The sequence below is a fragment of the uncultured Pigmentiphaga sp. genome, assembly GCF_937950555.1.
In the GTDB taxonomy this organism is placed as follows: domain Bacteria; phylum Pseudomonadota; class Gammaproteobacteria; order Burkholderiales; family Burkholderiaceae_B; genus Pigmentiphaga.
The window spans coordinates 111,796-159,826 of the sequence record NZ_CALFCW010000046.1 but is presented as its reverse complement, the minus strand read 5'-3'; the positions used below and the strand labels follow the sequence as shown (position 1 = coordinate 159,826).

The window sequence follows — 48,031 nt, the reverse complement described above, 5'->3', positions numbered from 1 at the left end:
GCAGCAGGAACCCACCGAAGCGACTCAGGGGCGGCTCAATGCCGCTCCTGAGCGCCGTAGGAATCTCCGGCCTTCAGGCCGGGGAGGATGTCAAGGCCTCGATGACCAACCGGTGATCATCGGCGATCAGGATTTTCATTTTTCCCCCATTTGCCTGACGACGTAAAGATAGTCGCGCCGGCCTCTCCAGGCAAGCCTGCCAGGCCCCACCAAAGGCATAGGCCGCACGAAATAGCCGCCCGTGCGGGCGGCTATCGGATCGCGGGCGAAGGGAGAGTCTTAGGCTCGTGCGTCCGCCGCCCAGCCTTATTGGGGCTCCACGCCCGCATCCTGGACGAGCTTGGTGAGCACGGGAATCTCTGACTGGATGAGCTTGAGGAAGTCTGCCTGGGTGCCCGGCATGGTCTCGACGCCCAGCGGCCCGAATTTCTCTTCCGTCGAAGGCAGCTTGAGCATGGCCTGCACGGCGCCGGTGAGGGTGTCGATCACGTCTTGCGGCAGGCCGCGCGGCCCGACGAGCGCGATCCATGCGCTCATGACAAGCCCCGGGAAGAATTCGGTGAGCGCAGGCAGGTCGGGCATGGCATGCGTGCGCTTGGGGCCGGTCGATGCGAGCGCGCGCAGGCGCCCGGACTGCACGTACGGGAAGGTCGAGGCGCCGCCTTCGAACATCATGTCCACCTGGCCGCCGAGCAGGTCGTTCATGGCGGGGGCGCTGCCCTTGTAGGGCACGTGCAGGATGTCGATGCCTGCGCGCTGGCGGAACATTTCGCCGGTCAGGTGATGCGTGCCGCCGCGGCCGAGCGAGGCGTAGGTGAGCTTGCCGGGCCGCGCCTTGGCGTAGTCGATGAGCTCCTGCACGGTCTTCACCGGAATCGAATTGTTCACCACCAAATAGAACGGCGTGGAGAACATCGTGGTCACGGGCGTGAGGTCGCGCATCGGGTCGGTGCGCAGGTTTTTCATCGTCAAGGGGTTGAGGATCATGCCCGTCTGGGAGGTCACGAACAGCGTGTAGCCGTCGGGCGCCGAGCGGGCGACCGCGTCCATGCCTATGGTCTGGCTGGCGCCGGGGCGGTTCTCCACCACGACCGGCTGGCCCAGCCGGGCGCTCATGTCGTCGGCCAGGTGGCGCGTGAAGGTATCGATCAGCCCGCCGGGCGTATAGGGCACGACGAGCTTGATCATGCGGCTGGGATACCGCTCGGCGCTTTGTGCGCGCAGGACGGTTGGCGCGAGCGCGGCGGCGCCCCCCACGGCGAGCGCGCGCCGGCGCATGGGGCGAACGGCTTGCTCATCCTTGAACGATTTCATGATTTCTCCTCCTTGGCTCATCTTTGATGCGTGGAAAAACAACTCAAGATTGCCTTTGTCGTTGGCTGGCCTTTTTCAGGACCAAACCTTAACATAAGGATCTCTTATATAAGGCTTCGTTACAAGTACCCGTCGAAGATTCACCAATATGGAGGAGTAAGCATGCCGTCAACCAAGAACGCGCCCACCGCCGCGGACGTGGACCTGGAGCGCTTCGGGCTGCGGGCGTTCCTGGAAGCGCTTGGGCCGGATGAGCTCGAAGTCGAGGCCAACCGGGTCGAATTGGGGCAGATCGCCGAGCGCGTCGACAACAATCCGCGCGCGGTCTGGTTCCAGGCGCCAGGCGATTCCAAGTTTTCGCTGTGCGCCAATGTGGCGGCAAGCCGCAGCCGCCTGGCGGCGGCGTTCGGCACGACGCCTTCCGAAGTGCTGCAGGAAATCCTCTCGCGCCTGGACCGTCCGGGCCAACTGGTCGAAGTGCCGCGTGAGACGGCGCCAGTGCAGCAAGTGGTGCTCACGGGCGAAGACTGCGACCTCACCGCCCTGCCCATCCACCTCCAGCACGACCTGGATGGCGCACCCTATATTTCCGCGTCGATGGACTTCGTGCACGACCCGATGGCGGGACACACGAACGTGGGGATGCGCCGGCTCATGCTGCGCGGGCGCCGCACCGCGGGGGTGGACCTCGTGGCGCCTTCCGACCTGCGCGCGATCTACCTGCACCAGGCCGCGCAGGGCAAGCCCACGCCGGTTGCCTTTGCCATCGGCTGCCACCCCATCGACCAGCTGGCGGCCGTGCTGCGCTTCCCGGGTGATGAGCTCGCGTTGATCGCCGCACTGCGCGGCGAGCCCATGGGCGTGGTCAAGTGCGTGACCAATGACTTGCTCGTGCCGGCAGATGCGCAAATGATTCTCGAAGGCTATTTCGACGAACGCGGGCACGTGGAGGCGGAAGGCCCTTACGGCGAATTCCTCGGCTATTACGGCGCCGTGAAGCGCAATCCGGTTTTTCACCTGACGGCCATCACGCATCGCCGCGACGCCGTGTTCCAGACTTCGTCCATTGGCGGCGCCGCCATGCACCGCACGGATACGGCCCAGCTCGGCTCGCTGCGCACGGAAGTCTTGGTCTGGCGCGCGCTCGAGAGCGCCGTGCGCGACGTCCGCGCCGTGTACGCGCCGCCTTCGGCCGGTGGCTCGTTCAACGTGCGGGTCGCCTTGCAGCAGCGCGTGCCGGGTGATGCGCGCAATGCCATCGCAGCGATCTTCGGCTGCCAGGCCAACGTCAAGCACGTGTTCGTGGTCGACCCCGACATCGACATCTATTCCGACGCGCAAATGGAATGGGCCTTTGCCACACGCTTCCAGGCCGGCCGCGACTTGGTGCTGCAGACCGGCATGCGCACCGTTCCACTCGACCCCTCGCTCGAAGGCAGCAAGGTCACCGACAAGGCGGGGTTCGACCTGACCATGCCGTATCTCCCGCCCGGGGCGGCGCGGCCCATCGAGCACCAGGTACCCAAGCCGCCCCGCTCTGGCGGCGCCCGCTTTGCCTCGCTCGAAGATGCTCTCAAGGATGGCCCCAAGTTCTTCGTCGAGCTGATGGCGGCCATCGATACGCGCGACGGCCTGGACGTGGTGCGCTGGCTGGACGATAACGGAACGAGGCTCGGCATCACGCGCGATGCGCAGGGCCGCTATTGCCTGAAGTAACGGCGCACCGGCGCCGCGCTCCGCATCGCGTTTCTCACGCAGTCCCGCGCGATGCGGCAGGCGGGATCCATGGCGTTGGACCAACGGCATAGACCGCTCGGAATATGGTCCCCGCATATCCCGTCTGAAAGAATCCGCTTCACTCTCTACGTGAATGCTAACCATGGGACTGCACACCCCTTTTTCGTGCCGGTCCATGCTTCGGTTATGGTCGGCTTTCCGGTCGCTATGGCTGGCGGCGGCCTGCGCCGCCTGCATGCCGGCCCACGGCTCGACGCCGGACGCCGCCCCCGATGCGCCCATCGAACCTTGGCGCCAATGGCGCAGTGTGCTGTTCCGCGTGTTGCCGCCTGCCGCGGCGGCGCCCGCTCCCCCCCAGGCCGCAGACGATGATGCAGCCGGCGCGGACGGGGCTTCGGCTTCCACGCCCGTCAACTACGTCTTCGGCACCATCCACTTCGGCGAACTCGACGAACTGGAAGTCGATGCGGACATCCTGCGCGAGGCCATGCGCCACACGCGCGTGCTGGTCAACGAAGTGGACGGCGCGACCCGATGGGATGCCGCCAAGGAACGCTACCGCCTGCTCGACGATCCGGCGGGCCTGCCCGGCCTGATCGGCCAGGCGGCCTTTGCCGAACTGGCGCGCCTGCTGCCCCACGTACCGCCTTCGCTACTCGCCCGCCTCAAGCCCTGGGCGGCGCTCGCGCTGCTCGAGGCGCGCAATGAACGCTGGTTGCCCAAGCTCGAGACGCTGCTGCGGCGCGGCGGCGCATTCGTGGCAGTGGGCGCCATTCACCTGACCGGGTCGGCCGGGCTGCTCGAGCGGCTGCGCCGGCGCGGCTTTCTGATCGTTGCGGAGCCAATGTGAACACGCGCCCGAATGACCGAGGAACCGCCCCGTGGAGGGCCAAGGCATGTTGAATCGACATCAGGTTTTCTGGGGCCAGGGTGCCTTCCTCGCGCCCCTTCCGGCTCGAAGTGCGGGACAACGGCATCGGCATCGCGCCCATTCATCAAGCCAGGGTGTTCGAAGAGTTCTACCAGGTGGGCAATCCCCAGCGCGACCGGCGCAACGGCTTCGGCCTCGGCCTGTCGATCTGCGCGCGCATTGCCACGCTGCTGCAAACAGAGATACGGCTGCGCTCGGCCATGAACCGCGGCAGCACGTTCTCGATGGAGCTGGAGACCACCGAAGCGCCCGCCATCGCGCCGGCGATCGGTGCGGCGCCCGCGTCTTCCGCCCTGCTTTCCCTGGACATGGACTGCCTGCTGGTCGACGACGACGATGCCATCCTCGAAGGCACTGCGCAGTTATTGAAACAATGGGGGTGCCGCGTCGATTGCGAGCGATCGGCCGGCGGCGCGCTCGGGCGGCTAGGCGCCCCCGGCAAGCGCTACGAGCTCATTCTTTGCGACCTGCAGCTCGGCGACAGCGACGACGGGCTGGCGGTGGCGGAACAGGCACGGGCGCTGCAGCCGCAGGCCCAATTGGTGCTGGTCTCGGGCACCACCTCGCCCGAGATGCTGCGCCGGATCAGGGAGCATCGCGTCTCGCTGCTGACCAAGCCGGTCGCGCCGGCCAAGCTGCGCGCCCTGCTGGCGGGCGTCGCGGCCCGCCGCGGCAGCCTGCGCGAGGCCGCGCACCGGGCCGTCTGACGCGCGGCGCTCAGGCGCGGCTGGCGGCCACGCCAGGGCGGCCGACCGAACGCCTTTCCTGCAGCATCACGATGATGGCCGTCACGCTCATGAGCAGGACGGTCGCCCACAACACGCCCGTCGGCCAACCGCGATCGATCAGGTAGCCGAAAAGCACGGGGCCGGCGACGCCGCCCACGTTGAAGCCGGTGGAGACGATGCCGAAGGTGCGCCCCTCCGCCCCGGCGGGCGACGCGGCACGCACCAGCATGTCCCGCGACGGAGACACCATGCCGGCCAGGAAGCCCACCGCGCCCATGATCCCCACGAGCAGCGGCGCAGGCAGCGGGACGCATATGACGACCACCACCAGCAACGCCGCCGCGGCAAACGCGCCGCCTGCGAGCATGCCGTGCCGGGAGGTGCGGTCGGCCAGGAAGCCGCCCGCCAGCACGCCGCAGGCAACCGCGAACATATAGGCCGTCAGCGCCATGTTGGCGGTAGACAGGGGCACGCCGAACCCCTGCATGAGGGAGGTGACCGAGAACCGCTCGATGGAGCCCGTGCTCAGGCTGAGCAGCATGAACATGAAAGTCAGCACGCCGATCGCCGCGATCGGGATGGCGACCTTGGGCTTGCCCGGACCGGGCGACTTCTTGGCCGCAGGCGCGACCGCGGCCGCGTGTCGATCACCGAAAGCCAGGTAGGCCAGCGACAGCAAGCCGGCGAGCGCCGCCGCGGCGAAGGCCCAGCGAACGCCCCAGGCCACCCCGAGGCCGACCATGACGGGCGGCGTCAAGGCCCCGCCCAGGGATCCGGCGCAGGTGTGCAGGGAGAAGGCCCGGCCCATGCGGTTGGACTCGATGCCGCGCGACAGCAGGGAATAATCGGCCGGGTGATAAATGCCATTGGCGAAGCCCGCGACGGCCATGCACAGCAGCAGGCAGAAATAGGCCGGATACACCGCCAGCAGCAAATAGCTGAGCGTGCCGAGCGCCAGGGCCGACATGAGCATGGGCTTGGCCCCGACCCGGTCCACGATGAAGCCCAGCGGAGCCTGGGCCACGGCCGATACGCCGTTGAACACGCTGATGGCGAGGCCGAGGTCGACGAAGCCCACGCCCATCGCGCCCGGCAGCAGCGGCAACATGGCCGGCACGGTCATGATGTGGACATGGCTGACGCTATGCGCGGCCGCCACGCGCATCAGCAAGCGACTCGAAGATTGACTCATGGTTGTCTGGAGACGGCCCGTTCGACGCGGGCTTCTATTGGCAGAAACCCTCATTCTAGGCGAAAGGGCGCCCAGCCATGGTCATGCCTTCGGTCGAGGGCCCCATGACGCGGGGCGGGGGCTCAGCACGCCCCTGCCTGCGCCCGCCGCTCAGAAGTTAGCGCATGCATTGGTCTTGTCGGTGGCCACGCAATTGCTCAGGTGCGGCCGCGTCTTCACGCGGCTGCTGCGCGAAATGGTGGCATGCGGCATAGGCGTTGGACTCATACCGGAGATCCTCGGGCGCGACTACGTGCAAACGGGCAAGCTCAAGCGCATCGTGACGGAGTGGGAGCCTCACCTGCCGCTGAACGCCTACATCGTGTCGCGCACCAGCCTGCCGCGGGCCACCCGCGCCATGCTCAAGCACTTGGCCGACGCCATCCGCAAGTCTCAGGACGCATGACGCGCGCCCTGTCACGACGACAGGTGGCGCCTCAGCATGGCATCGAACGCGTCCGGGTTCTCGAGGTTGGGAAGATGGCCCGCGCCGGGAATCTCGCACCAAACCGCATTCGGCATCTGGGCCGCGAGGGCTTGCAGCGCCTCGGGAATGGTTCCATCCGACTCGCCGGCGACCAGCGTCGTGCGCACGGTGCAGGCGCGCAGCGCATCCCGGTAGTCAAAGCGGGAGATGGCCAATGCGCAATGCTCGAAGCCTTCGGCAGACGTCTGGGCGATGGTCTCGCTGAGCTCCTCGACGTAATCCGGCCGCCGCGCCAAGGTCTGCGGCGTAAACCAGCGCTGCAGCGTTTCCTCGACGAGCGCAGCCGTGCCATCGCGTTGCGCGCGGGAGATCCGTGCCTCCCATAGCGCGGGATAGTTATCCGGCGCAAAAGGCGGCGCATCGCATGCCACCATGCTCGCAAGCCAGGTCGAGCACCGCGTGGCCAGCTCGTAGCCGATCATGGCGCCCAGGGAAACGCCGACGTAATGAAAGCTCTCTAGCCCGCGGGCCGCCGCCAATTTGACGATGCCGTCGGCCAGGCTTGCGAGCGAGACACCTCCGGGCACGAGCGGACACTGCCCGTGCCCCGGCAGGTCGACATTGATGACCCGATATTCCTTCGCCAGCCACGCGACCTGCCTGTCCCACATTCTTCCATCCGCCAGGATGGAATGGGTCAGCACGATCGCGGGGTGCGACGCCGAGCCGTGTTCAGTGAAATACAGCCCCGAGGCCGGATCCAGTGCGCCTTGTCGTGTCACCAATGTTTCCTCCGTTGTTGCACTACTGTTCTCGTTTCGAGGAAACGACCGCCTCCGCCTGCCCTCCCGGCGCTTCACGCTGCGCCCGCAGGAACCGCCTCGCCGGTTTCGACGGGCAAGGATGGGTCGCTTCCCCATTGCGTCCAGGATCCGTCGTACACCTGCACCCGTGGTTCGCCCAACTTCTCCAAGGCCAAGGCCACCACGCAGGCAGAGACACCCGATCCGCACGAACACACAAAACGCGTATTTTGCCCCAATCGAACGCCACGCTGGCGCATGACGGCCGCAAGCGCCTCATCGGGCAGATACGTTTGCGAACCCGGGTCGAGCAAATTCCAACCATTTGTGGGCGCAATGACAGCGAGGGCCGAACCTCGGCCCTCGATGATTTCGGCGGGAACTGCCGTCAACGAACCTCGGGAGACACCACCGCCGCGCCAACAAACCGGAAGTGGCTCCTGGCCAGCCTTACCCGATCCACTTCGGCAGCCAAGTCGCGATCCCGGGCAGGAAGAACACGGCGCCCAATAGCAGCAGGCTCATCACGACGTAGGGCACCACGGCAACGAAGATGGTCCCCATGGACACCGAGGGCGGCGCCACGCCGCGCATGGTCATCAGCAGCAGCCCATGGGGCGGCAACAGCAGGCCGAGCTGCATGCAGATCAGGAACATGACGCCGAACCAGACAGGATCGATGGCGAGCATGCCGACCACGGGCATGAAGATAGGCAGGGTGATCATCATCATGCTGATCTGGTCCACGAAGATGCCGAGGAAGATCAGCATTAGCATCATGCCCAGCACGATCATGCCTGGCGACCAGCCTTGGCCCGTGATGGTCTCCACCAGCCCATTGCTCGCCCCGGAGAAGGAGAGGATTTGCGCGAAGGTCGTCGCCCCGAGGATGATGAAGAGGATCATGGCGGAGATCGCGGCCGCGCCCTTTAGCGACTTGGCGATGGCCTCCCACGTGAGTCGGCGGTAGAGCGCGGCCAGCACCATGGTCGCGAAGGCGCCCAGCGCGGCGCATTCGGTGGGCGTGGCCCAGCCTGCGGCCAGGGCGCCCACGACCACGCCGAAGATGGACAGGGTGGGCAGCACGTAGGCGACGAACAGGCGCCAGCGCTCCCAGCCGCGGCGCTGCTCGCCGACGTCGGCGGCCGGTGCCCAGGACGGCGTGATGCGCACGCGCAAGACGATCCACAGCACGAAGGCGATGGAAAGGATGACGCCCGGCATGACGCCTCCGACCAGCAACTTGGAAATGGAGATGCCGGACAGCGAACCCAGCAGCACCGTCAACGCGGAGGGCGGGATCAGCATGTCCACGGCGCCGATAGCCATGATGGGGCCGGTGGCGATGCGCGGATGATAGCCCCGCTCGAGCATGACGGGCAGCATCAGCGAGCCCAGCATGGCGGTGGTGGCAATGGTGGATCCCGAAATGGCGGAGAACACGGTGCCCGCGACCACGGCCACGACCGCCAGCCGCCCCGGGACGCGCGTGATGATCCGCTCGATGCCGTCGATGACCTTGAGCGCGAGGCCGGTGTGGAACAAGACCTCGCCCATGAGCACGAATAGCGGAATGGGCGTGAGGGCGAAGGCGGCCACTGAGCTGACGCTGTTGCGGGCGAGCTGCATGAGGCCGATTTCCCCGCCCATGTAGAGCCAGGCGCCCACGATGTTGATGGCGATGAAGGCCAGCGCCACGGGCATGCCGATGAACAGCAGCACCGTGGAGCCGCCCAACAAGATCCACGCGGCGACTTGCCAGCTCATGACGCGCTCACCGCTTCTTGGCGCGGCCCCATTTCAGCGTGCAGCAGCCTATGCATGCGGAACAGCATTTCCACGGCGAGCAGCGCGAACGCTACCGGCAACGGCGCGAGCAGCCACCATTCGGGCGTCACCAGCGTCTTGATGCTGAGCGCGCCCGAGGCGTAGCTATCCCAGGCCGAATGCGCGCTGTACCAGGCGAGGATGACGCAGCAAGCAAGCCCAAGGACATCGGCACTCCATTCCAGGCCCCAGGCTAGCCGGCGCGGCACGGCCTGCAGCACGATGTCCACGCGTATGTGCTGTCCCTGGCGCAACAGCCACGGGGCAATGCACAGCGTGAGCAGGTACAGCATGGCCTCCGACACCTCGTTGCTCCAGGCCAGGCCGCGGGGGAGGCCGGGAACCGCAATGTTGCGCAACAGGACGTCGGCCACGATGACCAGCATCATGGCGAACAGCACCACGCAGCCGACGATGGCAAGCCCCGTCAACAGCCTGCCGTAGGCGTTGGACAGACGTTCGATCATTTTGCGGCGGCTTCTTTGGACAACAGGGACTTGAATCGCGCGGCGATCTCTGGGCTCTGTTTGGCCGCCACCGCCCAGCCTATCTCATAGGCCTGGTCCCGGTAGCGCTTGGCGGTTGCAGGGTCGAACGAGATGGCCTGGATGCCGGCCTTGGCCTGGCGCGCCGTTTCTTCTTCGGCATAGCGCGTCCAGAAGGTGTTCTTCGCCTCCAGGGCGAGCAGTTGCTTCTCGAGGTAGTCCCGCTGGGGCGGCGTGAGCTTCTTGTACGCGGGCAGGTTCATGATGAGCGAGACTTCAGCGTCATAGAAACCCGGGTCGACGCGAAACTTCGTTTTCTCGTGCCAGTTCAGGTCGAAGATGCCGCCGATGGGCCAACCGTAGCCATCGACCACGCCTCGCTCGAGCGCCGTATACACCTCGCCCGGGGGCGTGGTGATGACGTTGGCGCTGAGTGCCTGGAAAAACTCGCGGTAGACGGGCGTGATGCGGATCTTCATGCCGGTCAGGTCCGGCTTGTCGATCTTCTTGTTGATGTAGAGGTGGAACGGCTGGTTCTCCACCATGCGCGCAAGGTATTGCATGTTGGCCTTCTCGTTCCAGACCTGGTTGATGGCCGCGAAGGCGCCGTTCTTGCGCTGCTCGGCGATGGGGACTTCGCCGAGCTTGAGGAAATCCGCCTCCGGCAGGACATTGGTATAGAAGGCACCGGTGTTGAGGGCCATGTCTACCACGCCGCTCTTGACGGCATTGCCGACTTCGAACGGGGGCATGGTCTTGGGGCCGCCCAGGAAGTTGATCTGCAGGATGCCCTTGCCTTGCGCGTTGAATTGCTTGATCCAAGCCTGCAGGTGCTGGACGTAGATGCCGTTCTCCGGAAAGGCCGAGACCAGGCGCAGGGTACGCTCTTGGGCGTCGGCGCGGCCGACCGCCGCAGCGCACAGCATGAGTGTGGCGATGAGCTTGCAGCCAGGGATTTTCATGACTATCTCCTCTGCGGTTAAGGCTGGACGGCCGCCAACATCTGCTCTAGCTTCTGCCCGCTTTCATCCGCGAGCGCGGCATCGACGAGCGCTTGCAGCTGCTGGTGGCCATCCGCGCGTGCTTCCAATGCCGGCAGCACGTCCATGATGCGCCGGAAATTGCCCCACCCCCGCGCATGCGTATCGCCGTACCCTTTGATGAGGCGCTGCGAACGCGCGACCTCCCTCGCGAGCGCGGGGCGGCTCGCAGCCAATGCGGAAATGGCTTGCAGCCACTTCCTCATGCGCCCGGTCTCTACCTGGTAGCGCAGCGAGCGGCGGCGCCACGCCCGCGATGCAGCAACCAAGTACAGCAGCAAGTATCCCCCAACGGAACTGGTGCGCACCACCTTGCCGCGCCGGGTGAACCGGCCCACCACCTTGCGCGCCCAAGGACTGCGCAGCATCCACCGGCCGAATGCAGCCGGCATGGCATCGGCCAGCTCCTCCACACGCGGATGCATGAATTCCTCGATTTCCAGTTGCTGCGCGGGAGCAAACCGGACTTCCGCCGCGACGCGCTCGAACCGCGTGCCGCGGATCTTCAGGTCGGCCACGCGCGCGACGTCTTCGTAGGTCATCCACAGGGCGAGGTGGCGGGCCGTCTCCGACAGCACGTCCAGGCTGGCCGCGCTCCGGTCGGCAAGCGCATCGCGCACGGACTCGAGGCGATCGAGGTACTCGGCGGCGTAAGCGACGTCCTGGTAATCCGCGGTGCGCAGCAGGCCGGCGCGCAGCACGCCATGGCAAACCTCGGGAAAATCGCGCACCATGCGTTCGTGCAGCGCAGCCAGTCGCGGGCCGACGCGCTCCGGGAAGGCCGAGCGCTGCGCGGCGGTCGCCGGCGCTGCTACCGGCGCCGGGCCGGCGCCAGCGCGATGCACGGTCCGTTCCTCAAGCTCGCCCTCCGCCCCCGCCGGCTGCGCGGACTCGAACCCCGCAGCGAAGGCGCGCAAGCTGGCCGCCACCCCAATGCCCCCCCGCCGGATCGCGTCTTCAAACTGCCCGCGCGTGAAAGGCAGGACCCCCGTCGCCGCCAAGGCGCCGAACAAGGCTGGGCTGATGGGGCTGCCCGCCTCCTCGGCCACGCGGCCAAAATCGGCGGCCACGAAGCGGCGAGCCGCGGCGCGGCAGCCTTCGAGCAAGGTCGCGGAATCGACCCGCGCGTCGCCCATGGCCGTGCGCTCCGCCATGGAATACACCCTATGGGTGGAAGCGACCAGCAGCGTGCGGTCTTCCGTCACCAGCCCGCGCTGCAGGGCACGCGCAGCCTCCATCAACTCCGAGGCAATGACCACGTCCACCTCGCCCGGCACGGGGCCGAGCGCAAGCACCGGCGCCTCGCCCGGCGGCACGTCGGCCTGCCGGAACAGCTCCACGTAGTACACGGTGGCTCCCGTGCGCTGCGCCACGCCCGGGACGGATGTAGCCTGTGCCAGGTAGCCATTGTGCTCGGCCAGGTCGACCAGCCAGTCCGCCAGCACGCCGCCGCCCTCGCCGCCCATCGCGAGGATGGCGATGGTGATGGCGCGCGGCGTCGTGCCTCGTTGCGCGGCGGCCATGGCCGCCTGGGCCTGTGCGTCGTGGGCGCTCATGCCGCCAACCCCGCCAGGCGACGCTCGATGCGGCGCTGCAGGGCGCCAATGACGAGCTTCCCGAGCCGGGCCCGGAGACGGTCCCAGGCGTTCGGATTGTGGATGATGCGCGCGCGGTAGAAAGAGGGGCACAGCACCGCGGCATGCGCAACCTCCCCGCACAAGCCGCAGCCGACGCAGCTGTCCACCACGGCGGCAACCGGATCCGTGCGCAGCGGGTCGGGGTGGTCGCGGATCGTCAGCGACGGACAGCCCGAGAGCCGGATACAAGAGTGATCGCCGGTACAGGTGTCGGGATCGACGCCGAAGCGCTCGCGTACCACGCGTTTGCCGGCCTCTGCCATCTTGCGCATCAACGGCCGGACGCGGCGCTGCTTGTTGAGCATGCATTCGCTCTGCGCCACGATGACCTTCGGCCCCTTCTCGGGCGTGGTCAGCGCCTTGCGCAATACGTCACGCATGCGGGCCACGTCATAGGTGCGCGTTACCGTCTGCACCCACTTCACCCCGACGCCGCGCACGGCACGCTCGATCGGATGACGGGTGCTGCGCAGCGGGTTCTGCGCCTGGGACGAAGGAAGGTCTTGGCCGCCTGTCGCCGCCGAATACCCGTTGTCCACGACGAGCAGCACGCTATCGGCCCGGTTGAAGACAGCGTTGCCCACGCCGCTGGTCAAGCCGTTGTGCCAGAAGCCACCGTCGCCCATGATGGAAATCGTGCGCCGGTTCGTCTCGCGCGTGTTCAGCGCCGCGGCACCCGCCCACCCGAGGCCGTAGCCCATGGTGGTCGCACCCAAGTTGAAGGGAGGCAGGACCGAGAACAGATGGCAGCCGATGTCGCAGCTGATGTGGTGGGCCCCGAGCTCGCGCTCGACCAGCTTGATGGCCGTAAAAATCGGCCGTTCCGGGCAACCCGTACAGAATGAGGGCGGGCGTCCGTGCACTTGTCCGGCCGCGCGCTCTATCGCGAAAGCCTTGGGGTTGTCGGCCATGCGCTTCGGCGAGGCAGGCCGGGCGGCGCGCGGCAACGGCCGCCCCTCGAGCAGCACCGGTTCATAGCGACGCACGTACTCTGCCAGGCCCTTGAGCAGCACGCCGCCGGTGTACTCGCCCGCCATGGGCAGCACGTCCTTCCCATGCACGCGCGTGTCCAGGTCGGCGCGGCGCAAGATGGCGTGGACGGCCTGCTCGATGTAGTCGGGCTGCCCTTCCTCCACTACCAGGATGCTGCGCTTGCCCGCGCAGAACCGCACGAACTCTTCGTCCACCAAGGGATAGGTCACGTTCAGCACGTAGAGCGGGATTTGCGAGCGGCCGAAGGGATCGGCCAGCCCCAGCAGTTCCAGCGCGCGCAGCACGCCGTTGTACATGCCACCCTGCATGACGATGCCGATGTCGCGCCGGTCGGCCGAGAAGAACTCGTTGAGGCCGTGCTCGGTGATGTAGTGCACTGCAGCCGGCCAGCGCTTGGCGATTTTTTCTTGCTCGTGCAGGTACGATGCGGGCGGCAGGACAATGCGCTCGACGTCCCGGACCGGATGCTCGATCGCGTCCTTGAGCGTGAAGGCCGGCCGCTTGTTGGCCCGCGTCTTGAAGCGGCCGTGCACGTGGCAGGCCCGTATGCGCAACTCCAGCATCACCGGCGTGTTGCTGGCCTCGGACAGCGCGAAGCCGTGTTCGACCGCGCGCACCATGCTTTCCAGGTTGGGCCGGGGATCGAGCAGCCAGACTTGCGATTTCATCGCGAAGGCGTGCGAGCGCTCCTGCATGATGCTCGAGCCCTCGCCATAGTCTTCTCCCACGATCAGGAGCGCACCGCCCGTCACGCCGCCGGAGGCGAGGTTAGCCAGGGCGTCGGATGCGACGTTGGTCCCGACGGTGGACTTGAAGGTGACGGCGCCGCGCAGCGGATAGTTCACCGATGCCGCAAGCGTCGCGGCCGCGGTTGCCTCGGAAGCGCTATGCTCGAAATGCACGCCCAGTTCTTCGAGGATGTCGTGCGCGTCGGCGAGCACGTCCATGAGGTGCGAGATCGGGGCACCCTGGTAGCCTGCGACGTAGGCAACGCCGGATTGAAGCAGCGCCTTGGTGACGGCGAGTATGCCTTCCCCCCGGAATTCGTCGCCCTCGCCCAGCCTGAGCTTGCCGACTTCGTTTGCGAACGAGCGCTCCGCCATCGCTCCCATCTCCTCTGTGGCGTGCTTCGGCTCTATTCTTTTCCACGAAGGGCGCCCCGGGCCAATGGTTTTTTCGTATATTCGACATTGGTTTGGTGAATGTCTTGGAGAGTCCCCATACAGGGAATCCATGACCCACCGGCCTTTGCCTTCGCGCCGTTGTGGCAAGCCGTCGGCGGCAGGCAGACACCCACCGGGAACTCCCATGAACTTCCGCCAGCTGGACCTCAACCTGCTCCGCGTCCTCGTCGCCATCTACCAGACCCGGTCCGTCACCGCCGCGGGCAAGATGCTGGCGCTTTCGCAGCCGGCCACGAGCAACGCCCTCGCGCGCCTGCGCTATTTTTTCGAAGACGAACTCTTCCTGCGCACGCCGCACGGCCTCATTCCCACCAGCGTCTGTGAACACGTCGCGCCCGCGGTCGCCAACGAACTGCGGTCCTTGGAAGCGCTCGTGAGCGGCCGGGAAGCATTCGACCCCATGCACAGCCATGTCGAATGGCGCGTGTCGCTGTCGGACTTGGGAGAGATGACCTTCCTGCCCACGCTCGCCGCCGCCTTGCACGTCGAAGCGCCGCACGCCCGGCTGACCAACGTCTCGGTCCTGGCCTCCGACGTGGCCGCTGCACTGGAGGCCCGCGAAATCGATTTCTCCATTGGCATTCTTCATCCCAAGCGGCGCGGCATCCAGGCCGACGTGCTGTTCCACGAACCCTACGTGGCCATCAGCGCCCCCGACTGGCTGCCTTCCGCGGGCCACCAGGGCAAGACCCTCACGCCCAGCGAGCTGGCCTCCGCCTCGCTTGCCGTGGCGGCACCCACCGCGACCTTCCACGACAGCGTGCGCGACATGTTGGCGCGCCTGAAGCTCGATCACCGCATCGTCGTGCGCGCACTGCATTACGGCGCCTTGCCCGAGATCGTCATGAACTCGCGCATGCTGGCCATCGTCCCCACCACGTATGCCCGCAACGCGAAGGACCGCTACGGCTTCAAGGTCTGGACCCTGCCCGATCCGCCCTACTACGACGTGCGGTTGATCTGGCACGCCAACACGGCGCGCGACCCATCCCTGCAATGGGTGCGGGCGCTGGTGCGCCGCCTGTTCGCCCAACCGGCTCCGTCCAAGCGCGGCGCCGGACGGACGCGACGCGAACGCGCGGGCGCCTCTCCTGCGATTCCCGGGAAGTGAGGCCAACCGGCCCCTTGCGCGGACGGCCCTAGGTGGAAGGCATCGGCGCAGGGCGCTCAGCCCCCGCCGCACACCTCGCGCCGGATCGCTTCGCGCACGCGCGCGGCCATGGCGTGCCGGTGATCCTCATCGCCGGCTTCGGGAACCACGACCGGCAGGTAGATCACCTGCACCGAAATACCCGTCGTGCCCAGCACGCGCCAGGCATTGCCAAGCAGGGTTTCATCGCCGATATAGGCGGGCAGCGTGCTGGGCCGCCCATGCTGTAGATAGCGCAGGGCCACGGGTTGGATGGGCACGCCGGCCCGGCGTGCGGGTTCGAATAGGCCGGCATGGAAAGGCAGCACGTCGCGTCCGTCGGACGTGGTGCCTTCGGGGAAGAGGCCGATGAGCTGGCCGCGCTGGAAGCGCTCGCGCATGGCCTCGGCCACGCGATGGACGGCACGCCGGCTGCCGCGCTCGATGAATACGGTGCCCACGCCGGCGATCAACCACCCCAGCACGGGCCAATCACGCAGCTCGCGCTTGCCCACGAAGATGGTGCATCGCACGCTGCTGAGCGCATAGATGTCCAGCCACGAGATATGGTTGGCGATCAAGAGTGCCGGGCCCTCCAGCGGAGGCCGGCCGCTCACATGCACCCGCACGCCGCACCAACGCAGCAGCCAACGCGACCACCAGTTGTTGATCCGATCGCGCGTGGGCACGTCTACCAGCCGGAACACCGTGGCCAGCACGAGGAGCCCGAAGCCCACCCAAGCGGTCACGAGCGCAAAGCGCACGGCAAACCGCAGCAGGTGGGCGCACCACCGCACCACGCTGCGCACGGTCAGGCGGCCGCCTCGTACGCGACGTGGCCGGCCACCATGGTCGCGCGCACTTTGCCGGGCAGCTCCATGCCCAGGAAGGGCGTGTGCTTGCCTTGACTGACCAGGCTCTGTTCGCTCACCGTCCAGTGTGCGTCGAGATCGACGATGCAGAGGTCCGCGAGCGCGCCCACGCCGAGCTGTCCGCACGAAGCGAGCACCTTGTTGCCCAACACGCGGGCGGGTTCGCTCGTGACGCGGGCGACGGCCTTGCTAACCGGTTGTTGGGTGTCGCGGGCCCACTTCAGCGCCAGGGACAAAAGCAATTCCAGGCCCGAGGCCCCGGGCTCGGCCTCACCGAAAGGCAGCAGCTTGTCGTCTTCGTCCACGGGCGTGTGGTCCGAGCAAATGGCATCGATCGTGCCGTCGGCGAGCGCGGCGCGGATGGCGTCCCGGTCCCGTTGGCCGCGCAGCGGCGGCGAGAAGCGGCAGTGCGCGTCGAAGTAGCCGATGTCCACGTCCGTCAGATGCACGTGGTGGGCGCCGACGTCGCAGGTGACAGGCAGCCCTTCGGCGCGGGCGCGCCGGACCAGCTCGAGGCCGGCCGCGCTGGAGATGCGGCACAAGTGCAGGCGCACGCCGGTGACGCGTTGCAGTTCGAACAAAGTGTGCAGGGCGATGGTCTCGGCCTGCTCCGGTATGCCGGCCAGCCCCAGCCGAGACGCCATGGCACCGCTCGCCGCCACGCCTTCCCGCGACAACCACGGGTCTTCCGGACGCAGCCACAGCGCATAGTCGAAGGTGCGCGCGTATTGCATGGCGCGCAGCAGTACGCTGGTGTCGGTCACGGGCACGTCGGCCTGGGAAAAGGCCACGCAGCCCGCTTCGGTCAATTCGGCCATTTCGGTGATGACTTCACCCTTCAGGCCCACGGTCATCGCCCCCAGGGGATAGACATGGGACTGATTGAGCTGGCGGGCGCGATGCTTGAGCATCTCGACGAGCCCCGGTTCGTCCAGCACGGGATCGGTGTCGGGCGGCAGCACCAGGCTGGTGACACCGCCGGCGAGCGCGGCCTGCATTTCCGATTCGAGCGTGGCGCGATGCTCGAAGCCCGGTTCGCGCAACCTCGCCGAGAGGTCTACCAGCCCCGGCAATACGGCCAGGCCCCGCGCGTCGATGACCCGGTTGGGGGAGAACCCCTCCGGCGCCTGCCCGATGCCGACCACGCGCCCGGCAGCGATGTAGATGTCGTTGACGGCGTCAATGCCGTTGGCCGGATCGATCAGGCGGCCGCCCTGTATGCAAATCTTCATGGGGATCAGGCTCCAGCGACGATGCTCATGACGGCCATCCGGACCGCGATACCGAAAGTCACCTGGTTCAGGATGACGGCCTGCTTGCCGTCAGCCACCGACGAGTCGATTTCTACGCCCCGGTTCATGGGGCCCGGATGCATGACGATCGCGTCGGGCTTGGCCAGCGCGAGCTTCTCCTGCGTCAAGCCGTAGTGCTTGAAATACTCCTGCGCCGAGGGCAGCAGCGCGCCGCGCATGCGTTCATTCTGGAGGCGGAGCATGATGATCACGTCCACGCCCTTGAGCCCCTCGGCCATGTTGGTGAACACGCGCACGCCCATCTGCTCCAGCCCCGAGGGGAGCAGCGTCAGCGGGCCGATGGCGCGCACTTCCGGCACGCCCAGCGTGGTCAGCGCATGGATGTCCGACCGCGCCACGCGCGAGTGGAGGATGTCGCCGACGATCGCCACCGTGAGCTGGGAGAAGTCCTTCTTGTAGTGACGGATGGTATACATGTCGAGCAGCCCCTGCGTGGGGTGCGCGTGACGGCCGTCGCCAGCGTTGATGACGTGCACGTGGGGCGCGACGTGGCGGGCGATCAGGTGCGGTGCGCCGCTGGAGGCGTGGCGCACCACGAAAAGATCGGCCTGCATGGCCGATAGGTTGTTGATGGTGTCGAGCAGCGATTCGCCCTTGCTGGCCGACGAGGCGCTGATGTTCAGGTTGTAGACGTCGGCCGACAGGCGCTTGGCGGCGATTTCGAAGGTGGTCCGGGTGCGCGTGGAGTTCTCGAAGAACAGGTTGAACACGCTCTTGCCGCGCAGCAGCGGTACTTTCTTGATCTCGCGGTCGGCCAGCGGCACGAAGGATTCCGCGGTGTCGAGGATGTGGGTCAGGATGTCCCGGGGCAATCCCTCCACGGTCAACAGGTGGGTAAGCTCGCCGTTGCTGTTGAGCTGCGGGTTACGCATGTTGCGGCTCCTGGGGCGGCAGGGTTTCGAAATCGATCTTGAAAGACTCGCCGTTGCGCGATAGTACGAGATTGCGGCCGGGCGGCAGCTCAATGGTGGCGGCGGCAAAATCGGCGGCGACCGGCAGCTCGCGGCCGCCGCGGTCCACCAGCACGGCGAGCTTGATCGAGGCCGGGCGGCCGTAGTCGAACAGCTCGTTCATCGCGGCGCGTATGGTGCGCCCGGTGTAGAGCACGTCGTCGATCAGGACCAGGTGCTTGTCGTCCACGTCGAATGTGATGGCCGACGGCTTGACCTGGGGATGCAGCCCGATGCGCGCGAAATCGTCGCGGTAAAAGCTGATGTCGAGCTTGCCCGGCGCCTCGGGCAACCCGAGGTCCCGGTGCAGGCGCTCGGCGATCCACGAGCCGCCCGAATGGATGCCCACCAGGTGCGTGCGCCCGGCGGGCAGCGTGGCCATCAGGTCCCGCACGGCCTCGCGCAGCCGCACATATAGCGCCTCGGCGTCGAGGGAAGGAGGAGTTGGAGTCATGGCAGTTCCGGAAAAAGAAAGCAGTCGTCAGCCAGGGCACCCCGGCGGCGGGCGCGACATGACGGGCGGACTGGCATCGAAATAGCTTTGCAGGATGATGGCGGCGGCCACGGCGTCGACCCGCAGGCCGCGCCCGGCGGCGCCCATTTCGGCCTGGGCGGCGAGGCTGGTGCCGCGCTCGTCCACCAGCTCGACCGGCAAGCCGTAGCGTCCGTGCAGCTGGTTCGCGAACCGGCGGCACAACGCCGTCATGGGCTGTTCGCCGCCATCGGCGTCCAGGGCCAGCCCGACGACCAGCCGCGCGGGCTGCCACTCCTGCAACAATTGCTCGACGCGGGCGAAGCGGGCCTCGCGCGTGGTATTGGCGAAGACTTCGAGCGGACGGGCGTGCCGCGTCAGGGTATTGCCGACGGCAACGCCGATGAACTGGGTCCCGTAATCGAATGCGAGCAGCGTCTCGTCAGGCATGGCCGGCTTCGCCTGCCAGCATGATCGGGTCGATGCCCAGCAGCGCCAGGGCGGCGTCGAAACGCTCGCGGGGCGGAACGTTGAAAATGATCTCGGGCGTGGCGGACACGCTGAGCCAGGCGTTCTCGGCCAGCTCGTCCTCCAGCTGCCCCGCCCCCCAGCCCGCGTATCCGAGCGTGACCAGCATCTGCCCCGGCCCCTGCCCTTCTGCCACGGCCTGGAGCACGTCGCGGGACGTCGTCAGGGCGAGGTCACCCACCTTGATGGACGAGGTGTATTGGCCCACGGGCGCATGGAGCACGAAGCCGCGGTCGGTCTGTACCGGGCCGCCGAAGTAGACCGGCGCGCCCGCCCGCTCGGGATCGTTCAGGGGCAGCTCGATGCGCTCGAACAGGGCCGCCAAAGTGAGGTCGGTGGGCCGGTTGATCACCAGGCCGAGCGCGCCTTTGGGCGTATGTTCGCAAACGTAGATGACGGCGCCGGCAAAATTCGGATCCGCCATGCCGGGCATGGCGATCAGGAACTGATTCGTGAGATCGAAATTGGCGCGTTCGCTCATAGCCGGATTGTAATCGTCACGGAACGAGGTCAGATCTCGACCATCTCAAAATCTTCCTTGCGTGCCCCGCACTCGGGACACACCCAATTCGGCGGCACGTCTTCCCACTTGGTGCCGGGCGGAATGCCCTCCTCCGGCAACCCCGCGGCTTCATCATAGATCCAGCCGCAAATCAGACACATCCAGGTACGCATTGTTTTCAATTAATTATTACTGGGCCCGTTCCCGCAACCGGGAACTAACAGGCATCTATTAGAATCTCGCATCTTACCGAAACACCGTGGGCCGCGCCTGATCCTATGCCGGCGGGCCCGCTTTCCGGGATTTTTTTCGTTGCCAGCGCCCACGCCACCCCTCGTCCTGACGTTCGCCCCTTCCGATCCCAGCGGAGGTGGAGGCATCCAGGCGGATTTGATTACCTGCGCCAGCATGGGCTGCCATACGCTGACCGTGCTGACCGGTTTCACCGTGCAGGACTCGGTCAGCCTGGAAGATGCCGAAGCCCTCGGGCCGGAATGGATCGATGACCAGGCGCGCAGCCTCCTGGAAGACATGCCCGTGCGCGCATTCAAGGTGGGCGGGCTGTTCTCTGCCGAGGGCGTGGCGGCCGTGGCCGAGATCCTGGCCGACTACTCGGCCGTGCCCGTGGTCCTCCACCTGGGTGCCGACCCGCTCGACGCGGATGACGCGGAGACCGAAGATTCAGCCGAAGAAGTGATGGCGGCCACGATCGAGCTGCTCGTGCCGCAGGCCACGATCGTGGTGGCGGACAGCTTGCGCCTGGCGCAAGTCGCGTCCGACGGCCTGCTCGAGGCCGACGGCGAAGACCCGGCCCAGGCGCTGATGCGCCGTGGTGCGGCGTGGGTGCTCGCTACCGGCCTGCACCAGCCGGGAACGGTGGTCGTCAACACCCTGCGCGGGAGCGGCGACTCGGCGGAGCAGCCTACGGCCGAGTATCGCTGGCCGCGCCTGCCCGGCAGCTTCCGCGGTGCGGGCTCCACGCTATCGGCGGCGCTGGCGGCGTTGCTTGCCAACGGCATGGAAGTGCGCGACGCCGTTCCGGAGGCTCAGGAATACGTTTGGCGCGCCTTGGCCGCGGGATTCCAGCCCGGCATGGGCCGCCAGCTGCCCGACCGCTTCTTCTGGGCTCGCCAAGGCAACAGCTCGGCCACCGCCACCCACTGCCCCGCCAGGAGCTCCCCGGCGAAGGACGAGACATGACGCCTGCCCCCGACGCTGCTCCCGCGCTCGCCAGCCCCATGCGCGGACTGTATGGCATCACCCCCGAATGGGATGACACCGACCGGCTGGTGGCCGCGGTGCAGGCTGCCGCGCGCGGCGGCATGCGGGCCGTGCAGCTGCGCCGCAAACATGCCGGCCGCACCAAGCGCCTGGAACAGGCGCGCGCGCTGCGGGCGGCGTGCGACAGGCTCGGCGTGCTGCTCATCATCAACGACGATTGGCGCCTGGCGCTGGAGGCCGGGGCCGACGGGGTCCATCTTGGCCGCGACGACGGCGACATCGCCGAAGCCCGCCGGGCCGGCGGCCCCGCGCTGCTGATCGGCGCATCCTGCTACAACGAGCCCGAACGCGCCCGCGCGGCGCTAGAAGCCGGCGCCGACCACGTAGCCTTCGGCGCGGTGTTCGACTCGCCCACCAAGCCTGCGGCCGTGCGTGCCCCCCTCTCCTGCCTGGAACAGGCGCGGGCCCTGCGCCTGCCCCGAACCGAGGAGCCGACCCGGCCCGCCATCGTGGCCATCGGCGGCATCACGCCGGACAACGCCCGCCAAGCCGTGGCCGCGGGGGCGGACGCCCTGGCCGTCATCACCGCGCTGTTCGGCGCGGAAGACATCGAAGCCGCGGCACGCGCCTTCGGACGCGCCTGGCCCCACGGCCACGACGCCAACCCATCTAGCAAGGCATGACCATGACACGCAATGCAGAACTCTTCGAGCGCGCCTGCCGGACCATTCCGGGCGGCGTCAACTCGCCGGTACGCGCTTTCCGTTCCGTGGGCGGCACGCCGCCTTTCATCCGGCGCGGCGCGGGCCCGTACATCTGGGACGCCGAAGGCACGCAATACATCGACTACGTCGGCTCGTGGGGTCCGGCCATCCTGGGCCATGCCCACCCGGACGTGATCCGGGCCGTGCAGGCGGCGGCAGCCGACGGGCTGTCCTTCGGCGCCCCGACGGAGGCTGAGGTCGAGCTGGCCGAAATGCTGGCGCAGCGGCTCCCCTCCATCGAGCAGGTGCGGCTGGTGAGCTCGGGCACCGAAGCCACCATGAGCGCGATCCGCCTGGCGCGCGGCTTTACCGGCCGCGCCAAGATCGTCAAGTTCGAAGGCTGTTACCATGGCCATGCCGACAGCCTGTTGGTGAAGGCGGGCTCGGGGCTGCTGACCTTCGGCAATCCGACTTCCGCGGGCGTGCCGCCCGAATTCGCCGCCCACACGCTGGTGCTGGACTACAACGACATCGCGGGCGTGGAGGCCGCCTTCAAGCAATATGGCGACGAGATCGCCTGCGTGATCGTCGAGCCGGTGGCGGGGAACATGAACCTCGTGCAGCCGGTGCCGGGTTTCCTGCAGACGCTGCGCGACCAATGCACGCGCTACGGCGCCGTGCTCATCTTCGACGAGGTCATGACCGGTTTCCGCGTGGGGCCCCAGGGCGTGCAGGGCCGCACGGGCATCGTGCCGGACCTGACGACGCTCGCCAAGGTCATAGGCGGCGGCATGCCCATTGGCGCATTCGGCGGCCGGCGCGACATCATGGCGCACATCGCGCCGCTGGGGCCCGTCTACCAAGCCGGCACGCTGTCCGGCAACCCGGTGGCGGTCGCAGCCGGCATCGCGACGCTGCGCCTGCTGGACGAACCCGGCTTTTATGAACGGCTGGAAGCGCAAACGCGCAAGCTGGTCGAAGGGCTGCGCAACGCCGCCGCGCGCGCCGGCGTGCCGTTCACCGCCGACCACGTGGGCGGGATGTTCGGCCTGTATTTCCGCGACAGCGTGCCGACCTCGCTGGCCGAAGTATCGACTTCCGACACCCAGGCGTTCAACCAGTTCTTCCACGCGGCGCTGGCGCGCGGCGTCAACTTCGCGCCGTCGGCGTTCGAGGCAGGCTTCGTTTCGATCGCGCACGACGACGACGTGATCGAGCGCACCATCGCCATCGCCGGCGAGGCTTTCGCCGAACTCAAACGCTAACGCGCCGGCACGGCATCTCCCAGCCGGCGCCCCCTACCTTCGATCCGCGAGGACACCCATGGCCGTCAATCTTCCCATTCCCGCTCCCGATCAGGTCTTTCCCGTGGACGGCGTCGAAATCGGCGTCACCGAGGCCGGCATCCGCAAGGCCGGCCGACGCGACCTGACGGTCTTCCGCCTGGCCGAAGGCACCCAGGTGGCCGGCGTCTTCACGCGCAACCGTTTCCGCGCCGCCCCCGTGCAAGTGTGCGAAGCGCATCTCGCGCAAGGCCTTCCGATCCGCGCCATGGTCGTCAACACAGGCAACGCCAACGCCGGCACGGGCGAACCCGGGCTCGCCGCGGCGCGCGCCACATGCGAGGCGCTCGCGCGCCTGCTGCAGGTCGATCCGCGCCAAGTCCTGCCGTTCTCGACCGGCGTCATCCTGGAGCCGCTGCCGGTGGACCGCATCGAAGCCGGCCTGCCCGCGGCCGTGCAGGCGCTCGCCCCGGGCAACTGGACCGAAGCCGCGTACGGCATCATGACCACCGACACGTTGCCCAAGATCGTATCGACCAAGGCCACGATAGGCGGACACCAGATCACCATCACCGGCATCAGCAAGGGCGCGGGCATGATCCGGCCCAACATGGCCACCATGCTGGGCTTCCTGGCAACCGACGCCGCCATCGACGGCGCGCTGCTCCAGCGCATGGTGGGCCAGATCGCGGACGTCTCGTTCAACCGCATCACGGTGGATGGCGACACCTCGACCAACGACTCCTTCATGCTCGTGGCGACGGGCCGCGCCGGGCTGCGCGTCGAATCGGAAACGGACCCGCTCTATCCGGAGCTCCTGGCCACGCTCAAGGCCGCGGCCACCCAACTCGCACAGCTGATCGTGCGCGACGCCGAAGGCGCGACCAAGTTCATTACCATCCGGGTGGAGGATGCCGGCACGCAGGAGGAGGCCCTCAAGGTTGCCTATTCCGTCGCGCACTCGCCGTTGGTCAAGACAGCCTTCTATGCATCCGACCCCAACCTGGGCCGCATCCTGGCCGCCATCGGCTACGCCGGCATCGAGGACCTCGACGTCGGGCAGGTGAACCTGTGGCTGGATGACGTATGGGTGGCGAAGAACGGAGGCCGCAACCCTGACTACCAGGAAGAGGACGGCCAGCGCGTGATGAAGCAGGCCGAAATCGGGGTGCGGATCTCGCTGGGCCGCGGCAACGTGGCCGAAACGGTGTACACCTGCGACTTCTCGCACGAATACGTGAGCATCAACGCGGACTACCGGTCGTAAACGCGCTCTCCCGGCCCTCACAGCCGGATCAGGACATGAAGGATCCGGCTGTACCGTGCACGAAAGGCTGCGGCGTTCATCCTGCTGCAGCCTTTTCCCATTGACACAGACGTTCTGCTTGATAGAATGACGTTCTAATTTAAGAATTCCTAATGATTTCCCTCTCCGGCACGACGAACACGCCCTTCCAGACCTGTGTTCGTTCCTGTCGCGGATGGTGAGGGAAGGGATAACCGGACCGCACATATGGCGACTGGAGCACATGCCCGCATCAACGGCATCAGGCAACACTATTTGCATTTTCCCGGACCAGGCCCTCGGGTCGTCATCGTACCGGGCATCGTCAGCCCTGCCATGCTGTGGCATCACGTTGGAAGCCGGTTGTCCCAGGCCCATGACTGCTACATCCTCGATGTGCGAGGCCGGGGGCTTTCCGAGTCTGGACCGCACCTGGACTATGGGGTCGACGCGTGCGCCGCGGACCTCACGGAATTCGTCAGTACCGTCACAGGCAAACCGACGATCGTGATCGGCCATTCCATGGGCGCACGCATCGCACTGCGCGCCGCGGCGACCTCTCCCGGGGTGTTCGAAGGACTCGTCCTGCTGGATCCGCCCACAAGCGGCCCAGGCCGACGGCCCTACCCGATACCCAAGGCCCGCACGCTGAAAATGCTGCAGGTCGCTCAAAGAGGGGAGCCCCTGGAGTCGTTGCTATCCAGCGGTCGCCCATGGCCTGCCGACCTGCAGCGACTGCGTGCGGAATGGCTGCCCACCTGCGATGAACGTGCCGTCCATGTCACGTACGACGACTTCCATGGCCAGGACATGTTCGCGGACCTGGAACGAGCATCGGAACCCATCTCCCTCATCTGTGCCGGTGAGGGCGGCGTCGTCGATGAAGCCGACCTGGAGGAAATGCACCGGCGATGCAGGCACCTTTGGTCATTTCGCTTGCCGGAGGCCGGGCATCAGATGCAGGCGGAAAATTTCGAAGCCTTCTACTCGGCCCTGGTCGACATGTTGAATCGCCATCGCTCAAATTCGCAAGGAGACTTTGTTGAAACTCGAAGCGGAAGTACTTGATCTGTTCACGGAAGAGCTGAAGCTGTGCCGTGTCAAGCCTGGTGAGAAAGTAGTTGTCCTCACCGCGGACGACGAATGGCAGGAACATGCTCATGCATTCATGGCAGCGGCGTCAGCCCTGGGCGCCTCGACCTTCAACCTGAATGTGCGCCGCGGCCAGCGCAATGCAGTAGGAGTACAGGGCAGGCACCCCCTCGTTGGCAACGAGCTTGCCATGACCACGCTGAAGTCGGCCGACATGGTCATTGACATGGTGGGGCTCCTGTTCTCGCGCGAACAGGCGGAAATCCAGGCGGCAGGTGTCCGCATCCTGCGCGTGATGGAACCGTTCCACATCCTCAAGCAGATGTTCCCGACCGAAGACCTGCGGCGACGCGTCGAGTATGCCAAGAGCATGATGGAGAAGGCGCGCGAGCTGCGCTTCACATCGGAAGCCGGCACGGATGTGACGTACGAACTGGGCCAGTACCCGGTGATCTCGGAGTACGGATACACCTACGAGCCGGGACGGTGGGATCACTTCCCCTCGGGATTTGCCTTCACCCAAGGCAACGACAGCGGTGTGAATGGTGTCGTGGTGCTGCAGCCCGGGGACATCCTTTGCGCTTTCAAGCGGTACGTCGAGTCCCCCGTGACGATGCGAATCGAAAAGGGCTATGTGGTGGACATCTCCGGCCCCGGCGTCGATGCGCAACTGCTCAAGAGCTACGCCGACAGCTTCAACGATCCCAGGGCCTATGCGGTATCACACATCGGCTGGGGATTGAATGAAAAGGCCCGGTGGTACCAATTCGCCGCGACGCGGGAACTGCCCCGCGAGCACGTCATGAACGCGCTGTCGTTCTATGGAAACGTACTGTTCTCGCTCGGCCCCAACCTGGAAGTCGGTGGTACCAACGACACTGCGTGCCACCTCGATCTCCCGATGCGCCATTGCAGCCTGTGGCTTGATGGGGAACAGATTCTCGACAAGGGTGACGTCGTCCACCCCGCCATGCGGGTCGCGCGCACGTCCTGACCGAAACGCACAGGATAACGGGGGCAGGCGCGGAAGCTACGGCCTCTGCGCTTATTCCCCCGCTTGCCGTTCCCAGCGCTCGAATATCGTCGAGTCGCCGCCCAACCTGCGCGTCAGGTCCGACGCGGCCTTCAACAACGCGCGCCGCATGATAGGTAGGCGGTCCTCCGAAAACCGTGCCGCAGGACCCGAAATGGCCAACGCCCCCCGCAGGCTACGTTGCGGCCCAAACACGGGCGCCGCTATGGCTGCAATGTCGGGCTCCCGTTCACCGACGGTGAAAACATACGGCTGGCTCGGAAACTCGTCGGGCGACACCAGCGTGCGATCGAAGTTCTGCAATACGCGCCCCGCGGCCCCGCGATCCAGAGGCAGCAAATCTCCGGTGCGGATGTGATCACGTACGGATCGCGGAGAATCGACCCGGAACAGGCACACGCGCAGGTTGCCCTCACGAGTGAAGAACGATGCACCCTCCTCGGTCTCGAGGACCAGGCGCCTCAGCATCGGCGGAACATGGTCATCGAGGCGAAGCGCAGCCTGATATATGCCACCCCAGTGCAGGAGCATGGAGCCGAGTTGGTAGGAGCCGTCATCCAGGCGGACGATGCAATGCGCATTCGCAAGGCTTGCAATGAGCCTGAGGATCGTACTCTTGTACATCCCCGTGCGCTGGGCGATTTCATTCAATGTCAGTGAAACATCGGTCGCGCGAAATGCATTGAGGATGGCGAATGCGCGGTCTACCGCGGCAACGCCCTCCGCTTTCCGATCAGTTCCCCCGTCAGACGGCATAGTCTCACCTGCTAGAAATTTCTTGACATTGTATCGTACCGTAGTACAGAATTATGTTCTGTTAGACAGAATAAACATCAGCCTTCCCATTTTTTAGGAGCCGAAATCATGTCTAGCTGCAACTGGAAAAAAGTTGTTGCGGCCGCCGTGTGCGGACTTGGCCTTCTGGCAGCCACGGCCCAGGCCCAGAACTATCCGAGCAAACCCATTACCATCGTGGCGCCATACCCGCCAGGTGGAGCCACAGACCTATACGCTCGGTCGGTTGCAAACGGCCTTGCCGAGCTGGGACAGCCCGCGGTCGTCGAAAACCGGGCCGGAGCATCCGGCATCATCGGCGCGGACTACGTCTCGCGCCAGCCGGCCGATGGACATACGTTCCTCATCGGCGCCTCATCCATGTTCTCTATCCTGCCACTGCTGAGCAAGCGCATGGAGACGGTCTACCAGCACATCGAACCTGTTTCCATTCTCGGCTTCAACCCCTCCTACGTCGTGGTCCCGGCCTCTCTGCCGGTCAACACCATCCAGGAACTGATCGCGCACCTCAAGGCCAATCCCGGCAAGCTTCCGTACGGCTCCGCGGGCATCGGCACCTCGCAGCACGTATTCATGGAGCTCTTCAAGCAACGCGCCGGCGTGGACGTCTTCCCTGTGCAATACAAGGGCAGCGGCCCGATGGTCGTTGACCTGATGGCTGGACGCGTGGTCATGGCGATCGAGCAGGGCCCCGCGGTCCTCAGCCACATCAAGGGCGGCAAGTTGAAGGCACTGGCGGTCACCACCGCGAAGCGTTCGCTCGCGCTCCCCGATGTCCCCACATTAGCCGAAACCATTCTGCCTGGCTTCGATGCCGTTACCTGGTTCGCGCTCTACGCTCCCAAGGGCATTCCCCAATCCGCCTTGTCTAAGGTGGTGCCGCAGGTCGCCAAGACCATGCAATCGACGGAAGTGCGTGAACGACTGGGCGCCGTTGGCGTGGAACCCGCGCACAGCACGCCCGAAGAAGTCGTCCGCCGCCAGGCAGCCGAGACGACCATGTGGAAGGAAGTGATCTCCCAGGCCAAGATCTCGCTCGAAGAATAAACGTTCCCGACATTTCCTCATGCGTCCCATCCATCCTCTCGACCTCGATCAGGAACCGCGCGCCGACTATCTGGAGAAGGTGACAGGAACCGCCATCTACGCAAGTGACGTACAGGTTCCCGGCATGCTTCACGGAAAGATCCTCCGCAGCAATGTTCCGCATGCCCGGATCAAGAAAATCGACGTCAACGCGGCCCTTGCCATGCCAGGCGTCGTCGCAGTGCTGACCGGGGAGGACCTGGCACGGCTGCCTGGCACCGTCAAGAGCTGGGGCCTGTCATTGCGCGATCGCCCCGTCATCGCGCATGACAAGGTCCGCTACGTCGGCGACCCCGTGGCGGCCGTGGCAGCCACCGACGAAGCAACCGCCGAAGATGCTCTTGAGGCCATCGTCGTCGAGTACGAACCGCTGCCTTACGTCACCAGTGCGCAAGAGGCGCTGGCCCCTGGCGCACCGCTCGTGCACGAGCAGATGGAGCCCCTGAAGGACTATTACTTCCGAGGCGAGTGCACGCCGGTGGCCGGGACCAATCAGTTCCAGCACTGGACGTATGAGCAAGGCAATGTCGACCAGGCGTTCCAGGGAGATGTTCGCGTCTTCGAAGACACCTTCTCTTTCCCCATGGTGTTCCATTACGCAATGGAGCCTCATGTCTGCGTCGCGCATTGGCGCCAGGACTCCCTAGAGATCTGGAGCGGCGGACAGACTCCCACGGCCATCCAGCGCGTGTGCTCGGAAACCCTCGGCATCCCCCTTTCGCGCGTGCGCGTGCATTCGCCGTACGTGGGAGGGGGCTTTGGAGGCAAGGCGTCTGTCAAGATCGACCCCCTTGTCGCGGCACTGTCGTGGAAGGCCCGGGCACCCGTTCGGGTTTGCCTGTCAATTTCGGAATCGATGCTGACCTGCCGCCGGCTAGACGCCGAAATCACGCTCAGGACGGCCGTGGACACCAACGGGCGGATCGTAGCCAAGTCGGTACGTGCGGTGCTCAACGGCGGCGCCTATGCCGATACTGGACCGGCCATCGCCGTTAAGGCCGCCATCCGCGCCATCGGCCCCTACCACATTCCCAACCTGCGCCTGGAAGCGATCGGTGTCTACACCAATACGGTTCCCGGGGCAGCATTCCGCTCGATCGGCGGTCCCCAGGCGGTCTGGGCGACCGAATCGCAAATGGACATCATTGCAGCGGCCCTCGGACTGGATCCTGTCGAGTTCCGCCTGCAGAACATCGCCGACAAGGGTCAGTCCGTGAAAAAGGACCTGCGCCCGCTCGACGTCGACATGCGTCACTCTCTGCGCATGGCACTCAAGGCATTGAAGGAGCTCCCCGAAGGCAAACATGCCGGCCGTCGTGGCATCGGCGTCGCCGTGGGTGCCACGGACCCCGGGATCGTGCCCGTGGGTGGAGCCATCGTGCGGCTGCGCGCCGACGGGTCGGTCAACATCTCCGCCAACACCGTGGAGATCGGCCAGGGCAACCGGGGCGTCCTACGGGCCATTGCCGCCCGTGTACTGGAGCAACCACTGAAGGCGATATTCGTCGCCGAACCGGACACCATGCAGGCCCCCTACGACTGGGGGACGGGAGCCAGCCGTTCGACGGTCATCATCGGGCTCGCCGTCCAACGCGCCTGCGAAGACATCGTTCAACAGGCGAAGGCGCTCGCGGCGCAAGTCCTGGGCGGAGACCCCGAATCCTACTCGCTGGTCACGGGAGCCATCCGGGGCCCTGATGGCGAACTGCCTCTGGTTGAACTGTTCCGTCGACATAACGGTCTCGTTGCCGGCGAGTTCCTCGGTGTCGGACGCATAGACCCCAGCACGAATAACGACGACTTCAGGCGGCCGCCCCTGTTCTGGGAGACCGGGGCGGGAGCCTTTGAAATCGGGCTCGATGAAGAAACGGGCGCCATCCGTGTGCTGCGCGCAAGCGGCGCGGCCGACCTGGGGCACGTCCTCAACCACAAGGCGGCCGAAGGCCAGGATGAAGGCGCGATGATGATGGCGCTTGGCCATACACTGTCCGAAGAGTACGTCTATGCCGACGGCCAGGTGATCAACGGCACGCTGTTCGACTACAAGGTGCCTTCCATCGAAGACCTTCCGTCCTACGTCGCCACCACCCTGATAGAAAGCGGCGACGGTCCCGGGCCTTTCGGAGCCCGTGGAGGCGGTGAAGGGGGCATTCTCCCCGTTGCCCCCGCCGTAGCCAACGCCCTGTTCCAGGGCTGGGGAGTGCGGATCAAGCAATTGCCGCTCACCCCTGAGCGCGTCTGGCGCGCCCTGCAGGAACAACGAGAAGCCACCGCATCCCGCCAATCACAGAAACGCTGACCATGGATTTCAAGATAGATGCCGTATTGCCTGGCTCCGCAGCCCAGCTTTGGACGATTTTCTTCGACGTCAAACGCATCGCGAGCCTGATCCCCGGGTGCGAGCAAGTCGTCGAGGAGGAACCGCTCAAGGCGTTCTCCGCGGTGATGAAGCAGAAAATCGGCCCCTTCCGGCTCGAGGTTCCGACCCGCATCAGTGTCGAGTCTTACGAACCGGAGCGCCACATCCGCCTGCATGCGACCGGCACCGACAAGGTCACCGGAACGAGCATGGACGTACGGCTCAATGTGGTGTTGGAAGAGCAGGACAAGAGTGTCACGCCAACCTGCAGGCTCGCGGTCGATGCCGACATGCAGATTGCCGGCCGCCTGGCGTCCCTCGGCTACCCCATCGTCAGGAAACGCTCCGAGGAACTGTTCGCGGAGTTCGAGCGGCGGTTGCGCGCGCGGCTGTCCGGACGGGAGACTGACGTACCCCTGGTTTCCCCCACGCAACCGTCCCCGTCCGCGCCATCACCTGCGATTCCGGCAGACAACGCGCCTCCTGCTGCACAGCCGGCACCCGTGGCAGTACCTCGGGAGATCCCTGCCCAGCCGTCCCTGGCGCGCCAGCCCAAGGGCACCGGCAACATTGAGCTCGTCTTTCAATGGCCTCGCCTGGGTATCAACCTGGCCGTTGCCATGGCTGTCGCGCACGGTGCCGTGGCCTTTGGTCAATCACCCTGGTGGTGGCTCGTCGCGCCATTGCTCGGGGCTGCAGCGAGTCTCGGAAAGCGAGGCGACTGATGCGCACGAATCGGTTCACCCTGCACAGGCCCACCCGCCTGGATGAAGCCATCGCGCTCAAGGCACGGCTGGGCGATACGGCGGCCTACCATGCAGGTGGCACGGAGCTGCTCATCGCATTGAAGGCAAGAGTGCTGCGCTACGGGCACCTGATAGACATCAAGCAGATCGCGGACCTTCGGGAAATACGGGTCAGGAGCGACGGCACATTGTCGATCGGCGCCCTGAACAGCCACGACACGATCGCACGCTCGCCCCTGGTGAAGGCACAGTTGCCGAGCTATGCGGAGCTGAGCGAGCAGGTCGCGAACATTCGTGTCCGCATCGCCGGCACGATAGGCGGGGTACTCTGCTTTGGAGAGCCTCACGCGGATGCCCCGACCCTGCTGTGCGCGCTCGACGCGTGGGTCGTCCTGTCCGGCCCCCGCGGCGAACGTGAAGTCCCCCTGCGCGAATTCCACCTGGGCGAGTTTTCCACGGCCAAGGAGGATGACGAGATACTGGTCTCCGTGGAGATTGCTCCTCAATCCGAGGGCACGTGCTCGGCCTATCGCTCCTTCGGCCACACCGAAAGGCCGGCGGTGGGCGTCGCCGCCGTCTGGTCCACGGACAACCCCCAACGCCTCAGCCTGTGGGCCGGCGCCCTGTCGTCCCGCCCCGTTTGCCTCGAACGCGCCCAGGAGGCGGCTGCCAGCCTGCCGCCTGATTCCAGGCCGGACACCATCTGGAACGCCATTGAGGCGGCCGTCGCGGCGGATGCCGCGGAGATCGACACCCGGGACGATCTTCATGGCGGAGCGGATTACAAGCGCCATCTGGTCTCCGTCCTCGCCAAGCGCGCCCTCTTCGCATGCCTGACTTTGCCATGAGCCAAAACGAGTTTCCCTTGCTGCGCGTCGACATGACGCTCAACGGAGCGCCCTGCTCGGTCGACATCGAGCCGCGCGAAATGCTCATCGACGTCCTGCGGGACCAACTTGGCCTGAAAGGAACGAAACGTTCGTGCGACATGCAGGTATGCGGTGCCTGCACGGTGCTCGTCGATGGCCAGCCGACGTCGAGCTGCACTACGTTATGTGCCGATGCTCACGGCAGGACTGTGACGACCATTGAGGGCCTGGCCCGGAACGGCAAGCTGGACCCCGTACAGCGCGCATTCATCGCGCATGGCGCCCTGCAATGCGGTTTCTGCACCCCCGGCATGATCCTGACGGTGAAGTCGCTGCTGGCACGCAACCCCAAGCCCACGGAAGACGAGATCCGCCACTACATGCGCGGGAACCTGTGCCGCTGTACGGGCTACGTAAAGATCATGGAGGCCATCCTGGACCTCGTCAATAACCCAACCGCGTACGAATTACCGGAGGAACGATGACTACAACGCAGCCTATCGGCAAGAAGCACGTGCTTATTGCCGGGGCGGGCATGGGAGGACTGACCCTTGCAGCCGCCTTGCTCCAGAAAGGATTTGACGTCACTGTCTACGAACAAGCACCGGAACTGCGGGAGGTTGGCGCCGGCCTGTGGATTTCCGCCAACGGCACGCGCGTCATGGAAGCACTGGGCCTGAGGAAGAAAATCGAGGCCATCAACCTGCCTCCGGAAGACAGGGTCATCCGCTTCTGGACGACGGGCGAAGAGCATTCGGTGTACAGTCGTGGCGCCAGCTCATCCAAGGCGGACCATACACTCATCCAGGTGCTGCGTGCGGAATTGCAGCGTGTCCTGTATGAGGAGGTCATCCGGCTCAAGCCCGATGCCGTTCACTTCGGAAAGCTGGCGACCGGGGCTGAAACCGTCGGAAACCGCGCACGCCTCTTGTTCGAGGATGGAACGTATGCCGAGGGGGACGTGGTGGTGGGCTGCGACGGAGCCCACTCCCGCGTGCGCCAGTCCGTATTCGGCGCCGCCCCTCCCCGCTACACTGGGGCCGCTGCATGGCGTGGATTGGCCCCGATGGACAAGCTCAAGCCGCAACACCGTCGTCCGCTGGCATCGACGTGGGTCGGCCCCACCGCGCACGTGACGACCTATCCGGTACAGCGCAACGGCGAACTCTTCGTCAGTTTCTCTGCCCAGGTCGACAGCACCACGTGGCACACGGAGTCCTGGTCTGAACCCGGTGACCTGGCCGACGCCCTGGAGGATTTCAAGGGCTGGCACCAGGACATCATCGACCTGTTCGTCGCATCGGACAACCTATTCCGCTGGGGGCTGTTCGTGCGTGAACAACTCGATACCTGGTCTTCCGGGCGCGTGACGCTCGTCGGCGATGCCTGCCACTCCATGACCCCGTTCCTCGGCATGGGCGTGAACATGACAATGGAGGACGCATTCGTCCTGACGCGCTGCCTCGAGCACTACGACGACGTCGAATATGCGCTCAAGCGCTACGACATCGCCCGCGTCGCGCGTGCCAACAAGACGAAGGCCGAATCGCTCGCGATGTTGAAAATCTTCCATAGCCCGGAGCTCCAGACGGAAGAAACGGGATGGCCCTACATCCATAAGTACTGGTCGCAGCAAGCGGTGCGCGACCGCTATGACTGGCTGCTTCAATACGATGCGACTACGGTGGAAATCTGACATATGACCGTTTCTCAAAACCGGCCTCGGCCCTGGGACGGCATCATTCCAGAAGAAGAAATCGCGATTTATCGCAAGGCGGGATGGGGAGCGCCCAGCGGAATCGGCAAACGGCCAGCTCTTCTGGTAATCGATGTTCAATATCGCTCGATGGGTTACGAGCCGATGCCGATCATGCAGGCGATCGACACCATGCCGACCAGTTGCGGGGAATATGGGTGGCGAGCAGTCCCGCAGATCGCCCGCCTGCTGCAGACCTTCCGCGAACTCGGAGCCCCCGTGCTCTACCCGTACGTCGCGCCCAAGAAGCCGCATGACCAAGGGCAGTTCGAGCGCAAGGTGCCGGGCGTCATGAGCGTGCCCCTGCGCGACTACGACTTCGTTGCGCAGGTTCAGCCGATATCGGGCGAAATCACCATTCCCAAGTTTCAGGCCAGCGCTTTCCAGGGCACCCCCCTCGCCAGCTACCTGGTCGGACTGGGAGTGGATACGGTGGTCGTCACGGGCTGTACCACCAGCGGGTGTGTCCGCGCGACTGCCGTTGACGCCTGCGCCATGAACCTGAAGGTCGTCGTACCCGAAGATGCGGTATATGACCGCTCGCAAGTGTCCCATGCGGTGAACCTCTTCGACATGGCGAGCAAGTATGCGGACGTACTTCCCACCGAGGAGCTGATTCCGTTGCTGCGCCAGCATCGCTCGTAACGTTCCAGAAGCGGAGGACCGGCCCTCCTGCGCACCTTTGAAAAAAATGGTGCAATACCAGGTGCCGTGAACGGCCCGCAGCGTGTCGGCGCTGCGGGCCGTCGCTCAAGAACCCAACGCACCGGGGCCGGCCGGCCCCGGCCGACGATAGGAACGCTGCTGTGCCGAACGAGTCTTCTCCTTCCATCGATCTCGCTTCCTTCCTGAAACGCGCCGAAGGCGTCCTGGCGCAACTCGAAGCCTGGCTCCCCCCCGCGCCCCCGCCCATAGACTGGAATGCCCATGCCTTCCGCTGGCGCAAGCGGAGCACGCGCGGCTGGCTGGAGCCGGTGCGGCACATCGCCCGCATCCACCTCGATGACCTGCAGCACATCGACCGCCAGAAAGAGGTGATCGACCGCAACACGCGCCAGTTCCTGGAAGGCAAGCCGGCCAACAACGTCCTGATGACGGGCGCCCGGGGCACGGGCAAGAGCTCGCTGGTGAAAGCCATGCTGGCTGCCTACGCCGAGCGCGGGCTGCGCCTGATCGAAGTCGACAAGGGCGACCTGGGCGACCTGCAGGAAATCGTCGAGCTCGTGGCCGAGCGGCCTGAGCGCTTCATCATATTTGCCGACGATCTTTCGTTCGAAGAAGGCGAGGCCGGCTACAAGGCGCTTAAGTCCGTGCTGGACGGTTCCATCGCCGCCGCCTCGCAGAACGTGCTGATCTACGCGACCTCGAACCGGCGCCACCTGATGCCGGAATACATGCACGAGAACCTGGAGGCCAAGCACCAGAGCGACGGCGAAATCCACCCCGGCGAAACCGTCGAGGAAAAGATCTCGCTATCGGAACGCTTTGGCCTGTGGCTGTCGTTCTACCCGTTCAAGCAGGACGATTACCTCGACATCGTGGCCCATTGGCTGCGCGAGCTGGGATGCAGCGAGGAATCCATCGAGCGCTCCCGGACCGCCGCGCTGCAATGGACCCTGGAGCGCGGCTCGCGTTCCGGACGCGTCGCCTGGCAGTTCGCGAAAGACTGGGCGGCCAAAGACGAACAGCGCGGCGCCCGCTGACCTCGCAAAGCCCGGCCTTCGCGGGCGCAAGGCGGCCGCGGCTGCGCCTGCGCCAGGTGAAACCGCACATCCAGGAAGACGTGGAATGACCAAGAAACCCGACACTGCCGGCAAAGTCGTGGACGTCGCCGTGGGCGTCATGCTGCGGCCGGACGGGAGCTTGCTCCTCGGACAACGCCCCGAGGGCAAGCCGTACGCCGGCTGGTGGGAGTTTCCCGGGGGCAAGCTGGAAGCCGGTGAAACGGTGCTGCAGGCCCTGGCCCGGGAGCTCAAGGAAGAGCTGGGCGTGACCGTCCTGAAGGCCTTGCCCTGGGTCACGCATATCCATGCGTATGCGCATGCCACCGTCAGGCTTTATTTCTGCCGCGTCACGGAATGGGAAGGGCAACCCCGGGGGCTGGAGTCGCAAGCGCTGCAATGGGCGCGGGTACGTGCGGCCACCCCATCGGAAATCGCGGCCGCGGAGCGGGAACGCGAGGAGCGGCTCGCCCAGCTGGAGGCCCGGCGCTCGCGCGGCGAGCAGCCGACCGACCTGGAAACCGCGCAAGCTCGCGCGCAGGCGCCGGAAGACGCGCTGGGCCTCGCCCTCGAGCCGCGCATCGGGCCGGTGCTGCCCGCCACCCTGCCGCCCCTGCAGTGGCTGTCGCTGCCAGACACCTACGCCATCACGAACATCGGCTCGCCCTCCCAGGTGGAGCCCTTCCTGCAACGCCTCGACGCCGCCTTGGCGGCGGGCCTCAAGCTCATCCAGTTCCGCGAACCAGGCTGGCCCGGTGGCCCCGCGGAACCGTCGTTGCGCGAGGTGCTCAAGCGCGTCTCGGCGCGCGCCCGGTCTGCCGGGGCGCAAGTTCTCCTGAACAGCGCGCACCCGGCGCCTTGGCGCGCCGACGCCGACGGGGTGCATTTACGGTCGGCGGACCTCGCCGGCGAACGACCGGAATTACCCCGCGGCGCGCGCCTGGGCGTGTCCGTGCACACCGAGGAAGAATTGGAATGCGCCCGCCGGCTCGGCGCTGACTTCGCGGTATTGGGCCCGGTGCTGCCGACCGCGTCGCACCCGGGCCAGCCGGCCCTGGGGTGGGAAAGATTCGCCGCCCTGGCGCTGCACGCGGGCCTGCCGGTGTTCGCGCTCGGCGGCCAGTCGGCACGAACGAAAGCCCTCGCGCTCGAGCATGGCGCGCATGGCATCGCCGGAATCGGGGCGTTCTGGGGGTAGTGACCCGCCGCATGCCGGGCCGCTGGCCGACAGCTCCCGTATCCCGTACTACGCGCCGCGCGCGGCAATGGGGCGGATGCGCCTCAGTTCATCGAACGCGGCGGCGGGTAAAGGCGCTCGGCCGTATCGCCGATGAGATCGTCGGTTTCCAGCGGCGCGCCCGGAATGGCGAATTTCTCGGACGCCCATGCGCCCAGGTCGATCTGCCGGCACCGCTCCGAACAGAAGGGACGCCAGGCGTTGTCGGGGCTCCAAATGACAGGCTTGGAGCAAGTGGGGCATTTGACTTTCTTGACCATGGCGACATTCTAGCGAAGCGGCCGGGCGGGCTAGCAAGCGCTCCGCCCGGCGCGAGCCGCCTCAAAGGCTGTTGCAGAGCGTGAGCTGGAACGGGACGTCCATGGATACGGGCTGGGGTTTCATGTCGCCGCCCTGCGACGAGAATCGCACCGAGACCATGTACTTGTTGGCGCTGACCTCGGGAAACACGCCGAGGCCCTCGTCCACGCGAATGCGCAGCAGCTGGTAGGCCTTGCCCCCAAGCATTTGCTGGAAGGCCCCGCCTTCGGCCATGACGCTGACCTGCCGTCCCGACTCGCGCAACATCTTGAGCACGATGGCCAGCCCGTCCCGCATGGGAAGGAAAGGCTCGACCCACTGGGAGAGGTCCTGCACCCGCTGTTCCGCCGGCTTGTGTTTCCAGGCGTGGTAGGAAGGCACGTCGAACTCGCAGGCGCCCCCGGGGATGGCGAGCCGGCTGCGGATGCTGGTGAGCCATTCGTTCTGCCGCAGCGGCATGCCGGTCTTGCCCTGCGCCACCAGCGACGAGGCGACTTGTTCGATGTTGGCGAGCATGGCATCGAGCGCTTGCCTGTCGACGTCGGGATGGTCGCGAAGCGAACAAAGCGACTGGCGGTAGCGTTCCAGGTCCTGCAGCAGGTCGGACTTCAAGTCGGCGCGCGCCGAGACATCGAGGATTTCGAACAGCGTGGTCAGTGCAACGTGATGCCCGCGCGGATCCGATTGCCGCACGAAGAAAAATAACGTATCGAAGAGGCTTTCCAGACGCAACAGCGTACGGACGCGCTCATTGAATGGATACTCGTACAAAACCACGTAGACCGTCCGGTATCGGAATTGGTGGAACTATACCTGCACAATTGGATGAAGCGACAGACGCTTCATCCGTTTCCGAACCGGCCCTCGCACGGGCACACCTCGGAACACCTCCTATGTAGGCGCATGGTCGCAACGCACATCTCGCCGACCTCAGCCTCTACTTTGACGGAGGCGCATCCGAAATTCGGTTTCGAGATGTGACTGAACCGAGGCGAGCGGCCAGCTCGAGCCACAGCCGGTGCTGGGCCAAGGCACGCTGGACGAGCTGTTCGCGCGTCGTCGAACCGTCATTGACGATGACGTCGTCGGCCACGGCCAGGCGCTCTGCGCGGCTCGCCTGGGCATTCATGATGCGGGCAATCATCTCGGGCGCGAGGCCGCTGCGGCGCTGCACGCGCTGCACCTGCGTTGCCTCGTCGCAGTCCACCACGCAGATGCGGTCTACGCGGTCGCGCCAGCGGCCGGACTCGACGAGCAGGGGCACGACGAACACTTGGTAGGCGCCCTCCCGCTCCCCAGCTTGGCGCTCGACCTCCTGCCCGATCAGGGGGTGGATGATCGCCTCCAGGCGCGCCTTGGCCTGCGGATCGGAAAATACCAGCTCCCGCATCCGGGCGCGGTCCATGGCGCCGTCCTGGCCGATCACCGAAGAACCGAACTCGCGGCGCAAGGGCTCGATGGCCAAGCCTCCGGGAGCGGTCAGCGCATGCGAGATCGCATCCGTATCGATGACCGCCGCGCCCTGCCGGGCAAGCAAGTCCGCGACGGCGGTCTTGCCCGAGCCTATGCCCCCCGTCAGGCCGACGCGCAAGAGCCTGCCGCGGGATGTATGAGTCGTCATCACCATGCGAGAAGCTTAGCCCATGCATCGCCGCCGAGGAGGCCCGCCACGCCCGCGGCGGCCAGGTAAGGCCCGAACGGCAGCGGCTGCCCCCGCCGGATCCTGCCGAGAAGGAGGAGCCCCCCCGCCACGACGATGCCGACCAGCGAGGCCGCCACCATGACCAGCGGCAGGCTCAGCCAGCCCAGCCATGCGCCGATGGCGGCCAGCAGCTTGAAATCCCCGTAGCCCATGCCCTCTTTGCCGGTCGCAAGGCGGAAGATCCAATACACCGCCCACAGCACGCCGTAGCCTGCCATGGCGCCGATCACCGCATGGGACAAAGGCGCGAACAGCCCCCAGAGATTGACGAACAGGCCCGCCCACAGCAACGGCAAGGTCAGCGCGTCGGGCAGCAGGGAGGTTCGCAGGTCGATGACGGCCAGGGCGAGGCACGCCGCGCAAAACCCCATCGCCGCCAGCGCCGCCCACGAAACGCCGAACCGCGCCAGGCACGCCGCGAACAGCCCTGCCGCGGCCAGCTCCACGAGCGGATACTGCACGGAGATCGGCGCCCGGCAGTGGGCGCAGCGCCCGCGCAGCACCAACCAGCTGAACACCGGCACATTGTGCCGCCAGGCGATGGGGTGCTTGCAGGCCGGACAATGCGAACGCGGATAGGCCAAGTCGAAACGCTCGTGCGCCGGCGCCTCGCCGTTCAGTTCCGCGCATTGCGCCTGCCAGGCCCGGTGCATCATCTGCGGCAGGCGCTCGATGACCACGTTGAGAAAACTGCCGACGGCCAGTCCGAGCACGACCGCCGATGTCCAGGCCAGCCACGGCGTGGCCGCAAGTATTTGCACGAAAGACATAGAAGAGAGAAAAATCGCCGCGCTGCGGCCCCCCGCAAGCTTAACCGCCCCCGCGCTCCGCCGCGAAGCCGCAGCCAGGAGGAAATGTCCACCATCTCGCCCCGGGCGCGAGAACGGACGGGCGCAACAAGGTAGACTTGCGATAAACGTCAAGAGCCGGAGCCGTCATGACCAACCCGCCACTTCCGTCCCGCCCCTCTCCGTCACGCTTCGCCAGCCTCCTCGCAGCGGCCGTCGTCGCGGCCGGCCTGGCGGGCTGCGCCATCCCCTTGCCCGATCGCCAGCGTACCGAAGCGCCGAGCGACGCCGGCGCTGCCCCCCCGCCTCCCGAAATGCAGGGAACGCAAGTGGACCAAGCGCCCGTCGTCGACCGTGGCGCGCCCCTGGCCCAGCCCCAGACGTTCCGCGGCGTCATCCCCTGCGCCGACTGCGCGGGGCAGCGGATCACCCTGACCCTGCTGCCAGATTGGACCTGGCGCATGCGCCGCGTCTATCTCGGCACGCGCGACAACAAAGACCTCACCTTCATCAGCACCGGCCGCTGGGAACGGCTGGTCGACGCCCCCGAACGCATCCGCCTGGTCGGCGACCGCAATGAAGGCGGCCTGTACGAATTCCTGTCGCCCACGACCTTGCGACTGCTCGACCAGAAGGGCGAGCCCATCCAGTCGGCGCTCAACTACTCGCTCACCCAGCAGTTCGACATCGACTACATCGAGGAATCCTTCCCCATGCGCGGCAAAGTAGTCGCCAAGGACGGCGAGGCAACCTTCGCCATCTGCAGCACGGGCAAGCGCTACCCCGTCGCCAAGACCGGCCAGGGGCAGGCCCTTGTCGATGCCTATTCCAAGCTGCGCATCGCGCCGGGCACGCCGGTGCTGATGTGGATAGAAGGCCGGATCGCCCGCACGGGAGAACCGCCGCGCGATGTCGTGGTCGTCGACAAACTCACCCGCGGGATGCTGGATAGCCCCTGCGAGGACTGACGAACGTCCTCCGGTCAGCCCGCCTGGGTCATGCTGGCGGGCAGCACTGCCGCACCCGGAGTCAGGCGGGCAACGATCTGGTTTTGCACGGATACCAAATGCGCCCGCATGGCCGCCTCCGCACGATCGGGATCGCGATCCGCAATCGCGTCGGCGATGGCTTTGTGCTCACGATCCCGCTGCTCGATGCGATTGATGCACACAGGCGTAGAGCTATTGACGTGTAAGCGGCTATCGGACCCGACCCTCCTGAGCAACGCATAGAAATCCGCGACCAACGTGTTGCGCGTCGCCTCGGCCAGCTGCTTGTGAAATGCAAGATCTCCCGCCCCCCGGCTGACACCGGGCGGTGTCGTGGCGGCCTTTTGGATCCGAAGAATATCCAACGGCGTAGCTCGTACGGCCGCCAGCCGAACGAGTGCCGGCTCCAGAATCATCCTCAGCTCGATGACTTCCAGCGCGTTGGTACTGCGAACCAAGGCATCGCCGCGCAATGGCGACGCCTCCCGCCGCGCCCCCGGCCGGGGCACTTCGCCGCTACTACGAAGAACTTCCAAGGCCAGACGCAACCGATGCCGGGTCACACCCATTTGCTCGGCTAGCCGCCTTTCGGCCGGCAAGGGCTCCCCCGCGGCCAACATCTGCAGCGATTGAAATGGAACACCGCAGATGAGACTCAACCTGAAGCTCGGTCGACATCCGATCCTCATCACGCACGAAGTCCCAGCGGACGTTCTAGAAAGGCTAGACCGATTCTTCGAAATCGAACTCTACGAAGGGAAGGCTCCACCCCCGCGCGACAAACTCCTGACGCGGCTTCACGAGAAGGCGGGGGTGATTACCACGGACCGAGACACCATCGACCAAGACATGATTCCGGCCTTGCGCTCGCTGAAGGTCGTCTGCAACATGGCGGAGCACTGCGACAACCTGGACGTACCCGCCCTGACACATGCGGGAATCATGGTGACCACCGCACCCGTGCCTCCCGGCGAATCGGTCCACGAGGCGCGGGCACGCCGAGCCGCAGAGAACCTCATCGCCGCTTTCGGGTTCGGCAGAATGGGAGGCAAACCGGCGGATCTGGTCAACCCGGAATTGCTCTGCAACTGCTGCTAAGCCAGGCAATTGCTCCACCGCCAGCGCCCCGCCCTTGGGGCGCCAAGCTCGCGGAAACGACTACCGTGCCCGCGAGATTCGCACTTCCGCCCCGCGCCGCTTCACCTCCAGCCCTTCGGACGGCAGGATCTTCAAGCCCTCCAGGCCCTTGGCGTAGCTCGAGCCCTGCATCTGCATGACACGGATCTTGTTGCGCATCACGCTGGGATTGTGCACGGGCATGCCGAACAGCCAGACCTCGTCCAGCAGGCGCGCGGAATTGAATTCGCCGGTGTGCTGGGCCGCCGGCCCCAGGCACAGCATGTGGCCTTCGCGCCCGAAAACGGGCAGGTGGTCCAGGCCGCACTCGAAGGTCCACGTCGTGCCGCCCTCGTAGCGCCAGCCCGTGCGCAGGTCCCACCATGCGTCGCCCTTGGGCAAGTAGACGCGGACCTGGTTGCCCGGTTGCAAGGCCGGGGCCACCAGCAGGGCTGGGCCGAGCAGGTACTGCAACTCGTAGGCATGTGCTTCGGGATCGTCCGGGAAAGACATGGCCATGGAACGCTGGACCGGCAGGCCGGTGCGGGCGGCATCTTCGATCACGCCAAGCACGTACGGAATGAGGCGGTACCGCCATTGCATCAGCGTCTGTGCGTGCTTGAAGACCTCGTCGCCGAAGTCCCAGGGCAACAGCCCCGGCACCGCGTGGAAGCGCAAGTGCGAGCTGAACACGCCGACCGCGAGCCAACGCAGGTACAGCTCGGGCGTCATGGTGTCGAGCGGATGGTCGGGCGAGCCGATGTCGTGGGCATAGGCAGGCAGGCCGCTGGCGCCGGCAGTCAAGGCTGCGCGCAGCGATTCAGCCAAGCCTTCCCAGGTATTGGGCACCGAGGCGGAGGCCTGCATGGGCAGGCGCTGCGCGGTGGGGAAGAGGTCCCTGCTCCACACCACGCCTTCGGGTGGCGTCTTGTTCCAGGCCGCGGCCTCGAAGAGGCAGCGCTTGACCAGCATCGGGTAGACGGTGCGCAGGCGGGCGCCCTCGTCTCCGCTGCGCGCGCTCACGCCGTCGGGGATATCGATCTGTGCGTCGCAGGACACGGCATCGACGCCCTCGTCCATGATCTGCCGGACTTTGTCCCGCCAGAAATTCCACACGTCGCGATGGGTCAGGTCGAGCAGGCCAAACGGCGCGCCACCGGTGGCAGGCACGCCTGGAAATACGTGCGCCGACCCGGAGTCTTCCGTGAGCAGCCAGCCCTTGTCTTCCAGCTCCGCAAACATGGGGCTATGGGTCGGAACGCCGGGAAAGCCGGGCGTGCAGACCTTGAGATCCATGCTCTTGAACTCGCCGAGCTGTTGGCGCGGATCGGCAAAGCGCGCGGGGTCCCACTCGAGGTTCAGCTTGGCGCGCACTTCCCAGGCCGCGGGCGGTTGGAGGGAAACGGCGTCGAACGGAACGCCCCGGTTGCGCATTTCGCGCGCAACGGCAGCCAACTGCGCGACATCGGTATTGGCAGCCTGGTGCAGCCAGGTGCCCATGCTCCATAGCGTGGGCTGGCCAGCGCGGCCGGTCAGCTGCGTGTATTGGTTGAGGATTTCCGCCGGCTCGCCGGCGAACAGGAACAGGTCGAGCTTGGCGTCGGCAATGGTCAGCACGTAGCTCGACGGCGCGTAATCCTCCACCCCGATGTCGTGCACCACCGATTCCACGGTATTGACGTAGAGGCCCCAGCCGGTCGGGCTCCATGCGAGCGGCAGCGCGCGCGATTCCGGTTCGTCGGAAATCACGCGCTCGGCGCGCCGGTCGAGCATGATCTTGCTTTCGCCGAGGCCGTAAACTGCTTCGCCGGGAGCCAGGTCGAAGGAAAGCGTCCAGGACAACGGCGCTGCCGGGTCTTCCGTGCCCAGCGCAAACAGGGACTCGTCGGCCGTGGAGGCGAGCACTTTGCGCCCCTTGCGGTACAGCGCGAGGCGCACGGGATGCGTGGCGATCTCGAGCACGTTGTCGCCCTGCGCCAGGCGAAAGCCGGGATGGCCCTCGAGCTCAACCTCCTCGACGGTCGCCTCGCCGATGGCTTCGTCCCGGGCCAGCAGGTCATGCTGCGCGGCAGCGCGGGTAGCCGAGCCGGAAGCCGGCTTGCCCGTGGCAGCGGGCGTCCCGATGCTCAACCTGAACACGCCCGGCGCGCTCGCCTCGACGAGCAGGGCGAGCCCCGCGTCGGAGAGGAAATGGACGGCAGCCGGATTGGACGTGTTGAGAGTCAGGGATTCCAGACGCTGGTAGCGGGAGGAGTCGAATTGAAGTGGCACAGGTTTCCCTCGATCGCTTTCGACAGATTGGCAATAGCAAACGCAAGCCTCGCAGGCCCCGCTATCCGCCCCAAAACTGCGGGCAATGCCGCAATTTTTCGCCAAAACCTCTATTTTGACGGATTCGGGAAGGCAAATAAACCACAGGGGGTCATCCCCCCTCGCTCCGGCGCTCCCTCCGGGAGGCCCAGGCGGACGGCGCCCGGCCCCGCGTCGTGCGGACCACGACGGGAAAAACCCTGGCACCGCGCCCCGGTTCCGTCGTTTCTTACTGTTTGTCGATCCGCTATTTTCCCACGTTTCGGGCGCCTTCAGCGCCACCCGACCATACGGAGCAAATCCCCTTCGAGCGGCATGGGTTCTCCCTCCAGGGAGGCGGCCACGATGTCGCCCGCGAGGGCGGACCAGCTCAGCCCGCGGGAGGCATACCCCGCGGCCACCCAGAGCCCGGGGGCATCGGGCAGCTCGCCGATGACGGGTAGCCTGCCGGGCAGCACGGCCCGCCAGCCCGCCCAGCCCCGGATCGCACCGGGTTCGACGCGGGCAGCCAGCTCCGGCAGCAGCCGCGCGAGCCGGTCCAGGTTGAGGGCGTGCCCTGCCTGGGTCGCCGCGGCCTCTTCGGCGTCGTGCACATAGGTGCTGCCGACGACGCGGTATCCGTCCACGGGGGGAAGTACATAGCCATCCCCGGCCACGACGCAGCGCGGCTGGCCGGTGTCCGCGGGCAGCAGCGTAATCTGGCCCGCGATGCGCTTTTGCTGGAAAAAACGGCAGTCCGCGCGTCCGGGCCCCGCCCAGCCACTATCGGCAAGCAGGCGGGGCGCGTCGCCGGCGTTGGCCAAGACGACCACTCCTCCCTCTGCCAGCACGGCCCCCCCGGCATCGACGACCTGCCAGCCTCCTCCCAGCCGAGGCGCGATGCGGGCTGCTCGGCCGGCGCGCAATTCGATGCCCGGAGAGGCCAGCAACGCTTGGCAGAGCGCGTGCGGCCTCACGCGCAGCCCCCCCGGAAAGAACACGCCGCCGCGGGACGTCCGGCAGCCGGCCAGGGCGCTGGCCTCTTCCTGCGTCACGGGGCGCACCCATTCGGCAGGGAAACCCAAGACTTCCAGCATCGCATGCATGCCGGCGACCTGCCCGTCGGATTTGGCTTGCTGGACCGTGCCGCAACGGTCCACGATATGGCCGTCCATCCATGGCGCCCAGCGGGCCGCGGCGCGCAGTGCACCGGCCCGCGTCAGCCTCGCCCGCGGCGCATCGTCCTTTGCGAGCACCGGCGTGAGCGCGGCCGCCACATGTCCCGTGCCGGCCGGCGCCAGGCCGGCGGCCGCATCGAGCACCGTCACGCGCCAGCCGCGCAACGCCAGCGCATGGGCCACGCCCGAGCCGGCCACGCCGGCCCCGACGACGACCGCATGGCGCGCTGCAGGCGCCGGGGGGACCCTCGCGGCCCCCGGCCGCGCGAACCGTGGCGAGAACCGGGCGACCGTCATGTGCCGCTTGCCGCCGAACCCGGGGCGTTTCTCCACCTCGAACCCTGCGGCCTGCAAGGCGCGGCGTACCGCGCCGGCGCTGGCCCAGGTCGCCGCCGTCGCCCCGGGTGCAGCCAGCTTCGCCAGGCCCTTCATCAGGGATTCGGACCACATTTCCGGGTTGCGGGCAGGACTGAAGCCGTCGAGGAAAAAGGCGTCCGCGGCCAGCCGGAGCTGCGGCACGACCCGCTCGGCCAGGCCGAACGCCAGCGTCAGGGTGACCCGCCCGCCATCCAAGTCCAGCCTATGCAGGCCCGGCAACAGGGGCGGCCAGGCGGCGAGCAGCTGGCTGGCCATGTCCTGCCAGCCGGGTGGCGCCTGCGTGGCCAGGAGCTGCGCGAGGTCTTCCCGCGCGAACGGGTGGGCCTCGACCGAGACCACGTGCAGCCGCCCGCAGCGCTGGGGATCGTCGCGCCAGGCCCGCCAGAGGGCCAGGAAGGTCAACCCCAGGCCAAAGCCGGTCTCGCAGACGGTGAAACGTTCGCGGCCGCGCCACCTCTCGGGCAGCGCGTTGCCCGCGAGGAAGACGTGGCGAGCCTGCTCGATCGCGCCCTGGGCGGCATGGTAGATGTCGCCGTAGCGCGGGCTGTAGGGCACGCCGCCCGCCTCGAACGCGGGCCGGGAGGGAATCAAAGGGGTAAACACGGGCGCCATCATACCGCCGCCCCCTTACAACAGAGTCCTGCCCCGCTCTGACAACGCGAGCAAAGTGGACGTACACTGCCCCCATGAGCCACCCAGCCGCCCCCACCCCGGACCAAGCCGCGCCCCTAGACCTGTTCAAGGCGCTCGAAGCCGCGGTCACGGCCGCCCACGCCGGCGCTGCGATCCTGCAGGCCTACGCGCACAAGCGCTCGGAGCTGGTCATCGACCTGAAAGCGCGCAATGACCTGGTGTCGCAGGCCGACCGCGAAGCCGAGATCGCCATCATCGAGGTCCTGCGCGCACGCACCCCGCAATTCGGCATCGTCGCCGAGGAAACCGGAGGAACGCCCTCCGGCCCGGCGAGCTGGTACATCGACCCGCTCGACGGCACCACCAACTTCGTCCACGCCATTCCCCACTACGCGGTCTCCATCGCGCTGGTGGCCAACCAAGACTGCGGCGTCGCGTTCGACGACGCCAAGTGCGAGCCCGGCCCGGTGGTCGGGGTCATCTACGACCCGTGCCGGGAGGAAATGTTCACCTGCGTACGCGGCGTCGGCGCATGGCTCAACAGCCATCGCATCCAGTGCTCGCGCACCGGCAGCCTGGCCGATGCGCTACTGGCCACCGGCTTCCCGTACAGCGACATGTCCTTCACCGACAACTACCTGCCCATGCTGCGCGACGCCATGCACGGCACCCGCGGCGTGCGGCGCAACGGCGCGGCAGCGCTGGACCTCGCGTGGGTGGCCTGCGGCCGGTTCGACGGCTACTGGGAACTGCGGCTCAAGCCCTGGGACATTGCCGCCGGAACGCTGCTGGTGCGCGAGGCGGGCGGCCTGGCTTTCGACCCATACGAACGTTCTCCCTGGCCAGAGCATGGCGACATCGTCTCCGGCTCGCCCGAGATCGCCAAGGCGCTGCATGCCCTGATCGCGCCCAACCTGAAGCACTGACCTTCCCGGCCCCACCGCTGCCGCAACGGCAACGGTGCGCTCATTATTCGTTGCTTGTTGATGCGGCCCGGCGCTGTTTAACCTGCTCGGGGTCGCTATCAACGAGGACACCATGAGCGAGCTTTTCCTGCCGGCCGACCCTTACCCCTGGCCCTTCGACGGCGACCTGCAGCCCTCGAACACGGCTTTGATCGTCATCGACATGCAGACGGACTTCTGCGGACATGGCGGCTACGTGGACCAGATGGGCTACGACTTGTCGCTCACGCGCGCGCCGATAGAGCCCCTACGCAACGTGCTTGCGGCCATGCGCAGCGCAGGCTTCCACATTCTCCACACCCGGGAGGGGCACCGGCCCGACCTCTCCGACCTGCCGGCCAACAAGCGCTGGCGCTCGCGCCGCATCGGCGCCGGCATCGGCGACCCCGGCCCCTGCGGGCGG

At 66.5% G+C, this 48,031-nt stretch carries 48 protein-coding genes and 1 pseudogene (1 of these 49 cut by a window edge); 24 read left to right on the top strand and 25 right to left on the bottom strand.

Annotated elements, in window-relative coordinates:
* Nucleotides 1–306: 306 nt before the first annotated feature.
* Nucleotides 307–1,314: a tripartite tricarboxylate transporter substrate binding protein gene (locus tag Q0319_RS12735; protein ID WP_299453049.1), complete on the bottom strand. Its 1,008-nt coding sequence runs from the start codon at nt 1,312–1,314 to the stop codon at nt 307–309.
* Nucleotides 1,315–1,476: 162 nt separating this feature from the next.
* On the opposite strand from Q0319_RS12735, the gene Q0319_RS12730 reads away from it, so the two are divergent.
* From Q0319_RS12730 to Q0319_RS12720, 3 genes are all read left to right on the top strand, one after another.
* Complete coding sequence (locus Q0319_RS12730) at nt 1,477–3,030, top strand: UbiD family decarboxylase (protein ID WP_296469746.1); 1,554 nt, start codon at nt 1,477–1,479, stop codon at nt 3,028–3,030.
* Nucleotides 3,031–3,226: 196 nt separating this feature from the next.
* On the top strand, nt 3,227–3,901 hold the full coding sequence (locus Q0319_RS12725; protein WP_299453047.1) for a TraB/GumN family protein: 675 nt from the start codon (nt 3,227–3,229) through the stop codon (nt 3,899–3,901).
* 80 nt (nt 3,902–3,981) lie between these two features.
* Nucleotides 3,982–4,689 (top strand): hybrid sensor histidine kinase/response regulator, encoded by a 708-nt coding sequence (locus Q0319_RS12720; RefSeq protein ID WP_299453045.1) that lies wholly within the window; start codon nt 3,982–3,984, stop codon nt 4,687–4,689.
* Between the two features lie 10 nt (nt 4,690–4,699).
* Here the strand turns inward: Q0319_RS12720 and Q0319_RS12715 are convergent, their stop codons facing one another.
* Nucleotides 4,700–5,902 carry an MFS transporter gene (locus Q0319_RS12715; protein ID WP_296469752.1) on the bottom strand — a complete coding sequence of 401 codons (1,203 nt, stop codon included), beginning with the start codon at nt 5,900–5,902 and terminating at the stop codon, nt 4,700–4,702.
* Between the two features lie 181 nt (nt 5,903–6,083).
* Between Q0319_RS12715 and Q0319_RS12710 the strand changes: the two genes are divergently transcribed.
* On the top strand, nt 6,084–6,347 hold the full coding sequence (locus Q0319_RS12710) for a LysR substrate-binding domain-containing protein (RefSeq protein WP_299453065.1): 264 nt from the start codon (nt 6,084–6,086) through the stop codon (nt 6,345–6,347).
* Between the two features lie 11 nt (nt 6,348–6,358).
* On the opposite strand, the gene Q0319_RS12705 is transcribed toward Q0319_RS12710, so the two are convergent.
* From Q0319_RS12705 to Q0319_RS12675, 7 genes are all read right to left on the bottom strand, one after another.
* Nucleotides 6,359–7,150, bottom strand: coding sequence for an alpha/beta fold hydrolase (locus tag Q0319_RS12705; RefSeq protein ID WP_299453042.1), 792 nt, complete (start codon nt 7,148–7,150; stop codon nt 6,359–6,361).
* Nucleotides 7,151–7,224: 74 nt separating this feature from the next.
* A complete protein-coding gene (locus Q0319_RS12700) occupies nt 7,225–7,485 on the bottom strand; it encodes a rhodanese-like domain-containing protein (protein ID WP_296469761.1) in 261 nt (86 codons plus the stop codon).
* Nucleotides 7,486–7,621: 136 nt separating this feature from the next.
* Nucleotides 7,622–8,938, bottom strand: a complete 1,317-nt coding sequence (locus Q0319_RS12695; RefSeq protein WP_299453040.1) for a TRAP transporter large permease — start codon at nt 8,936–8,938, stop codon at nt 7,622–7,624.
* Nucleotides 8,935–9,465 (bottom strand): TRAP transporter small permease, encoded by a 531-nt coding sequence (locus Q0319_RS12690; protein ID WP_299453038.1) that lies wholly within the window; start codon nt 9,463–9,465, stop codon nt 8,935–8,937. The genes Q0319_RS12695 and Q0319_RS12690 overlap by 4 nt, the downstream gene beginning before the upstream one ends.
* Entirely contained in the window at nt 9,462–10,445 is a 984-nt protein-coding gene (dctP, locus tag Q0319_RS12685; protein WP_299453036.1) for a TRAP transporter substrate-binding protein DctP, read from the bottom strand. The genes Q0319_RS12690 and dctP overlap by 4 nt, the downstream gene beginning before the upstream one ends.
* 17 nt (nt 10,446–10,462) lie before the next feature.
* A complete protein-coding gene (locus Q0319_RS12680; protein WP_299453061.1) occupies nt 10,463–12,046 on the bottom strand; it encodes an indolepyruvate oxidoreductase subunit beta family protein in 1,584 nt (527 codons plus the stop codon).
* 29 nt (nt 12,047–12,075) lie between these two features.
* Nucleotides 12,076–14,256, bottom strand: coding sequence for an indolepyruvate ferredoxin oxidoreductase subunit alpha (locus Q0319_RS12675; RefSeq protein WP_299453034.1), 2,181 nt, complete (start codon nt 14,254–14,256; stop codon nt 12,076–12,078).
* 205 nt (nt 14,257–14,461) lie between these two features.
* On the opposite strand from Q0319_RS12675, the gene Q0319_RS12670 reads away from it, so the two are divergent.
* Complete coding sequence (locus tag Q0319_RS12670; protein WP_296469238.1) at nt 14,462–15,448, top strand: LysR family transcriptional regulator; 987 nt, start codon at nt 14,462–14,464, stop codon at nt 15,446–15,448.
* Between the two features lie 56 nt (nt 15,449–15,504).
* On the opposite strand, the gene Q0319_RS12665 is transcribed toward Q0319_RS12670, so the two are convergent.
* Genes Q0319_RS12665 through Q0319_RS12635 form a run of 7 tightly spaced genes read right to left on the bottom strand, consistent with a single transcriptional unit; the run spans nt 15,505 to nt 20,276 of the window.
* Entirely contained in the window at nt 15,505–16,275 is a 771-nt protein-coding gene (locus Q0319_RS12665; protein ID WP_296469240.1) for a lysophospholipid acyltransferase family protein, read from the bottom strand.
* 2 nt (nt 16,276–16,277) lie between these two features.
* The gene (locus Q0319_RS12660) at nt 16,278–17,570 is read right to left on the bottom strand and encodes a dihydroorotase (RefSeq protein ID WP_299453031.1); all 1,293 of its coding nucleotides are present in this window, start codon (nt 17,568–17,570) and stop codon (nt 16,278–16,280) included.
* Nucleotides 17,571–17,575: 5 nt separating this feature from the next.
* Entirely contained in the window at nt 17,576–18,523 is a 948-nt protein-coding gene (locus Q0319_RS12655) for an aspartate carbamoyltransferase catalytic subunit (protein WP_296469244.1), read from the bottom strand.
* Complete coding sequence (pyrR, locus tag Q0319_RS12650) at nt 18,516–19,055, bottom strand: bifunctional pyr operon transcriptional regulator/uracil phosphoribosyltransferase PyrR (RefSeq protein WP_296469246.1); 540 nt, start codon at nt 19,053–19,055, stop codon at nt 18,516–18,518. The genes Q0319_RS12655 and pyrR overlap by 8 nt, the downstream gene beginning before the upstream one ends.
* A gap of 27 nt (nt 19,056–19,082) precedes the next feature.
* A complete protein-coding gene (gene ruvX / locus Q0319_RS12645; RefSeq protein ID WP_296469250.1) occupies nt 19,083–19,523 on the bottom strand; it encodes a Holliday junction resolvase RuvX in 441 nt (146 codons plus the stop codon).
* Complete coding sequence (locus Q0319_RS12640) at nt 19,516–20,082, bottom strand: YqgE/AlgH family protein (protein WP_299453026.1); 567 nt, start codon at nt 20,080–20,082, stop codon at nt 19,516–19,518. Before Q0319_RS12640 ends, ruvX begins: the two co-directional genes overlap by 8 nt.
* 29 nt (nt 20,083–20,111) lie before the next feature.
* Complete coding sequence (locus tag Q0319_RS12635) at nt 20,112–20,276, bottom strand: rubredoxin (protein WP_087780643.1); 165 nt, start codon at nt 20,274–20,276, stop codon at nt 20,112–20,114.
* A gap of 139 nt (nt 20,277–20,415) precedes the next feature.
* Here Q0319_RS12635 and Q0319_RS12630 point away from each other — a divergent pair, with 139 nt between their 5' ends.
* From Q0319_RS12630 to Q0319_RS12605, 6 genes are all read left to right on the top strand, one after another.
* On the top strand, nt 20,416–21,303 hold the full coding sequence (locus tag Q0319_RS12630; protein ID WP_296470178.1) for a hydroxymethylpyrimidine/phosphomethylpyrimidine kinase: 888 nt from the start codon (nt 20,416–20,418) through the stop codon (nt 21,301–21,303).
* A complete protein-coding gene (gene thiE / locus Q0319_RS12625) occupies nt 21,300–22,007 on the top strand; it encodes a thiamine phosphate synthase (protein WP_299453022.1) in 708 nt (235 codons plus the stop codon). The genes Q0319_RS12630 and thiE overlap by 4 nt, the downstream gene beginning before the upstream one ends.
* 2 nt (nt 22,008–22,009) lie before the next feature.
* Entirely contained in the window at nt 22,010–23,293 is a 1,284-nt protein-coding gene (gene hemL, locus Q0319_RS12620; RefSeq protein ID WP_299453020.1) for a glutamate-1-semialdehyde 2,1-aminomutase, read from the top strand.
* Nucleotides 23,294–23,351: 58 nt separating this feature from the next.
* Entirely contained in the window at nt 23,352–24,578 is a 1,227-nt protein-coding gene (gene argJ / locus Q0319_RS12615) for a bifunctional glutamate N-acetyltransferase/amino-acid acetyltransferase ArgJ (protein WP_299453018.1), read from the top strand.
* A gap of 246 nt (nt 24,579–24,824) precedes the next feature.
* A complete protein-coding gene (locus Q0319_RS12610) occupies nt 24,825–25,664 on the top strand; it encodes an alpha/beta hydrolase (RefSeq protein ID WP_299453017.1) in 840 nt (279 codons plus the stop codon).
* The gene (locus Q0319_RS12605) at nt 25,639–26,682 is read left to right on the top strand and encodes a 2,5-dihydroxypyridine 5,6-dioxygenase (protein WP_299453016.1); all 1,044 of its coding nucleotides are present in this window, start codon (nt 25,639–25,641) and stop codon (nt 26,680–26,682) included. The genes Q0319_RS12610 and Q0319_RS12605 overlap by 26 nt, the downstream gene beginning before the upstream one ends.
* 51 nt (nt 26,683–26,733) lie before the next feature.
* Here the strand turns inward: Q0319_RS12605 and Q0319_RS12600 are convergent, their stop codons facing one another.
* On the bottom strand, nt 26,734–27,477 hold the full coding sequence (locus Q0319_RS12600) for an IclR family transcriptional regulator (RefSeq protein ID WP_299453015.1): 744 nt from the start codon (nt 27,475–27,477) through the stop codon (nt 26,734–26,736).
* 108 nt (nt 27,478–27,585) lie between these two features.
* Here Q0319_RS12600 and Q0319_RS12595 point away from each other — a divergent pair, with 108 nt between their 5' ends.
* The 9 genes from Q0319_RS12595 (at nt 27,586) to Q0319_RS12555 (ending at nt 37,251) form a co-directional block, all read left to right on the top strand.
* Entirely contained in the window at nt 27,586–28,563 is a 978-nt protein-coding gene (locus tag Q0319_RS12595; RefSeq protein ID WP_299453014.1) for a tripartite tricarboxylate transporter substrate binding protein, read from the top strand.
* Between the two features lie 19 nt (nt 28,564–28,582).
* Nucleotides 28,583–30,901, top strand: coding sequence for a xanthine dehydrogenase family protein molybdopterin-binding subunit (locus tag Q0319_RS12590; RefSeq protein ID WP_299453013.1), 2,319 nt, complete (start codon nt 28,583–28,585; stop codon nt 30,899–30,901).
* Nucleotides 30,902–30,903: 2 nt separating this feature from the next.
* Entirely contained in the window at nt 30,904–31,686 is a 783-nt protein-coding gene (locus tag Q0319_RS12585) for an SRPBCC domain-containing protein (protein ID WP_299453012.1), read from the top strand.
* A complete protein-coding gene (locus tag Q0319_RS12580; protein WP_299453001.1) occupies nt 31,686–32,555 on the top strand; it encodes an FAD binding domain-containing protein in 870 nt (289 codons plus the stop codon). Before Q0319_RS12585 ends, Q0319_RS12580 begins: the two co-directional genes overlap by 1 nt.
* Entirely contained in the window at nt 32,552–33,061 is a 510-nt protein-coding gene (locus tag Q0319_RS12575) for a (2Fe-2S)-binding protein (RefSeq protein WP_299452999.1), read from the top strand. Before Q0319_RS12580 ends, Q0319_RS12575 begins: the two co-directional genes overlap by 4 nt.
* A complete protein-coding gene (locus tag Q0319_RS12570; protein ID WP_299452996.1) occupies nt 33,058–34,272 on the top strand; it encodes an NAD(P)/FAD-dependent oxidoreductase in 1,215 nt (404 codons plus the stop codon). Before Q0319_RS12575 ends, Q0319_RS12570 begins: the two co-directional genes overlap by 4 nt.
* 3 nt (nt 34,273–34,275) lie before the next feature.
* A complete protein-coding gene (locus tag Q0319_RS12565) occupies nt 34,276–34,977 on the top strand; it encodes an isochorismatase family protein (RefSeq protein WP_299452993.1) in 702 nt (233 codons plus the stop codon).
* A 185-nt stretch (nt 34,978–35,162) separates the two neighbouring features.
* Nucleotides 35,163–36,035, top strand: coding sequence for an ATP-binding protein (locus tag Q0319_RS12560; RefSeq protein WP_299453058.1), 873 nt, complete (start codon nt 35,163–35,165; stop codon nt 36,033–36,035).
* Between the two features lie 85 nt (nt 36,036–36,120).
* Nucleotides 36,121–37,251 (top strand): thiamine phosphate synthase, encoded by a 1,131-nt coding sequence (locus tag Q0319_RS12555; protein ID WP_296470011.1) that lies wholly within the window; start codon nt 36,121–36,123, stop codon nt 37,249–37,251.
* Between the two features lie 83 nt (nt 37,252–37,334).
* Here the strand turns inward: Q0319_RS12555 and Q0319_RS12550 are convergent, their stop codons facing one another.
* The 4 genes from Q0319_RS12550 to Q0319_RS12535 all read right to left on the bottom strand — a co-directional run bounded on the left by Q0319_RS12550 (nt 37,335) and on the right by Q0319_RS12535 (nt 40,062).
* Nucleotides 37,335–37,550: a DNA gyrase inhibitor YacG gene (locus Q0319_RS12550; protein WP_296470008.1), complete on the bottom strand. Its 216-nt coding sequence runs from the start codon at nt 37,548–37,550 to the stop codon at nt 37,335–37,337.
* A gap of 61 nt (nt 37,551–37,611) precedes the next feature.
* Nucleotides 37,612–38,367, bottom strand: a complete 756-nt coding sequence (gene zapD / locus Q0319_RS12545; protein ID WP_296470006.1) for a cell division protein ZapD — start codon at nt 38,365–38,367, stop codon at nt 37,612–37,614.
* A 160-nt stretch (nt 38,368–38,527) separates the two neighbouring features.
* Nucleotides 38,528–39,211, bottom strand: coding sequence for a dephospho-CoA kinase (gene coaE, locus Q0319_RS12540; RefSeq protein ID WP_296470003.1), 684 nt, complete (start codon nt 39,209–39,211; stop codon nt 38,528–38,530).
* Entirely contained in the window at nt 39,211–40,062 is an 852-nt protein-coding gene (locus Q0319_RS12535; RefSeq protein WP_299452988.1) for an A24 family peptidase, read from the bottom strand. The genes coaE and Q0319_RS12535 overlap by 1 nt, the downstream gene beginning before the upstream one ends.
* 167 nt (nt 40,063–40,229) lie before the next feature.
* On the opposite strand from Q0319_RS12535, the gene Q0319_RS12530 reads away from it, so the two are divergent.
* On the top strand, nt 40,230–41,048 hold the full coding sequence (locus tag Q0319_RS12530) for a copper resistance protein NlpE N-terminal domain-containing protein (RefSeq protein WP_296469997.1): 819 nt from the start codon (nt 40,230–40,232) through the stop codon (nt 41,046–41,048).
* A gap of 14 nt (nt 41,049–41,062) precedes the next feature.
* On the opposite strand, the gene Q0319_RS12525 is transcribed toward Q0319_RS12530, so the two are convergent.
* Nucleotides 41,063–41,542, bottom strand: a complete 480-nt coding sequence (locus Q0319_RS12525; protein ID WP_296470052.1) for an FCD domain-containing protein — start codon at nt 41,540–41,542, stop codon at nt 41,063–41,065.
* 45 nt (nt 41,543–41,587) lie between these two features.
* Nucleotides 41,588–41,689, bottom strand: a pseudogene (locus Q0319_RS19360) (GntR family transcriptional regulator); the annotation flags it as partial.
* A gap of 28 nt (nt 41,690–41,717) precedes the next feature.
* Here Q0319_RS19360 and Q0319_RS12520 point away from each other — a divergent pair.
* Nucleotides 41,718–42,167 carry a hypothetical protein gene (locus Q0319_RS12520; RefSeq protein ID WP_296470048.1) on the top strand — a complete coding sequence of 150 codons (450 nt, stop codon included), beginning with the start codon at nt 41,718–41,720 and terminating at the stop codon, nt 42,165–42,167.
* A 60-nt stretch (nt 42,168–42,227) separates the two neighbouring features.
* Here the strand turns inward: Q0319_RS12520 and Q0319_RS12515 are convergent, their stop codons facing one another.
* Both Q0319_RS12515 and mnmC read right to left on the bottom strand, forming a co-directional pair.
* Nucleotides 42,228–44,456: a glycoside hydrolase family 31 protein gene (locus Q0319_RS12515; protein WP_299452955.1), complete on the bottom strand. Its 2,229-nt coding sequence runs from the start codon at nt 44,454–44,456 to the stop codon at nt 42,228–42,230.
* A 311-nt stretch (nt 44,457–44,767) separates the two neighbouring features.
* Nucleotides 44,768–46,642: a bifunctional tRNA (5-methylaminomethyl-2-thiouridine)(34)-methyltransferase MnmD/FAD-dependent 5-carboxymethylaminomethyl-2-thiouridine(34) oxidoreductase MnmC gene (mnmC, locus tag Q0319_RS12510; RefSeq protein ID WP_299453056.1), complete on the bottom strand. Its 1,875-nt coding sequence runs from the start codon at nt 46,640–46,642 to the stop codon at nt 44,768–44,770.
* 74 nt (nt 46,643–46,716) lie between these two features.
* Here mnmC and Q0319_RS12505 point away from each other — a divergent pair, with 74 nt between their 5' ends.
* Both Q0319_RS12505 and Q0319_RS12500 read left to right on the top strand, forming a co-directional pair.
* Nucleotides 46,717–47,589, top strand: coding sequence for an inositol monophosphatase family protein (locus Q0319_RS12505; RefSeq protein WP_299452952.1), 873 nt, complete (start codon nt 46,717–46,719; stop codon nt 47,587–47,589).
* A gap of 112 nt (nt 47,590–47,701) precedes the next feature.
* Nucleotides 47,702–48,031 carry the 5' end (the start) of an isochorismatase family cysteine hydrolase gene (locus Q0319_RS12500; RefSeq protein ID WP_296469665.1) on the top strand. The gene runs 387 nt beyond the window's last position, so 330 of the gene's 717 nt are visible here — the first part of the coding sequence; the start codon lies at nt 47,702–47,704; its stop codon lies off the right edge, out of view.

Excerpts from the sequence above, each read along its gene's own strand:
- Q0319_RS12735 (WP_299453049.1), bottom strand. The coding sequence starts at position 1,314 with ATGAAATCGTTCAAGGATGAGCAAGCCGTTCGCCCCATGCGCCGGCGC.
- Q0319_RS12730 (WP_296469746.1), top strand. The coding sequence starts at position 1,477 with ATGCCGTCAACCAAGAACGCGCCCACCGCCGCGGACGTGGACCTGGAG.
- Q0319_RS12725 (WP_299453047.1), top strand. The coding sequence starts at position 3,227 with ATGCTTCGGTTATGGTCGGCTTTCCGGTCGCTATGGCTGGCGGCGGCC.
- Q0319_RS12715 (WP_296469752.1), bottom strand. The coding sequence starts at position 5,902 with ATGAGTCAATCTTCGAGTCGCTTGCTGATGCGCGTGGCGGCCGCGCAT.
- Q0319_RS12695 (WP_299453040.1), bottom strand. The coding sequence starts at position 8,938 with ATGAGCTGGCAAGTCGCCGCGTGGATCTTGTTGGGCGGCTCCACGGTG.
- Q0319_RS12690 (WP_299453038.1), bottom strand. The coding sequence starts at position 9,465 with ATGATCGAACGTCTGTCCAACGCCTACGGCAGGCTGTTGACGGGGCTT.
- dctP (WP_299453036.1), bottom strand. The coding sequence starts at position 10,445 with ATGAAAATCCCTGGCTGCAAGCTCATCGCCACACTCATGCTGTGCGCT.
- Q0319_RS12680 (WP_299453061.1), bottom strand. The coding sequence starts at position 12,046 with ATGGCCGCCGCGCAACGAGGCACGACGCCGCGCGCCATCACCATCGCC.
- Q0319_RS12675 (WP_299453034.1), bottom strand. The coding sequence starts at position 14,256 with ATGGCGGAGCGCTCGTTCGCAAACGAAGTCGGCAAGCTCAGGCTGGGC.
- Q0319_RS12670 (WP_296469238.1), top strand. The coding sequence starts at position 14,462 with ATGAACTTCCGCCAGCTGGACCTCAACCTGCTCCGCGTCCTCGTCGCC.
- Q0319_RS12660 (WP_299453031.1), bottom strand. The coding sequence starts at position 17,570 with ATGAAGATTTGCATACAGGGCGGCCGCCTGATCGATCCGGCCAACGGC.
- Q0319_RS12655 (WP_296469244.1), bottom strand. The coding sequence starts at position 18,523 with ATGCGTAACCCGCAGCTCAACAGCAACGGCGAGCTTACCCACCTGTTG.
- pyrR (WP_296469246.1), bottom strand. The coding sequence starts at position 19,055 with ATGACTCCAACTCCTCCTTCCCTCGACGCCGAGGCGCTATATGTGCGG.
- ruvX (WP_296469250.1), bottom strand. The coding sequence starts at position 19,523 with ATGCCTGACGAGACGCTGCTCGCATTCGATTACGGGACCCAGTTCATC.
- Q0319_RS12640 (WP_299453026.1), bottom strand. The coding sequence starts at position 20,082 with ATGAGCGAACGCGCCAATTTCGATCTCACGAATCAGTTCCTGATCGCC.
- Q0319_RS12635 (WP_087780643.1), bottom strand. The coding sequence starts at position 20,276 with ATGCGTACCTGGATGTGTCTGATTTGCGGCTGGATCTATGATGAAGCC.
- thiE (WP_299453022.1), top strand. The coding sequence starts at position 21,300 with ATGACGCCTGCCCCCGACGCTGCTCCCGCGCTCGCCAGCCCCATGCGC.
- hemL (WP_299453020.1), top strand. The coding sequence starts at position 22,010 with ATGACACGCAATGCAGAACTCTTCGAGCGCGCCTGCCGGACCATTCCG.
- argJ (WP_299453018.1), top strand. The coding sequence starts at position 23,352 with ATGGCCGTCAATCTTCCCATTCCCGCTCCCGATCAGGTCTTTCCCGTG.
- Q0319_RS12610 (WP_299453017.1), top strand. The coding sequence starts at position 24,825 with ATGGCGACTGGAGCACATGCCCGCATCAACGGCATCAGGCAACACTAT.
- Q0319_RS12600 (WP_299453015.1), bottom strand. The coding sequence starts at position 27,477 with ATGCCGTCTGACGGGGGAACTGATCGGAAAGCGGAGGGCGTTGCCGCG.
- Q0319_RS12595 (WP_299453014.1), top strand. The coding sequence starts at position 27,586 with ATGTCTAGCTGCAACTGGAAAAAAGTTGTTGCGGCCGCCGTGTGCGGA.
- Q0319_RS12590 (WP_299453013.1), top strand. The coding sequence starts at position 28,583 with ATGCGTCCCATCCATCCTCTCGACCTCGATCAGGAACCGCGCGCCGAC.
- Q0319_RS12585 (WP_299453012.1), top strand. The coding sequence starts at position 30,904 with ATGGATTTCAAGATAGATGCCGTATTGCCTGGCTCCGCAGCCCAGCTT.
- Q0319_RS12580 (WP_299453001.1), top strand. The coding sequence starts at position 31,686 with ATGCGCACGAATCGGTTCACCCTGCACAGGCCCACCCGCCTGGATGAA.
- Q0319_RS12575 (WP_299452999.1), top strand. The coding sequence starts at position 32,552 with ATGAGCCAAAACGAGTTTCCCTTGCTGCGCGTCGACATGACGCTCAAC.
- Q0319_RS12570 (WP_299452996.1), top strand. The coding sequence starts at position 33,058 with ATGACTACAACGCAGCCTATCGGCAAGAAGCACGTGCTTATTGCCGGG.
- Q0319_RS12565 (WP_299452993.1), top strand. The coding sequence starts at position 34,276 with ATGACCGTTTCTCAAAACCGGCCTCGGCCCTGGGACGGCATCATTCCA.
- Q0319_RS12555 (WP_296470011.1), top strand. The coding sequence starts at position 36,121 with ATGACCAAGAAACCCGACACTGCCGGCAAAGTCGTGGACGTCGCCGTG.
- Q0319_RS12550 (WP_296470008.1), bottom strand. The coding sequence starts at position 37,550 with ATGGTCAAGAAAGTCAAATGCCCCACTTGCTCCAAGCCTGTCATTTGG.
- coaE (WP_296470003.1), bottom strand. The coding sequence starts at position 39,211 with ATGACGACTCATACATCCCGCGGCAGGCTCTTGCGCGTCGGCCTGACG.
- Q0319_RS12535 (WP_299452988.1), bottom strand. The coding sequence starts at position 40,062 with ATGTCTTTCGTGCAAATACTTGCGGCCACGCCGTGGCTGGCCTGGACA.
- Q0319_RS12530 (WP_296469997.1), top strand. The coding sequence starts at position 40,230 with ATGACCAACCCGCCACTTCCGTCCCGCCCCTCTCCGTCACGCTTCGCC.
- Q0319_RS12520 (WP_296470048.1), top strand. The coding sequence starts at position 41,718 with ATGAGACTCAACCTGAAGCTCGGTCGACATCCGATCCTCATCACGCAC.
- mnmC (WP_299453056.1), bottom strand. The coding sequence starts at position 46,642 with ATGGCGCCCGTGTTTACCCCTTTGATTCCCTCCCGGCCCGCGTTCGAG.
- Q0319_RS12505 (WP_299452952.1), top strand. The coding sequence starts at position 46,717 with ATGAGCCACCCAGCCGCCCCCACCCCGGACCAAGCCGCGCCCCTAGAC.